Raw genomic sequence first — 57,671 nt, forward strand, 5'->3', positions numbered from 1 at the left:
GCCAGCAAGCTGTCCAGTAGTGCGTCAGGTACGTTGTGATTTTTCGAGCTCATTGTGCCTCCAGACTAGGTAGCAGTTTCCTGCCAAATGTCCGTTTACACAAAATTCAGTACACGCCCTGTCCACACTAAAAACCAACGACGAGAATGGAAATGTCGCGATACCGAATGATCGCCCCGATGATGACATTGTCAGAAGCTTGGCCAAGGAAGCACTCGGGAGCAACAAGGGAGCCGGTTGGGCTGCCCGCCTTTTCGAGGAGTGCGAATTTCACGAGTTGCCCATAACTGTGACGAGTTTCTTAGCTTCTGTTTATGCACTGTTTCCCTCACCTTCGCCTATCCAGGAAGATAGAGACGAAAACGACGCCTTGGGCGATCCAGAGCCATGAATAGGCCTTGCACTCTGCGTGACAGCGTATTAGCTTGCGATGGCCACATCCTAGTCCTCGGTGGGCCGGGCAGTGGGAAAACCACTGTCGCCCTGCGCAAAGCGGTCTGCCGAATCAAGCAAGGAATGAAACCTGGCCAATCTGTGTTGTTCCTCAGCTTCTCTCGCGCGGCTGTCGCTAGGATTCTCGATGCGGCAACGCTTGAAGCAACGAAGGGCGAGCGCGATCAACTTTCGATCCAAACCTTCCATTCATTCTTCTGGGACATCCTCAAAGCCCATGCATATTTGCTGGGTGCACCGCGCAAGTTGTCGATCCTGCTACCGCAGGACGAGAAAGCTATTTCAGGAGGAATCGACAACGAGGACGCGGAATGGGATGCTTGGCAAGACGAGCGCGAGAGGTTGTTTTATGACGAAGGCCGAATTGCATTCGACCTGTTCGCTCCGAATGCGACACGGCTCTTGGCATCCAGCTCGCACCTTCTTTCAGCCATCGCTCGGCGCCATCCCCTTATCATCGTAGACGAGGCTCAGGACACCGGACAATTCGCATGGCAATGCATTCAAATGCTGGCTGCACATACTCAAGTGCTGTGTCTTGCAGACCTTGAGCAGCAAATCTTTGATTTCCTTCCTGGCGTTGGGCCAGAGAGAATTGCCGCAATACGTGAAACTCTTCAGCCCCTTGAAGTAGACCTTGGGACACAGAACCATCGCAGCCCAGACTCGGAAATTTTAGCATTTGGCAATGACATCCTGACGGGCAAAGTCCGCGGAGCTGGATACAAAGGCGTGTCTACTTTGGCATACCGTCCAGAGAAACCACCGCCGAACTGGAACCATTTGCTGCGCCGCGCACTATTTGAGCTTTACACTGCCGTTCGCGCGCAGTCTGGATCATTCCCCAAAACCATCGCGATACTGGTGTCGAACAATCGAAGCGCCTTGAAGATATCCAACGCGTTGAACGCGATAGGCACCAATATTGGCAAGCCGGTCCGCCACAAGTTGCTCTTTGACGAGGCGGAGTCACTTCTGTCAGCCCGATTCGCTGCTTTCCTTCTTGAGCCCAAGAATCTTGTGCACATCGAACACGACATAGCAACAAGCATGGAGATGATCGCGTCCGCACGGAGAGCAACTGGACAGGCTCGAGCCGCAGTGGCCAAACTTCAAGAACAGGCGCTCAAGATTCGCGGAGGCAAGGTATTAAACATCAATATCGCAAATTCCTTGCGCGACCTGATTACAAACCTTGCAATTTCTCAATTTACAGGAGACCCGGCAGAGGACTGGTTGACTGTGAAGCATGCTCTTCGGGCCACTGGACAAGACGAGCTCGTTCGCATCGCCAATCAACTGGACTTCTTGGTGGCATTCCGGCGCGGCAGCCGCATCTCCGCTGGCCTAGCATCAGAGTGGCTTAGAGACGGCGAATACACTAATGCCCGCATCGCGCTGGATCAAGCACTCGCCCAAGAACAAATTCTCGATGGAGTGGAAGCTCCATCAGGCTTGCAGGTTATGAACATTCACAAGGCAAAAGGCAAGCAATTCGACGGAGTCATTATCGTTCGAGAAGCGCGGCGAACCGGCAATGGAGTTGACTCATCCTTCATTTGGCGTGGCGATGATCCTCCATATCCTAAAAGCCGACGCGTCCTTCGTGTCGGTATCACGAGAGCCCGAGTTCATACTCTCATCCTTAATCCCCAGTGGCCACTTTGTCCGCTGCTAAAAGGACATAGGCTCTAGCCCTATCATTAGCCGTAAACCGTGTGTCCGCTTAAGCCTTCTACTCGGTCCTTTTCGATTGGCTGCTCTGGGGCCGGTAGCTGATGTTGGTGACTAGATATGCCACCGTCTGCTTTGGCCGACCTCCAGCCATCCTTCTGGGAACTGTGGCAGCTGCTCGGCCAAAGTGAGTATTCGCATGAATACAGACACACGTTCCTCACACACGTCGAACTAGGCGTGTTAGCCGCCCCCCCTAGCAGGCGAGACCGATCTCCCTCTGATCTGCACTACGCAGCCGACCCCCACATTCCTTCAACAGCCCCAGTGATTGGATCGAGCAATACAACTGACTGCGCCGCAATTTTCATGACAAAATATAGAATAGATCGCACATGGCATGCTGTAGCGCTAGTGATGCCGCCGCAGGTGCCGCACCTGTACACCCTAGAGCCTGTTCGCGATCTCGCGAGCAAGAGCGAGACAAGGCGAAAACGGCTGAGAAAGCGGAATGTACAAGTGGTACATGAGCATTTTCGAAGCGGTTTTCAACTCTGTATCGCCACTGTGCAACAGATCGTGAACAGGCTCTTAGACTCATTCAGAAAGAAAACCGCATGGACATCGTCGTCAGAGGGAATGGTCTTCACAAGAGCGAAACTAATGCGCTCTCCCTAATGCAGGAACATTTCAGTGGGGTATGGTTTGCCTACGCATCTGTGGTCTTAACAGATACCCAAGGGTCGATGGAATTCGACCTTATCATCATCACCCATGACCGGGTGTTGGTGGTTGAACTCAAGGAGTGGAGCGGAAGACTCAACAGCTACGATGGTAACTGGTATATCAATGACAAATACCGTAGCAAAAGCCCTTATGACGTGAAGCGTAATCAAGCATTACGGTTGATGAATATTCTCAAGACAGAGGTAGCCCATAAATTGGGCTACTATCCCAGCGTTGAAGCACATGTTGTGCTGTGTGGATCGGCAACGCCTGAATACCTACCTACCTCAGAGCGACGGTATGTTCATACCCTTCAAGAGTTTCTGACGATCCGCGAACAGGAGGCTTACTCTCGAATTACAGTAAGTCAAAAGTTCGACTTCTTCAAAGACAAGCGTCGAGATCGCCCTACTGCCCCTAGGTGCAAACAAGCTTTTGACGATTTCTTTCGCGGGGTTCGTGTCCAACCCGCAGATTTCAAATTTATGGACTATGTAGCCTCATCGCATCCAGATCGGGTTCATGGGCAGCAGTTATTTTCAGAATACCCTTCCAATCATAAGGACCAAGCCAATCGCCTGGCGATGATGCGCCGCTGGGACTTGGCCATTCTTGGCTTGAAATTCCGTGATGACGAAACTTGGCGTAAGGTGGTCATGCGTGAAGAGCACCTTTACCGGACAGCCGTTTCAACTAATAGTCCACTTGAGCAATTCCTTCTGCGACCTATAGCACCTCTTGTCGAAGAGGACATCAATAATGACAGTATCGAGCTCTATGAGCTGCGGAAAAATACCCGCCGACTAGAGGAGCATATTAACCTCTATAGTGCTAAATGGAATGCAGAACAAAGGCTTGATTTGGTACGAGCGCTCCTCTCTCCATTTGCCGAACTACATACTATGGGGATAGCCCATCGCGACATTGACACACAAAACCTCTGGTATTCAGCCGACCACAATATCATCTTAACGTCGGGTTACCACGCTGCGTTCATTCCAGAAAAAGGCACAGTCAAGGATCTAAGCGAAAAATTGCGCAGTAGTGACACTTTGCTTCCAGAAGATGTGTATGGGTCTTCGGGTGAAGTCCTCAGCCCTTTTGCGCGAGATGTCTATCTGCTGGCCTTAGTCGCACACCAGATCTGCTTTCATGACGTGCGATTGCAACGTGAAGATGGGGTATACATTTGGCAGAAGGTCGAAAACGATCCATTTGACGGCAAGCTTGATGGATTCTTTGAACGAGCCTTGGATATTGAGCAGCAGGGTCGGTTCGAAAATGCCTTAGTCATGCTGGCTGAGTTCAATACGATCACACTGGGACAGGCCCTACACTACGACGACACCCAAGAGGTCTTACAGGAAATTACTAAGGGTGACTTCATCAAAAATGATTGGAGCCCCTTCGCTATGACCCAGCTGTTCCCTGCAGCGTCAGGCACTCAACCGAACATGTTTGGCGAGAAAATTACCTATCGATGTGTGTTTGAAGGGCAGGAGGCTCTATTCAAATTCTGGCAGAAAGCCGAGGTGGACCTAAAGTCGCCCGGGATGAACCGGCGAATTCTGCGGATGCGTAAGCGAATCGAGCAGACCCAGGTGGGTGAATTACCACTTCCATCACTATTAACCTATGGGATGTTCAGTGGTGGGAGGGGTCTGTTTGTAGTGACCCAGTTCGAAGAAGGGCAAGGTTGGTCTGATTTTACACAGAAGCTGACCGATACTAAGTCTCGCCTCAATGCTTGTATTGCGCTGTGTAATGTGGTGCAAAATCTGCACGGCCAGCACTTCGCCCACGGGGACCTTCACCCCGCAAACATCTTGGTGAAATCCTCTGTTGGTGCGGAGAACCCGAGTGAACTTGCACTCATGCTTATCGACGCCTTGGATTTTGGCGACTCCAGCGACCCATACAATGTCGAATATGGCCCTGTCAATCCAACCTCGACAGATAGCTTTGGCCGTGACCGCTTTGCTGTTTATAAGATAGTTAAGGAGCTTCTCGGGAAGGAGGCTCCACCTTCGGTTGTCGAAGAACTTAACCGAGGCGAGCAACAACCGCATGGTGTTCCCGTTGCCATAGAGCCTTTGCGAGATAGCCTAAAGAGTTTGCTTGGAACCTATAGCTCACCCGAAGTAGAAACGCAGGAGGCTCTGGTATTCACCTGGCAGAGCTTCCAATTTCCGCAGCAGGAGCAATTGCTTCAGCCTGAGGAACTGCCTTATTACTTCGAAGTCGAGCCCTCTCGCAAAAAACCAGGCATGCTGTTCTGCCGTATCACCGGTCGTGATCGGCTGCTAAGCTTCGATTTTGATCCAAACGCACGCGCAATTGAGAACCTTGGCCTGCGTGATGCATCCATGACTGATTATGTCTCGGCCAGCAACAAAGCTGAGTTTACCTTCACTCGACCGGTGAAAGTGGTTCGTGGGCTGCCGACGACCAAATGTTCTGACCACTTAATCGAGTTCATCACCAGCATCGACGCGGTGGTCTCTCTACTAACACCGGTTGAAGACGAGAAGACACCCTCCTCATTCATCGATGACATAGACGACAGAATTCGCCCCAGTGCCATCTGGCAAGCTTTTCTAGAAACAGAAGGTGAGCAGCGTCGCAGGGTTGAAATCCTGTCGGGTGAGATTCGGGAAAGCGAGGGCGGTAATCTGCTGATTCCGTGTGAAGTTGAAGAGGGAGAGCTGCTGGAACTACTCGGGGAGGAGGATGAGGTCGGAATCTATTTTGAAGGGGAAAGTCGCTCCTTCGGCTATGTGGTGACAGAAGAAAGCGATGCGGACATGCTAGCTGTCAGAGTGGTTGCTCCGGGTATGCGATCAATCCGTCAGAAGCTGATTCCGGGTGCCGAGCTGATTTTCGAGTCCAAGCGTAGCCATGCCTCCCGCGCTCGCCGAGAACGGGCCATGAACCGGGTGCTAATAGGCGAATCTCGCATTAATAGTCTTCCAGGCTACTTCGACTGCAGTAGTGAACCAATGCTCCGGGCGGTTGCGGCCAAACCTGATGAGGCCAAGATTCGCGAGCGTTATGACAGTGAGTCCGAGCGTCTCAATCCGCGCCAGATAGAAGCGTTCCAACGAGCTATTTCAGAAGGCCCTATCAGTGTCCTACAGGGCCCTCCTGGCACCGGCAAGACTGCCTTTGTAAGCAAATTTATTCATTATTTGTTCGAAAACGGCCTAGCTAACAATATCTTGCTGGTCGGTCAGTCCCACACATCGGTAGACACGGTGGCCATCAAAACTAGGGAGCTATGCATGCACCTCAGTACGCCACTAAGCGTAGTGCGTCTTGGCCATGAGTCAGCCATTGATGAAAAACTACTGCAGTGCCACTCTAGCTCGATCCAGCGCCAGATCCGCTACAAGTTTCAACGCGAGTACGAAAAGCGCATCAATGCCCTTGCCTCGCGTCTTATGCTCAGTCAACCCCTAGTCGAAGAGTTGGCCAAATTGCATCGCAGCATTGGCCCGCTGCTCCAGCGCATCCGTGCTCTGGCCAATCAACAGCATGAGAGCGCGACCAAACACTATCACGACCCTAGCGAGCGGGAGGCAGTCGCAGCCTCCTTTGCAGAGAAAATTCAGGAGTGTTTGGAAATCCTTGAGCGCAACTTGGAAACCCGAGGCTATGACTTCAACCTGCCAAGTGCCTTGGATCCAGACTTCTGGAATACTCTATCCACCCTTGTCGCGCGCAGCCATGGGGTCACTAACCAACTGGCGTTGCAGCGGCTCAACCACCTGATCGACATCAGTCAGGATTGGATTGATGTACTAGCCTCAGGCGGAGCTAATTACGACAAATTCCTAGTTAAAACCTCACAGTTAGTCTGTGGCACCCTTGTTGGTATTGGTGCAGGCGGATTGCATATTGATGAACTTGAATTTGACTGGGTAATCGTAGATGAGGCGGGAAGAGCCCAGGCCTCCGAGCTCATGATTGCACTGCAATGTGCTCGACGAGTCCTGCTGGTGGGTGACCATAAACAGCTCCCGCCACTGTATGACACAAAGCATGTTCGAGCCGTGTGCCGCAGACTCTCTATTGATGAGCGCGAGGCCACTCGTACCGATTTTGAGCGAGCCTTCTTGGTCAATGATGGCATCACCTTCGACACTCAGTACCGGATGATAGAACCAATCGGTGATGTCGTTTCCCACTGCTTCTACCAGGGGGCCCTTAAGAGCTCACGTAAGAAGGCTGCCGACTGGTATGCGGATTTGCCATATCCCCTGTGCACCCCGGTCACCTGGATCGATAGTGGCAGTGGTGAGCGTGCAGTTATGGAAGATGAGCCGCGTAAGGGCGTACTGCTTAACCAGCATGAGCTCCAAGTTTGTTTGCATCTCATTAAACAACTCGCACGTCCGGAGCACCTTGAGAAGCTAAAGGCGGAGAAGAGTGACAAACATCCCTATCCAGTAGGGATCATCACAATGTACAGCGCTCAGAAGCGGCTTCTAGAAGAGGAACTGAGCCGCGCAGAATGGGCTGCACAGATTCGAAACCTGATCAAAATTGATACCGTGGATTCCTATCAGGGGCAGGAGAACAAAATCATCATTTTGAGCTTGGTCAGAAACAACGACCACGGCTTACAAGGTTTTCTGGTCAGCCCCTCACGGATCAATGTTGCCTTGTCACGAGCTCAGGAGAGGTTGGTTATCATTGGTGCCCAACGTATGTGGCGCGCCGCAAATCATTCCTCTGCCCTAGGGGATGTGCTCAGTTACATAGATGACAAACACCAGGCGAAATTTAAGAGCTACGAAATCGTTGATGGAACCACAGTGATCGAGGGCAAATCCCATGCATGAAGAGTTCGACGTAGTAGATCCCTCTGGTCTGCGGTTGTGTAATACGATTTCTCTATTGGTGCCTGCGCAGACGTACCACGTGAACTGTGGCTGGACGAAAGAAGTCTCCCTACCGGTCGTTGAAGAGTACACCTGCCGCCTGCTGCTGGCGCTACAAGAAGTGCTGCCAGGTGATATTCAAGAGTACTTCGGTTTGTCCAAACGCGAAGTCGAAGTCTTGGTCGAGACCCTGGTGCACAACAAGCTCGCGGTCTACAGCAACGATGGCCATCTGGCTCCTTCGCCAATGCTGCTTGATCGTACCAAGGGCAATCCTAATGTGGCAGCCAGCCTGACTAAGTACGAGGAGTGTATTGAAGAGCCGGTGATCGAATTGCTTACTCTTTCAGTCATGCCCAAATCCCGCTACAACAGCAGTCGATTTGGCCTCTATGAAATACCCATCCCGCATGAGCACAAGAGCTTGAGCACCAACCAGGTCGCGGAGACATTTGGCAGCCAGTACCGTGCGTACCTCGATACTGCTCGCCAGCAAGACCGGGACTCTAAGCGCAAGCGCCTCTACAAAGTCGGGGCCTGTGAAATTGGCAGGCCGGTGCAGATACCTGTGGATATCGATATCTGGCTACTGCCGTCATCGACGGGAGATGTTCAGGTCATCAAGCGGGCTTCCGAGAAGGTCGGCGATATTCGACAGCGCCCGTTGAGCATGGAGCTCGAATCGCGCATTTCCGATTATCTTAGTGGGATTAAGCTCTCAACCGGAGGTCTGTCTCTGACAGAATTCTGCAGGGCCTTCTACGACATAGTGTTGAATCGTTATGTTGATGGGGATGATTTAGATATTAACCGTTGGCTGATGGATCACCATCTACGCAAAACTGGATATGACAATCAGAATACAAGAGCGATGATTGGCCCTATCTACGCGGATAATAACCGAATCACCATCACCAGAACTCTTCAAGAGCTAGCAAAAAACTGGGAGGAAGGGGTGAGCCACAATGCCTTGTGGCTGTCTAGTTCTGTCCCGCTGTGGGCTGCAAACAGCGCGCTACTGACCGAATTTTGTGGAAAAGTAGCCAAACAATTGAGTGAAGAGCGAAAGGCTCGTGGAAAGATCACAGCGTTGCTACCTGCCGATGATGTGAATGATATTTATCGACTACGCAAGGCTTACCACTCTCGAATCCCAAATGGTCTGGGTTTTAAGGGGCAGGATCTGCAGGACAAAGTAGAGGTATTCCTCATTCCCGGTCAACTGGCAGTGGTGCAATATCACTTCCAGCCGAGCCAGGAAAGTGCAGTAACCGTACCAATTGGTTACCTCACCCATGACCCCGAGAGGTTGAAAAGGGTCGAGTCATTCCTGAATCACAGGCTTCAACATCGAGGCAATCCAGAGATACTTTGGTCACAGGATAATAATGACGATGTGGCGGGCTTGTTAGGTAAGTCATGGATGCAAGCACTAGGCCTTGAAATCTGAATCGTCCTTGTTTTTTATGCAATTCAATGGCTTCTCCTCCTGCGGGAGAGGCCATTTCCCTTTGTCGTTGGCCTGTCTTTTTGGCTGATGGGGTGACGGATGCAGGCCACCTATGCAAAGTTACTTAGCCAGAAAGAGGGTGTCGCGATTTCTGTGTAAATCGGCCATTACTTTTTGGATTGCTGACAGACCTCTTTGGTGGTGCTCCCACGCGAATGCATTGCGGATTTGAAGTGCGTGATGGTGGTGGCATTTAGGTGCGCAGGCATGCCGGTTTTGAAGTGCGAATTAATGGCGGAGTCCGTGCGAATACTCACAAAGCGGACAGTGCAACTGAATTTCGTGAATGACCGCTGAGTAGCAGTTGCTGCCGGTCGCAACCGTGCCATCAGGTCACGGTTTGCTTCCGAGAGCGGTCAACTTGAGTAATCAATTCAGGTCATCCACTCCAGTCTTCGGCGATGTATATATCGGCACTACGCACTTCTCTCTTCATGCTGAAGGTGACAGCCTATTCTGAAGCTCGGACCAAGTCATCTTGACCCAAAAACTCGCCACAGCTTTCTGGTCAAGGAAGTAGACCTCGAGATTGGGGTCTTGGACGGGAGCCAACAATAATCTGAACCGCTCGTCCACCATACCCACCCCATGTCTGCCGTTCTGGCTGAGCATGACGGCCGGCCAACGACAACCGCTCTCAAAAATCTTCCGAATGCTTTCCTTCATGCCTCCCCAATCGAGCGCCATATCGGGCAACTCGCCAACGGTATGTAGGACAGCCGGCACGACTTCATCTAGCCCACTTGCGCCATGATCACGAAAAGCAGAAAGCAGATCTGATGCCGAAATCGAATAGATCTGCAGAGACTGTGCCGCCAGCGCGTCAGCTGAATCGATCCCGATCCTGCGGAGGAATACCCGAAGCGCATGAGTCCTCTCAGGCTCTATGTCGAAGGGTTGGAGCTCGACTAGGACAGGCACCAACATCTCACGAAGCGAATCCGCAAGTACATCAGCGTGCGCCTCTAAAAACTGACGCCGCTCCGACTCGTCTAACCATTCGCTGAAGAACGCTGCGCCCCAACGCCCTAGTTCGAAACAGCGCTGATGCACAGGGTGATCGCCTCCGATCAAGTGCTTCACGGCCCACTCGCAAAGTTCTGCTGTAGATGATGCGCGCTTATCCGGGGTGGTCGATAGAGGTGGCGGAGGCTCGTCAACCTCCTTCACTGTGCGATAAATCTCTGCCATCTCAATAGCAACCCGTGTCGCCTCTAGCATGCTCCATTGGAGCAAGGGACTCAGCTTTCTGGCTTCATCTTCAGATTCATCAGCAATCCTGGCAAACAGTTCGTGCAAGCCCAGCTTGACCCCCGCGTTGAAGGCCTCGCTGCATCGAACGATGCCATCGGGAAATGGAATGTCACCACAGATATTTCCGATCAATGGGAATGCAACATCCGGGTTAGTCCAGTCAAATCCGTGACGGTCGATATACGCCATGTACCTTCCGCGAACGTCTGGATAGCAGATGAACTCTCGCGCATAGTCGCCAAGGCTTCCCCAGAACTCGAAGTACACCGGGGACGCCCGCCGCCTGAGAAGCGTCATCTTTTCCTCCCAAGTGCAGTCGGTCTCAAACGTCGGATGGTACTTTCCCCGAAGTACTGGGAAAGATTCCTTTGCGATTTTGTAGAGCGATGTCGGGGCTTGAGATATGACGTCTGCAACATGCTTGTCCAGATACTCCGTCAGTTGAGACGACCGAATCGCAAGCCCATGCTTGCTGCACCAAGCGTACATTGCGAGCGGATCCACGCCGCATAGCGTGAGGCTCCAGTGCCCGTTCCCAAATTGGGCGTGATCCCACCACAACATGGCGAACCCATGGGATTCATGTCGATCTCCCGACCTAGCAATGATGTTGATCGCTGTGATTAGCTCAGCGGGAATTGACTGGTCTTCGTCTTCATCGTTGCCTTCCTCCTTGTAGAGATAGAGGTCGATCGATTGCAGTGCCTCGTGAGGAAGCGTACTGCTTCCCCGAAGCTGCCAGGCGTCAGGAAGGTGACAAGCTAGGGTGAACGGCCGCTGATCAGCCACGACTTTGAGCGCAAGGCAATTCTTTCCTGACCACGTGTTGAAATTCGCAACTGCGTGGTTCAAGAGGACGTCCCAATGCGTGGATATCAATACGAAATTCACATCAAAATCACCCAGGAATGGAAGCGTATTCCTTAGTTCCTGTTCATACCCCGCTAGTTCGGTGACGGCTTGCCGCTCAGTCAACTTGTCTCGTTTGACCTCGAATACCACCAGTGTTCGTGACTCGGGGTTGAAGCACAGGATGTCAGGACGTAGCACCTCTCCGGTTGTCAAAGAGATGCTTTTGTCGACAGCAATAACGTCGAGCAGTCCCAGGCTCTTCAACACGACAGAAGCAGCGCGTACGTTCGCTCGTCGCGACAGGTGATCGAAACCAAAAGCCGGAACTCCGGTTCTTTTTTTAATCGATTCGATAACAGCGTCGATGCTTTCTTGTTCGTCTATGGCGTCGAGCAACTTTTCGTCCTCGATCAACTGAACTAGCCACTCTGTGATTTCGCTTTCAAGCGATGTACTACTGGCCATCCTCACCTCCATTGCTGAATTTCAGGCGTCGCTATTTTCTTCCTATTGCGCGTTCACTAGATTTGCGATGTGTTCCCGTCGCAGCTTCGAGAGGCATGTGTCACGACCAGTCCGTGAACCCAGCCTCTTTGAATCGTCGGAGCAGCAATGGTTTCGTGGTGTTGCGCAAAGCGACCACCGGCTTCAACTCTGGCAGGAAGTACCGAGCAATGTCCAGTTTCAGTGCCAGCGGTCTTCAGACTGCCAAATTTGAACGTCAGCAGCCAGCCTAAAGCAGGCTTCCTCTGCCACAACTGTAGGCGACTGCTTTGGCCGACCTGCTGCCTTCCCACCTGGAGCAGCGACAGGTCGTCGACCTAAACGGTCTCTCGACAGGTAAGAGTGGGGCGACAGGTTTACACGGGATACCGGACACGCCTGGTTTTGGCTTTTCTAAGCCCCCTCCACATGGACCTAGCGTTGTGCTGAACTCGTGCATTTCTTGCACAAGTTGGAACCTCCCCTCTGGAAGCAATGTGCAAAAAGTGCACATTACAGCCAGTGCCGACGCTAAAGCCTTCTGCTACAGAACACGGGAGGACGTCGCCGATCAAGTGCCCTGCGATAGTCCAAATAGAAGTACCTCGGCCGAAGGCAAGACCGAACTGCCACCAACCAAGCTGAAGCATTGACAACAGGTCGGCCAAAGTCGTCACTCGAATCTGAATCGAAAATGGCTGTTTTGATTGGAACGAGCCTCTTCTAAGCAATGTACAAAATTGCTTATTACCAAGATATCAAAGCCACAGTGCTTATGAGTGCATGCAAATTTCCACATACGAGGTTTTACATAGACATCGCCCAGTCGGAAATATTACAAATTGATTTTAATACCGTACCAAGCTAGCAACGCCCCCTCTCGCATCAAGAGGATGGCCCTATTTCAATGATTCCTAGTGTACAAGACGCGTAAGGCTTGTTCCTTAATATCGTCATCACTATTTTAGTAGTGACCTGATAGCAATAATGTCATAGGACTCACTTCTCTATTGACCTTGTCAGGCTAGTAAGTAAATACCCAGACAATGGAAAGTCCGAAAAACGTCTGCCAAGCACTGAAAAACCAGGGATATGACGCTGAAAAGCACTCCGACTATTCACGAACTTGAATTGAGGAAACATCCGGCTACGAATCGAATACAACAACATCTGAGCACTAAGAGAAATATCTGCTTCAGAAAAATCAAATCCAGGCTTCTCGAGTTGGGCCCACTCACTTACCCGGTTCCTTAGATGCTCTAACAGCCACACTTTATCATGCCGAATTAGAAACCAGCATAGCTTATATTTAAGCTGCAATGGCAGAGGCTTTGCTTCAAAGCATGAAGAGATATCCAGAGATACTAGATGCTCCCTGGCCTCCTCAATTCGACGCGCCCTACGACCATTTTTCCAGCGTACTAGCATTGCTTGATCACGGTGAATAGCTGCACAAATTTGTGTTCGTGGAAACTTCAGTAGTTTTGACAACTCCATACTAGTTAGGCCTTTGTCTAGCGCGGACCCAAGCTGAGTGGCCCATTCTGAAGACCCTACCAACTCAAATTTCATAAAAATGCCACGCAGTCTAAGTTGCTTCCGAAGTTGGGGCAATGAAATACCCAAGACGTCAGCCATATTAGAAAGGCTCCCTCCTACTGTGGTATAGATCGCTTTCAGCTCAGCCTGTGATGGCAGCTCTTTTGAAACTAGCGGTGGTTCAAATTCTATAGTATCAACCTGCTCTCGTGGCATCTTCAAGTGATGGTAGTAATCACTCCAGAATGTTGACGCATCACCCCATAGCCAATGCATGATTAGCAAATGACGCAATGGATGCAGAACCAACTTTTCATCATTCAATAGTTGGCAAAGAACTCGGCCAGATGATTCGACCGTCTCAGGAAGAAAATGGAGCTCTGGAATCGAGGCGAGACTACGACAATGCTCAATATAGGAGCTGGCAGCATCATCCCATTGTTTCTGGCCAGTATTATTAATCCAACCGTAGCTATATAACTTTTGATAGTACAAGGCCTGCAAGACATCTGCCTGCAGTACACCGCCCTCACGCACAATGCTAGAAATGAAATGCGCTAAACTCCTTGAAGAATCGAGCAACGGATCAGAAATAACGACAGATCGCAAATGTTCAATACATTCAAAAGGTAGCACCAGTTTGAAAGTAGCCGCATCACACAGATCAAGAACCTGAAGCGACACATCATGAATTTGGCATACCCATACGCCAGGCCACTGATGCGCTAGATGCCAGTAGCTCCATCCAGTTTGCCTACGATCTTCCTCAATACACCTAGGGCAAGCTTTCAGGGGATGATTGGTCCGTTTCTGATACGCGAGCCAGCTTAACCGCTTCGATAACGATCTTCCCCAACCCAGTAAAAGATCATTTCTTGCTGACGCAAAAGCAGCCTGGGAAAGGAATGTACGGTAAAAACCAAGTAGAGTTCCCTCCATGAGAAATACATCCGTAGAACTATCATCCCCTATCTGTATTTTAATTTTTTTTAAATGATCTGGAAAAGCATGACAAATATTATGCACATACTGTCCAAATATAATCTGACAAGTCTGATTATTACTTGGCAAACCCCAGAATTTATTCAACCGACTCACCCAACTAAAAAGAGTCTCATCTGGTATGCGCGCAAGAAGCGGATAAGCCGATCGTGTGATCATTTTCCTCACAACCTTCCAAAACATTGCAAATTAATACCATTATCATAATTTTTAAATTAATCAATAACTATAACTTTCCGAATAATCGTCCAGCCCTCATATATAAGTCGTGCATAACACACATAAATAGGCAGAACACAACTCTTGCGGCCGACATCAAAATTTATGCAGTATGGATTTCATATGTCCTGCGACTGTGCGTTTGTTTCCGACTTTAATGCTCTGTTTTCGACTTTAATAAACAGTTTTCGACTTTATTTGGCCGGAACAGACAGCGACGGTGCACCAAGCCAAACACTACTAGACTGACCAGTCTATTTGCCCTATCATGCACCCCATGGCACGAGAACGACTGCACACCGACACCCGCGAACACATCCTGGCCACCGGCGAGGCGCTGATCCATGGCCGCAGCTTTACGGCGATGGGCCTGACCGAGCTCTTGAACGAAGCCGGGGTACCGAAGGGGTCGTTTTACCATTACTTCAAGTCGAAAGAAGACTTCGGCGTGGCCATGCTGACCCGCTATTTTGCGATGTACCGCGAGCGTGTCGGCCTGCTGCTGGCCGATGACAGCATCGGCGATGGCCGGGCCCGGCTGCTGGCCTACTTCCGGCAATGGCTGGACCACCACGCCCGCTGCGAGGCGCACAGCTGCCTGGCGGTAAAGCTGGCGGCCGAGGTATCCGACCTGTCCGAACCGATGCGGCTGGCGCTGCACGAAGGCATGGACGCCATCGTGCACAGGTTGGCCGCGTGCATTCGCGCTGGCCAGGCCGACGGCAGCATCAAGCCGCAGCTGCCACCGGATGAAACCGCCTACGCGCTGTACAGCCTGTGGCTGGGCGCCGCGCTGATGCAGAAAACGCAGCACAGCCTGCTGCCGCTGCAGGCCGCGATGACACATACCGAAGGCCAGCTGGCGCCCTGCCGCCCGGCAGCCTGATACACACACACCGTTTGCCCACGCGCAGGCGGTTTTTTTGCAGCATAATCTAGACGACTGGTCTAATAACTTATTCTTCGGAGCTTGTGATGAACCACGCACTTGAACAGATGCAGCAACACCGCAGTATCCGCAGCTACCAGGACAAACCCGTACCGGCCGAGGTGCTAGACGCGGTACTGCGCGCCGCCTGGCACGGCCCTACTTCCATCAACGGCCAGCAGGTATCGCTGGTGGTGGTACAGGACGCCGCCCGCCGTGCGCGCATTGCCGAGATCGCCGGCGGCCAACCATGGATTGCACAGGCGCCTGTATTCGTTGCCGTGGTAGCCGACTTCTACAAGACCCGCCTGGGCGTGGCCGCCGCCGGTAGCGAGCAGGTTATCCACGACAGCGTGGAAGGCTTTGCCGTAGCCGCCGTGGACGCCGGCATCACCATGGGCAACCTGATGACCGCCGCCCGCGCCGCCGGCCTGGGCGTGGTGCCGATTGGCGGTATCCGCCGCGACCCGGCCGCCATGATCGCGCTGCTGGGCCTGCCCGAGCTCACCTTCCCGCTGGCCGGCGTGGTGCTGGGTTACAGCGCCGACGACAGCGCCGTGAAGCCGCGCCTGCCGCTGGCGACGTTTGCCCACAGCGAGCGCTACGACGCTGCCGCCCTGCCCGGCCACATCGCCGCCTACGACCAGACCCTGCAACAGCACTGGCAAAACCTGGGCCGCGCCGACGGCGAGCCGTGGAGCCAGAGCATTGCCCGCTATTACCAGCAAGTGTATTTCCCGCAAGTGGCCCCGGTAGCACGCGCCCAGGGCTTTGGATTCGACCGCTAAACCGCAAGCAAAGGACACCTCATGCAAGCCGATAAACTGCTGACCCCCGTGCGCCTGGGCGCCGTTACCCTGAACAACCGCGTGCTGATGGCACCACTGACCCGCCTGCGCAATACCGAGCCGGGTGACGTGCCCACCGAGCTGGCCATCGCGTACTACCGCCAGCGTGCCGGTGCCGGCCTGATCATCAACGAAGGCACCCACATCTCTCCTACCGCCAAGGGCTACGCCGGCGCGCCGGGTATCTATAGCGAAGACCAGATCCAGATGTGGCAGCGCGTGAACGACGCCGTACACGCCGAAGGCGGCAAGATCGCCATCCAGCTGTGGCACACCGGCCGCATCTCGCACACCAGCCTGCAGCCGGGCGGCGAAGCCCCGGTGGCGCCGTCCGCCATTGCGGCCAACAGCAACACCAATATCCGTGACGAAAACGGCCAGCTGGTGCGCGCCCCGGTGTCCACGCCGCGTGCGCTGGAAACCGCTGAAATCGCCGACCTGATCGAAGACTACCGCCGCGCCACCGACAACGCGCGCCGCGCCGGCTTCGACCTGGTGGAAATCCACGGTGCCCACGGCTATCTGCTGGACCAGTTCCTGTCGCCCGTGGCCAACCAGCGTACCGACCAGTACGGCGGCAGCGTGGAAAACCGCGCGCGCATCGTGCTGGAAGTGCTGGATGCGGTAATCGCCGAATGGGACGCCGACCACGTGGGCATCCGCCTGTCGCCGCTGGGCGTGTTCAACGGCCTGTCGGAAACCGACCAACAGGAGATGGCGCTGTACCTGATTGGCGAAATCGCCAAGCGCAACATCGCCTTCCTGCACCTGTCGGAGCCGGACTGGGCCGGCGGCCCGGCCTGGAGCGACGACTTCCGCCAGCGCGTGCGTGCCATCTACCCTGGCAGCATCGTGGCGGCCGGTGGCTACACGCTGGAAAAAGCCGAAAAACTGATCGGTGCCGGCCTGATCGACGCCGTGGCCTTCGGCCGCAGCTTCATCGCCAACCCCGACCTGCCGGCCCGCCTGGCCGCCGGTGCCGCGCTGAACCCGCCGCGCCCGGAAACCTTCTACGGCGGTGGCGCCGAAGGCTACACCGACTACCCGGTACTGGGCGAGTAAGCCCCCGCCCGGCGCTGGCTTGCCAGCAGCGGGCGCATAACGATGACATTGCCTGCGGCCAAGGTTGGCCGCAGGCCCGGCTGCAGACCAAGTACCGACCAAAGTCTTGCCGGCCCCGGCAAAGCCGGGCCGCTTCCGGTCAGGACATGCATCCGCAGCCTTGCTGTTTACACGGCAACCCCTGTGTGCACGGCAAACAGGGGTTGTCATCCATCTCTGCCTGCGGCCAAGGTTGGCCGCAGGCCACTACGAGACACACACCATGAAACACGTTCTGTTTGTGCTGACCAGCCACGACCAGCTGGGCGATACCGGCCATAAAACCGGCTTCTGGGTAGAAGAATTTGCTGCCCCCTACTACGCACTGGCCGACGCCGGCGTCGCCATCACCCTGGCCTCGCCGCAAGGCGGCCAGCCGCCGATCGACCCGAAAAGCGCTGACCCGGCGTTTGCCACCCCGGCTACCCAGCGCTTTGACGCCGACAGCGCGCTGCAAGCCCGCCTGGCCGACACCCTGCCGCTGGCCAGCGTCAACGCCGCCGACTACGACGCCGTGTTCTACCCCGGCGGCCACGGCCCGCTGTGGGACCTGGTGGACAACGCCGATTCGCTGCGCCTGATCGCCGACACCGTGGCAGCGGGCAAACCGCTGGCCGCCGTGTGCCACGCCAGCGCCGCGCTGGTGAACGCGCAAGCGGCTGACGGCACACCGCTGGTGGCCGGCAAGCAAGTGACCGGCTTCAGCAATAGCGAAGAAGACGCGGTACAGCTCACCGCCATCGTGCCGCTGCTGGTGGAAGACGCGCTGCAGGCCAAGGGCGGCCTGTACCGCAAGGGCGCCGACTGGGCACCGTTCGTGGTGGAAGACGGCCTGCTGATTACCGGCCAGAACCCGGCCTCGTCCGAAGCCGTGGCACATGCGCTGCTGGCGCGCCTGAGCCACTAAAGCTAGCCAGGTAACACACAGCAACAGGGTTGGCCGCGGCCAACCCTGTTTGCATTGGTACCGGCCGCCAAGCGGTTGCAATGCACAATCTGTTACAAGCCTTATCACCGCTGGCGATGGCAGGAAAACCACCCCGGAACAGCCGCTTTTACCTTGCCATGCAATAACTTGTAGCCAACCGACTACACCACAGCACATACCCAGAAAACCCAGGCACAGACAAATTTTGCGCGGGGGATATTGACAGCGGATGCCAGCAGCCTAGAATCACCCGAAAACAAAAACAACATTTTTCGAACACAAATCAAACAAAAAACACAAGACAACACAGGCCCAGCGCCCAAGGAGAGCTTTATGCAAGACACGTTCATTCTCGCCCTCGACCAGGGCACCACCAGCTCGCGTGCCATCCTGTTCAACCGCAGCGGTGACATGGTGGCCAGCGCGCAAAAAGAATTCCGCCAGATCTACCCGCAAGCCGGCTGGGTAGAGCACGACCCGATGGAAATCTGGGCCGGCCAGGTAGGCGTGGCCGCCGAGGCGCTGGCGCGCGCCGGCGTGCCGGGCAGCCGCATTGCCGCCATCGGCATTACCAACCAGCGCGAAACCACCGTGGTGTGGGACCGCGAAACCGGCCAGCCGGTGTACAACGCCATCGTGTGGCAAGACCGCCGTACTGCCGGCTTCTGCGACGACATCCGCGCCCGCGGCCTGGCCGATACCATCCGCAACAAGACCGGCCTGCTGGTGGATGCCTACTTCTCCGGCACCAAGGTGCGCTGGATTCTGGATAACGTGCCCGGCGCCCGTGAACGCGCGCAGGCCGGCAAGCTGGCCTTCGGCACCATCGACAGCTGGCTGATCTGGCAGCTGACCCACGGCGAGGTGCACGTCACCGACGTGTCCAACGCCTCGCGCACCATGCTGTACAACATCCACACCCTGCAGTGGGACGACGAGCTGCTGGACATCCTGGGCATCCCGGCCAGCATGCTGCCGCAGGTGAAAAGCTCCAGCGAGGTATACGGCCATACCCACGCCGCGCATCTGGGCGTAGCCATCCCCATCGCCGGTGTGGCCGGCGACCAGCAGGCCGCGCTGTTCGGCCAGCAGTGCACCACGCCTGGCATGGTGAAAAATACCTACGGCACCGGCTGCTTCATGATGATGAACACTGGCGACAAACCGGTGCCGTCGCACAACAAGCTGCTGACCACCATCGCCTGGCAAGTGGGCGACAAGGTGCAGTACGCGCTGGAAGGCAGCATCTTCATTGGCGGCTCGGTGGTGAAATGGCTGCGCGACGGCCTGGGCATCATCAAGCAATCCAGCGACGTTGGCCCGCTGGCGGCGCAAGTGGCCGACAGCGACGGCGTGTACCTGGTACCGGCCTTTGCCGGCCTGGGCGCGCCGCACTGGAACGCCGAAGCCCGCGGCACCCTGGTGGGCATGACGCAGGGCACCAGCGCCGCGCACATTGCACGAGCCGCACTGGACAGCATCGCGTTCCAGACCATGGACGTGCTGGGCGCCATGCAGGCCGACTCCGGCATCACCATCGCCGAGCTGCGTGTGGACGGCGGCGCCAGCGTCAACAACGTGCTGATGCAGTTCCAGAGCGACATCCTGGGCACTGCCGTGGCACGCCCGAAAATCACCGAAACCACCGCCCTGGGCGCCGCCTACCTGGCCGGCCTGGCCGTGGGCTACTGGCAGAGCACCGACGACATCCAGGGCCAATGGCAGCTGGATACGCGCTTTACCCCGCAGCAAAGCGCCGACGCCGTGGCCCGCTACGTGGCCGGCTGGCACCGCGCCACCCGCGCCGCCATTGCCTGGGCCGGCGACCAGCAGTAAGCGCCTGTCTGCGGCCAACCTGAGCTTGGCCGCACGCCTCCTTTATACCGACCAGCCCCGCGCCCGCTTGCATGGTGGCGCGGGTGGTCCCCCTTTTTGCAAGGAACACATCATGAACCCCTTATTCGGTGAATTCATCGGTACTGCCCTGCTGGTGCTACTGGGCAACGGCGTGGTCGCCAACGTCATCCTCAAGAACACCAAGGGCCACAACAGCGGCCTGATCGTCATCGCCTTCGGCTGGGCGATGGCGGTGTTTGTCGGCGTGTTCAGCGTGGCCGCCATCAGCGGCGCCCACCTGAACCCGGCGGTAACCGTGGCGCTGGCGGTAGCCGGCAAGTTTGCCTGGGCCGACGCCCCGGGCTATATCCTGGCGCAGATGCTGGGTGGCATGGCCGGCGCGCTGCTGATGTGGCTGGTGTACCGCGACCATTTCGATACGACCGACTGCGCCGACACCAAGCTGGCGGTGTTCTGCACCGGCCCGGCCATCCGCAGCACCGCCGGCAACCTGCTGTCGGAAGTGCTGGCCACCTTCGTACTGGTGTTTGCCATCCTCAGCATGGTGTCGCCCAAGATTTCGCTGGGCGCCATGGACGCGCTGCCGGTGGCGCTGCTGGTACTGGGCATCGGCGTCTCGCTGGGCGGTACCACCGGCTACGCCATGAGCCCGGCCCGTGACCTGGCGCCGCGCATCATGCACGCACTGCTGCCGATCAAGGGCAAGCGCGACAGTGACTGGTCCTACAGCTGGGTACCGGTAGTGGGCTCGCTGCTGGGCGCCACGCTGGCCGCCGTCGCGCACGGCATCGCCTGATCGCCGGCCGCGCACTGCGCAGCACCTCAGTACCAATAACATTCAGTTAACGCTGACTAGCATTTTCTAGCACGGTATTCGTTGTTTTGAAGAATGCTAGTGTGTCCGCGATGCGGACGCTGCTTACATGCCGGTGCCGCCCGTGACCGAGCGAGGCAAGCGCAGCGGCGCGAGGGAATAAGACGGGAAAGGGGGGCGGGTTGCCGCCCCCTTTTCTATCGCTGAGCGAATCAAAGATTCGCACGCAGACCCCGCAACCCGGGGCTGCTTGGCACCCCGGCCAAAACGGCACGCCCGAGGCGCCGCCGAACTCGCACCGCTCAGCAAATCAAAGATGTGCACGCAGATCGCTAACGGCTCGGGGCGCAAACAAATCGGCGTCTTGCGCGTGCGAATCTCCGATTCGCTCAGCACAATCCTGGGGCACACCATTTTGACCGGCTCGCGCCAACGGGATGGGGCGCTTCACTCACACCCTCCTACTTGCTGGCCAAGCACATTCAGCCAGCCAAATGGCACTATTCCACAGCCGCATTTTTTGCTTGCCTTACCCCTGGCTGCCATGGCAGCCACCCCAACAATGGCAACTATCCGTGTTGCCTCCAGCCACATCCCCCTGCAGTACGGTCATGACAGCCGGCATGTTCGTTCAAATCACACATCAAACATTTTTCAAACATTTAATGTTCGCTTTGTGTTGCTTTATTGTCGCAATTTCACTATCTTCTACACTGGAATCAATCAGGCGGCCGCATGCGGCCAACGTGACGCAAAGGACAGAACGGTGGAACAGTACGACTTGCTGGTGGTCGGTGGCGGCATCAACGGCGCGGGCATTGCCCGCGATGCGGCAGGGCGCGGGCTGCGCGTGCTGCTGTGCGAGAAGGACGACCTGGCGGCGCATACCTCGTCGGCCAGCACCAAGCTGATCCATGGCGGCCTGCGCTATCTGGAGTATTACGAATTCGGCCTGGTACGCAAGGCGCTGCAGGAGCGCGAAGTGCTGCTGGACGCCGCGCCGCACATCATGTGGCCGCTGCGCTTCGTGATGCCGCACGATGCTGCCCAGCGCCCGGCGTGGCTGATCCGCTGCGGCCTGTTCCTGTACGACCACCTGGCGCGCCGCCGCCGGCTGCCGGCTAGCGAACGCATCCAGCTGGGCAGCCACGTCGCTGGCAAGCCATTACAGGCCAGCTACCGCCAGGGTTTTGTGTATTCCGATGGCTGGGTCAACGACGCGCGGCTGGTGGTGCTGAACGCCATCGACGCCGCAGAGCGCGGCGCCACCATCCTTACCCGCACCGCCTGTGTGGCGGCCAGCCGCCACGGCGACGGCTGGCAAGCCACGCTGCAAGGCGCCGACGGCAAGCAGGCCACCGTGCACGCACGTGCCGTGGTGAACGCCGCCGGCCCGTGGGTGCAACAGCTGCTGGGCGGCGTCATCCAGGCGCCGGCCAGCAAAGCCATCCGCCTGGTGAAAGGCAGCCACATCATCGTCAAGCGCCTGTTCGATCACCCGTACGCCTACATCTTCCAGAACCCGGACAAGCGCATCATCTTTGCCATCCCGTACGAGCAGGACTTCACGCTGATCGGCACCACCGACGTGGAATACCACGGCGACGCCGCGCAAGTGGCCATCGACGGCAACGAAGTGGCCTACCTGTGCCAGATGAGCAACCGCTACTTCACCCGCCAGATCACCCCGGCCGACGTGGTAGCCACCTACTCCGGCGTGCGCCCGCTGCTGGACGACGACGCGGCCAACGCCAGCGGCGTGACCCGCGACTACGCGCTGGAGCTGGATACCGACGGCGCGCCGCTGCTGTCGGTGTTCGGCGGCAAGATCACCACCTACCGCAAGCTGGCCGAGCAGGTGGTGGACCAGCTGGCGCCGCTACTGGGCAATACGCGGCCAACGTGGACCGCCGGCAAGGCGCTGCCGGGCGGCGACCTGCCCGGTGGCGATTTCGACGCCTTCGTGGCGCGCCTGCAAGCCGACAAGCCGTGGCTGCCGGCCGCGCTGGCGCAGCGCCTGGCCCGCGCCTACGGCAGCCGCGTGCATACCGTGCTGGGCGCTGCCGTATCGCTGGCGGACCTGGGCGAAGCCATCCAGCCCGGCCTGTACGAAGCCGAGCTGCGTTACCTGGTAGAAGAAGAATGGGCCACCTGCGCCGACGACATCCTGTGGCGCCGCAGCAAGCTGCGCCTGCACCTGCCAGCCGGCGCCGACGCGGCGGTGGACGCCTGGCTGGCGCGCTACCGTGGCCATGCTGCGGTACAAGGCAGCAGCCAGACCGCCTCCTAAGCGCCTTCCCCTAGCGCCGGCACCCTGCCGGCAAACATGCGTGCCACCAGCCGCGTGGCCTGGCGCCGGGTCAGCCAGCGCGGCAATTGCGCCAGCAGGTAGTTGGCCGCACCGGGCACCCGGTAATGGTGGCCGCTGTCCAGCGCCTGCAAGGCCGAGGCCACCACCGACGCCGGCGTAGAGGCCGCCATGCCGGACACATCGGCGCCGGCTACATCGGCAAACGCGGTGGCGGTATTGCCAGGGCACAGGCCCAGCACGCGTACGCCGCTGTCGGCGTACTCCGCCGCCAGCGCTTCGCTCAGGTGCAAGACGTAGGTTTTGCTGGCGCCGTACACGGCGATGTACGGCAAGGGCTGGAAGGCGGCGGTGGACGCCACATTGATGACAGCGCCGCAGCCACGCGCACGCATGGCTGGCAGGTAATGCCGGCAAAGCTCGGTCAGCGCTAGCACGTTCAACATCAGCATCTGCTGGTAAACGGCGGCGTCCTGCGCCTGGAAATGGCTCCACTTGCCGAAACCGGCGTTATTCACCAGCAGGTCTACCTGCCAGCCGGCCTGTGCAATACGGCGGCACAAATCGGGCACCGCGCCCGGCTGCGCCAGGTCGGCCGGCAGCACCAGCACCTGGCTGCCGTAACGGCTGTGCAGCTGGGCGGCCAGCTGTTGCAGTTCGGACTGGCGGCGGGCAGTGAGGATGAGGCGGCAACCGCGGGCGGCCAACTGTTCGGCAAAGTGGCGGCCGATGCCGGAAGAGGCGCCGCTGATCAGCGCGGTCATGCGGGAATAAGGCAAAGCAGTCATGGTGCGGGGTCCTGAAAACAATCGGACCCCCAGCCTAAAGCTTGCCCCTAGGGGCAAGGTCAAGCGTTGGCAGCTGTTTCGCGCTGATACAGCGCCACCAGTTCGGTTTCCAGCGCGTCCAGCGTCTGCTGCAGCGCCTGCAGGCGGCGGATCTCGGCGTCGAACTGCTGCCGTTTGTCGGCGATCAGCGTCTGCGCCACCGGCAGCGGAAAACGGCCGCTGGCGGCTTTTTGCGCGGCCAGGTCTTTCAGCTCGGCCAGCGAAAAACCTACACACTGTGCGCGGCGGATCATGCCCACCAGGTGCACGTCCAGCGGGCCGTAAACGCGGTAGCTGCCGCGGCGCTGCGGCTCGGGCAGCAGGCCCTCGGCCTCGTAGTGGCGAATGGCTTTACGGGTGGCACCGGTAAGCTCGGCCAGCTTGCCGATCAGCATCAGCCGGCCACCACCAGCCGGGTCTGGCCCTTGTCCAGCACTGCCTGCAGCTCGGCGCTGACCGGCTGGTCGGTAAACAGCGCGTCCAGCTGCGACACGTGGCCCAGCTCCACCAGCGCCGGGCGCTCGAACTTGGAGTGGTCGGCCACCAGCCACACCTGGCGCGATTGCTGCATGATGGCCTGGCTGGTCAGCACTTCGCGGTAGTCGTAATCGCGCAGCACGCCGTCGGCCTCGATACAGGAAATGCCGATGATGCCGTAGTCCACCTTGAACTGGCGGATGAACTGTACGGTGGCTTCGCCGGTCAGGCCGCGGTCGCGCTTGCGCAGCGCACCGCCGGCCACCAGTACCTCGCAGTCGGGGTAATCGCACATCAGGTTGGCGATGTGGAAATTGTTGGTGATCACGCGCAGGCCACGGTGCTGCGACAGCGCGCGGGCCACCTCTTCGGTGGTGGTGCCCAGGTTGATGAACACCGAGGCGTTGTCGGGGATCTCGGCCGCCACCGCACGGGCGATGCGGCGCTTTTCTTCGGCCATCAGCACCTGGCGCGCGTCGTAGGCCACGTTTTCCACGCTGGACAGCACGCTGGCGCCACCGTGGTAGCGCTGCAGCAGCTGGTTATCGGCCAGCAGCGTGATATCGCGGCGTATGGTCTGATGGGTAACCTGGAAGTGGGCGGCCATCTTTTCCACCGCAACGTAGCCTTCGCGGTTTACCCAGGCAAGCAGGTCTTTCTGGCGTTGATTAAGGATCAGCATACCGGCGTTCAGGGTGACGGGAGGCCTTCATTGTAACCGAGCACGGGCGCTACCGTGGCAACCGCACCCACGCGGCCAACCCTGCCCGATCGCACCGTGGGCACCTGGCCTGCTTTTGCGCATAATGGGCCATTCCTCTTTGCCCTGAACATCGCCATGGCCCACCCGTCCCGCATCGTTTTCATCCTGCACGGCCGCCACTGCCCGCAGGGCCTGCCGGAACACCTGCTGGCACCGCTGCGTGCCGATTTCGATGTGGACGTACTGCTCACCAGTAGTGCCGACAGCGCTACCCGCTACGCGCGCGAAGCCGCGCTGTCCGGCGCGCGCTGGGTGGTGGCCGTCGGTGGCGACGGTACGGTGCACGAGGTAGTCAACGGCCTGATGAGCGTGCCGGAAGCCGCCCGCCAGCAGGTAGCGCTGGCGGTGCTGCCCACCGGCACCGGCAACGACTTTGCCCGTAGCCTGGGCAGCGGCAATAGCGTGCCGGACTTGCTGGCGCTGATGGCGGCCGGCCAGGTACACGCGCTGGACCTGATCCGCGTCACGCTGGCCGACGGCAGCGTGCGCTGGTGCAACAACATCGGCAGCATCGGCATCACCAGCGACATCGTACGCCGCGTCAAAACCATGCCGGCGCGGCTGCCGGCCAGCCTGGCTTTTTACAGCGCCGTCGCCACTGCGCTGTTGCGCTGGCAGCCGCAGCCCATGCAGCTGACGCTGGACGGCCAGCGCATCGATGGCCGCTTTACCTGTGTATCGGCGGCCAACGGGCGCTTCTTCGGCAGCGGGCTGGGCATTGCCCCCGAGGCAAGACTGGACGACGGCCTGATGGAAGTGGTACTGATCGATAACGCCGGCAGCCTGGACTTCATCCGCCTGCTACCGCAGCTGCGCCAGGCGCGCCCGCTGGCCGATGCGCGCGTGCGCTACCTGCGCGGCCGCGTACTTCACGTTGCCGGCGACGCGGCGCGCTGCCCGCTGGAGCTGGACGGCGAGCTGGCCGGCCACGCCCCGGTACGCTTCGAGCTGGTACCTGGCGCGCTACGCTGTCTGCGCCGTAGCTACTAGCGCAGTTTATAAGCGGCCACGATGGCGCGAATGTCCTCTACCCGGGCATTCAGCTGATCAACCGCCACCCCGGTGGCTTCAGCCACCTCCCGTGTTTGCGATGCACTGTTGGCGATGTGGCTGACATCAGCGGCCACCTCGGCACAACTTTGCTGCTGCACGGCCACGTTGTGGCTGACCTGGGCAATCAGCGACATCACCGCATCCGATTGCTGCCGGATGGCGTTGACGGCCTGGCCAGCCTCACCCACATTCTGCACCCCCGCCAGCACCCGTTGCTGCATGGTTTCCATATCAGCCACGGCAACGGCCACCTGGCGGTGGATGGACTGGACGATTTGATCGATCTGGCCGGTAGACTGGCTGGTGCTATCGGCCAGCTTGCGTACCTCGTCGGCCACCACGGCAAAACCACGGCCAGCTTCGCCAGCCCGCGCGGCCTCGATGGCCGCATTCAAAGCCAGCAGATTGGTCTGCGCCGCCAGGGACTCGATCACGCCCACGATCTGGGTGATATCCCGGCTAGAGCGTTGCAGCTCGTGCAGGCAATCGGCAGTCTGCTGCGCCGAACTGGAAACCGACTGGATATCCGCCTGCGTTCGCAAAATCACCTCGCTATTACTGCTCGCCACGTCAACCGATTGCTGGCTCAGATTACGGGCCTCGCCACTGCGCTGCTGGATATCCAGCATGGCATGGCTTAGCTGCACCAGCTCGGTATCGATACTGCGGGTGTCACGATCGCCCTCCGTCGCCAGGCGGCTGAGCTGACCGGCCGCCTGCTGCATACTGGCACTGGCTTGCAAGGCGTTGTCCAGATCGCGCTCGACAGACAGCATATTGCTTTGCCAGGCCGCCAGCAGCGTGTTCAACGCGGTTGCCGCCTCCCGCGTTTGCGGGCTGCACAAACCGTCTATGCGCAAGGTCAGGTCAAACGAGCCGGCCACCTGGGTAATGGTTTTTTCAATACGGCGCAAATCGTATAGCTGTTTAAAAGTCAGGTACTGGCGGTACACCACAAACAAACCAAACAGCAATCCGGCGCCCCACAGTGCCGCAAAGACCAGCAGCTTGTCATGGTAAGCAGCCAGCAGCGGCGCCTGCCTGGCCGCGATATCGGCAGCCGACACGTGGTAGTACAACTGCCAGGGGCTATCGCCATGCACCTTGAGCGGCTGCTGTAGCAGCACGCTGCCGTCGGTGGTACTACCGCTTTGCACGATGGCAGGCAGCTGCGCATTGCGGCGATCCAGGATGCGGATGCCGCGCTGCGCATTCACCAAGGCAAACTGCGCTGCGACGGCGGGCATGGCAAAACCGGCCGTCTTGGCCGCCACTTTGTCACGCGGCGTCAACACCAGGAAAGGCACGTCCAGCAAGACAGCCTCAAAGACATTGGCACGAACAATGACCGAAATCACACCTCTCAGCTGGTTGTCCAGGTTATAAAACGGTACGGAATACAAGATGCCGGAGGCGTCGTACACATTGCACACGCTCTTTGCGTAGTACTGCGTGTTATCGCAAGTGCGCATCAAGGGGGAAGTGGCTGCGGGGATGTCATCCAGCTCGCGAAAGGTAAACTGCGGATGGCTGGCTTTGAGTTGCGCAATCTGCTTGGGAAAATAGGCGTATTCCTCGTCTTCGCTTTCTTCTGGAGAATCCGCCGTTTTCATCTGCACCGGGTCGGCCGCCATCAGCTGGGTACTCAACCGTACGGTATCGAACATGAAAAACGGTACCTGCCCCTTGGTCGCCTCCAATCCATCCAGAACCGCATAGATTTCGGACACACTGACATTACTGGACAGATTGTTGAACACCTGCTGTACCGTATGGAACGCATCTGGCGAAAAGCGCTGCTGCTGCAAGATGTCTTCGTCTTCATTCGCACGATTGGCGCCGTGAATGCCGCGCACGCTGGGCAGCAGGCTGATAGTACGGGCATTCTGGTACATGGCATCGAACACATGCTCGATCTGCGCAGCCTTCTGCGCCAGCCGGGTTTTGCCTTCGCGCTCTACCAGATTGTCGCGCGCCAATGCCAGCGCACGCCCGATATCCGCAGACAGCCAGACATAACCCGCCACCGCCAGCAAGGCAAAGCCCAGCACCAGCCACATCAGACGGAAGTACAGAAAGGCACGCCACGCTGGCACACGTCTTTGCTTCATGACGCCCTCGATTCAACTAAAATTTTTATAATCTGTACTTAAATATGTATAGCGCCACACTGGCCAATCAAGCAAGAAATCATGCAAAAACCATAAACCTGCCCAATACCACCCATCGCCCAAAGCGCCCCGATGGGCAGAACTGCGTTATAATGGCCGGTTTTTCGCGCCGGGTGAGACCGATCCCGTGTGCGTCTATGCTGAATAACCTCGACTGTTTTTCGACGGAACCATGACCAAGACACCCAAAGCGCTCGTCGTCCTGTCCGGCGGCCAGGACTCCACTACCTGCCTGTACTGGGCGCTGCGCGAATTCGGCGCGGCCAACGTAGAAGCCGTGACCTTTGATTACGGCCAGCGCCACCGCGTAGAGCTGGACTGCGCGCGCAAGATCGCCCAGCTGGCCGGCGTGCGCCAGACCGTGCTGCCGATCGACACCTTCGCCGCCATCGGCGGCAACGCGCTCACCGACGACAGCATCGCGCCGGAAGAAGGCGCCCGCGACGACGCCGACACCGCGCTGCCCAACACCTTCGTGCCGGGCCGCAACCTGGTATTCCTCAGCTTTGCCGCCGCGCTGGCCTACACCCGCGGCATCGAGCATGTGGTCACCGGCGTGGCACAAACCGATTATTCCGGCTACCCGGACTGCCGCGAAAACACGCTGAAAGCGCTGGAACTGGCATTGCGTCTGGGCATGGACAGCCGCGTTACTCTGCACACGCCGCTGATGTTCATGAGCAAGGCCGACACCGTACGCCTGGCGCAGGATGTAGGCGCCATGGACGCCATGGCCTGGAGCCACACCTGCTACAACGGCGAAGTGCCGCCCTGCGGCCGCTGCGCCTCGTGCGAGCTGCGCGCCAAGGGCTTTGCCGAGGCCGGCGTGGCCGACCCGCTGGTGCTACGTACCGGAGGTGCCGCATGAACGCCCGCCACCATCTGCTAGGCGCCGGCTTTGAGGCCGCACGCACCCTGCCGGGCGTCGGCGAGCACGGCCACAGCTTCCGCGTGCAGCTGCGCACCGCTGCGCTGCCTGACACCTTGCCCGCGCTGCAAGGCGCACTGCAACAAGCGGTAGCGCCGTTCCACTACGGCAATATCAGCCAGCACCTGGCCGACGCCAGCGACCTGGCGCTGGCGCGGCACCTGCTGGCCGCCTGCGGCCAACCCGCCAGCCTGCACCTGGCCAGCGCGCCGGACCGTGGCGTGCTGCTGGGCGAAGACGGCCGCGAGTACGTGTACTTCGATACCCGTTTCGAAGCCGCGCACCAGCTGCCACACGTACCGCCCGGCCACAAATGCGGCCGCCTGCACGGCCACGGCTTTGGCGTGCGCATCGTCGCCGACGCCCGCCATGCCTCGCTCAACGACATCCTGCTGCAAGCCTGGCCGCCGCTGTTTGCGCAGCTGAACCACCGCTACCTGAACGATATCCCCGGCCTGGAAAACCCCACCAGCGAGGTGATGGCAGCCTGGCTATACCAGCAGCTACAGCCGCGTCTGGCCGGCCTGGCCTGGGTGGAAGTGCGCGAAACGCACACCGCCGGCAGCCAGTTTGACGGCCACACCTACCGCATCTGGAAAGAGCAGCACTTCGAAAGCGCGGTGCCGTTCGACGCCGCCGGCAACTACACCGGCCACAGCTACCTGATCCGCCTGATGCTGCAAGGCAGCGTGGACCGTGTGATGGGCTGGGTGCTGGACTTTGGCGACGTGAAAGACCGCTTCAAGCCCATCTACCGCCAGCTGGACCACAACCCGCTGGACAAGCTCAGCGGCATCCACGCAGCCGACGCGGGCAGCGTGGCAGAGTGGGTGCACGGCGAACTCAAGCCGCTGGTGCCGGAACTGTCGCGCATCGACCTGATGGAAACCCCGCACCAAGGTGTGTCGCTGACCTTCCGTGGCGACATGCAGTGGCCGTTGCTGTAAGCAGAGGCAGACGCTGATATGGCCAACTACACCGTAAAAGAAATCTTCTACACGCTGCAGGGCGAAGGCCGCCAGGCCGGCCGTGCGGCGGTATTCTGCCGCTTTAGCGGCTGTAACCTGTGGAGCGGGCGCGAAGAAGACCGCAGCAAAGCCATCTGCCAATTCTGCGATACCGACTTTGTCGGTACCGGCCCCGACGGCGGCAAGTTTGCTACCGCCGCCGAGCTGGCAGCGCGCATTGCCGCCACCTGGCCCACCGATGCCCGCGGCGGCCAACCTTATGTGGTGTTTACCGGTGGCGAGCCGCTGCTGCAGCTGGACGAGCCGCTGATCGACGCGCTGCACGCGCTGGGCTTTGAAGTAGCCGTGGAAACCAACGGCAGCCTGCCGGCACCGCGCGGCATCGACTGGATCTGCGTCAGCCCCAAAGCCGGCGCCGACTGGGTACAACGCAGCGGCCACGAGCTGAAGCTGGTCTACCCGCAGCCCACGATGCTGCCGGGCGAGCTGCCGGCCGACCTGCAGTTCGACCACCTGTACCTGCAGCCGATGGACAGCCCGCTGCAACGCCAGAACACCCGCGAAGCCATTGCCTGGTGTATGGCGCACCCGGCCTGGCGGCTGTCGGTGCAAACGCACAAGGTCGTCAACATCCGCTGATACCACGCCCCGCCTGCCCTGCAGCCGGGGCGTTGCTTTAGCGACGGCCGTCACACACGCCACACAAAAAGACACTCGAAATTTTTTTTGCCGCAGTGTGTAATGAACAGCAATGTGGGCCGACTAAAGCTGGTAACGCGATACAACACGCGTTTCACACCCACTATTTACACAGGAGAATCACCATGTCCGCTACGTCCAAAACCCTGCTGGTTTCTGCTTTGTCCGCTGCTATTGCCATGGCTGCCGTGAGCGCCCCGGCGGCGGCTGCCGATAAGGAAAAATGCTACGGCATCGCCCAGGCCGGCAAGAACGACTGTGCCGCCAACGGCCACAGCTGTGCTGGCCAGGCCAAGATGGACAAAGACGGTGCCGAATGGAAATTCGTGGCCAAAGGCAGCTGCACCAAGATGAACGGCACGCTGGAACCGATGAAGAAGTAAGCCAGCCCAGCCGCAAAGCCTGCTAGCGCACTGATCGCATCGTGCCGGCAGGCGCTGGAACCAGACGGGGCTGCGGCCCCGTTTCCGTTTCTTACCGGGTACCCCGTCATGACTGCCCCCCTTCCCGTTTGCGCCGGCATCGGCCTGCGCCACCCCCACTACAGCCAGGTACTGGCGCAGCAGCAGCCACTGGGCTGGATAGAGCTGCACAGCGAAAACTTCTTTGACGGCGGCCAGCCGCTGGCCATGCTGCAACAGTTGGCCGCATGCTACCCGCTGTCGCTGCACGGCGTCGGCCTGGGCCTGGGCGCGGCCGCTCGCCCGGACGCCACCCACCTGGCCGCGCTGCGCCGCTTGCTGGACGCGGTACCGGCCGTGGCGGTATCCGAGCACCTGTCGTTCAACCACGACGCCAGCCAGCGCTTTGCCAACGACCTGCTGCCCATTCCCTACACCCGCGCCATGCTGGACCTGGTGGCGGCCAACGTGGCCGAAGCACAGGATGCGCTGCGCCGGCCGCTGCTGATCGAGAACCTGTCCAGCTACCTGGCCTACCCCGGCAACGACATGCACGAGGGCGAGTTTCTGGCCGAGCTGGTGGCGCGCACCGGCTGCGGCCTGCTGCTGGACGTGAACAACCTGTACGTGAACCAGCAAAACCTGGGCACCGACGTGGACGCCTTCCTGGCCGCACTGCCACCGCACGCGATTGGCGAAATCCACCTGGCCGGCTACACCGAGCGCACATTTGACGACGGCAGCACGCTACTGGTGGATACCCACAGCCGCCCGGTATACCCGGCGGTGTGGCAGCTGTACCGGCAGGTAATCGCCCGCTTCGGCGCGCGGCCAACCCTGATCGAATGGGACATCGACATCCCGCCGCTGGACACGCTGCTGGCCGAAGCCGCTACCGCGCAGGCCATACTCGACCAGCACACGGAGGCCGCAACATGAACGAAACCGCCTGGCAACACGCGCTGCTGGACGCCATCACCACGCCGCAGTGGCAGCCCGACCCGCGCTTTCCCGCCGCTGCGCTGGCGGTGTACCGCAATAACTACCGCGTCGGCCTGATGGAGATGCTGGCGCTGGTGTACCCGATCTGCCGCCAGCTGCTGGGCGAGGACTTCTTCGAGGCGCTGAGCCGCGAATACGTGAAAGCCACACCGTCGGACAGCGGCAACCTGCACCGCTACGGCGGCAGCTTTGCCGGCTTTGTCGCCGCCTTCGAACACACCGCCCACATCGGCTACCTGCCGGACGTGGCGCGGCTGGAGTGGGCACTGCACCGCGGCTACTACGCAGCGGACGCCACACCGCTGGCCATAGACACCCTGGCCGCTATCCCGCAGCAGCACTGGGGCGAGCTGCGCTTTAGCGGCCACCCGGCCTGTGCCGTGCTGGACAGCCCGTGGCCGCTGGCCGACATCCACGCCCACCACCAGCCGGCCACCGCCGGCTGCGCGGTAGACATGGCCACGGCGCAGCCGCTGCTGCTGTGGCGCGACAGCGACGGCCTGATGCAGCTGCACCAGCTGGCACCGGGCCAGGCGGCCTTCTGCCAGGCGCTGCTGCACGGCGCCACGCTGGACGATGCCAGTGCGGCAGGGTTGGCCGCCACGCCAGACTTCGACCTGCAAGCCGCGCTGCTGCTGGTGCTGCAGCACGGCGTACTGTCTGCCATCAAGGAGCCATCATGAACGCCATCATCACCCTGCTGCGCCGCAGCCAGCCCGCCACCGCCTGGCTGGACACCTGGCTGCAACCCGTCGCTCTGCTGGCCATGCGTTTGTATCTGGCACGGGTGTTTTTCCTCTCCGGGCTTACCAAAATCCAGGATTGGGACAGCACGGTCTTTTTGTTTACCGAGGAATACCGCGTGCCGCTACTGTCGCCAGCGCTGGCCGCAGCGCTGGGCACGGCTGGCGAGCTGCTACTGCCACCCTTGCTACTGCTGGGCCTGGCCGGGCGCTTTGCCGCGCTGGGGCTGTTTGTGCTCAATATCATGGCAGTGGTCAGCTACTGGCACGCACTGGAAGGCAGCGCGCTGGAGTTCCACCTGCAGTGGGGGCTGATGTTGCTGCTATTGCTGGCTAGCGGCCCCGGCAAGCTGGCGCTGGACGGGCTGATCAAACGCCGGTTTGGCTGATGGCATGGCATAATCGCGGACAGTCATCCATCACCCTGCCACCGATATCATGAGCGTCAGCCCTACCCTGGTTCTGCAAGCCCCGCATCTCGATTCTGCCCGCGTTACCGAGCTGGCCATTCTGGCCGGTAGCGAGCCCGTGGCACCTGTAGACGGCATCGCCCGCCTGGCTGCGGCCAACCCCGCGCGCCGCGAGCTGGTGCTGGAGCGCGCCAGCCGCCTGGGCGTGGACGCCAACTACGTAGACAGCGGCCGCCGCTTTGCCGACTTCGGGCTGATCGTGTCCGATATGGATTCCACGCTGATCACCATCGAGTGCATCGACGAAATCGCCGACATGCAGGGCCTGAAGCCACAAGTCGCCGCCATAACCGCCCGCTCCATGCGCGGCGAGCTGGACTTCTCGCAATCGCTGCGCGAACGCGTGGCGCTGCTGGCCGGGCTGCCGGAAGCCGCGCTGGCCCGCGTGTACGAAGAGCGCCTGCAGCTGATGGCCGGCGCCCGCGAGCTGCTGGCCGCCTGCCGCGAGCACGGCGTGAAATTCATGCTGGTATCCGGTGGTTTTACCTACTTTACCGAACGCCTGAAGGCCGAGCTGGGGCTGGATTACACCTATGCCAACCAGCTGGAAATCGTGGACGGCAAGCTTACCGGCCGCGTGGTGGGCAATATTGTGGACGCCGAAGCCAAACGCCGCCTGCTGATCGAAAAGCGCAGCGAGCTGGGCCTGGCGCCGGAACAAGTCATCGCCATGGGCGACGGTGCCAACGACCTGCTGATGCTGGCCGAAGCCGGCGTGGGCGTGGCCACCCACGCCAAACCGGTGGTGAAAGCCCAGGCGCAATACAGCCTGAACGTCTGCGGGCTGGACGGCATCCGCAAACTGTTCCTGTAAACCATGTCCACCTCCTTGCTGCTACCACTGGATACGGTCAGCTTTGATGCCGAGCTGCCGCTGGCCTACCAGCCGCAGGCCGATGCGCAAGCCATGGCGCAGGCACTGCTGGGCACGCGGCTGGCGCTGTCCATCCTGGCCAGCCCGGCAGACAGCAGCGAACAGGCTGGTACCTTGCAGCGCCTGGAAGCCAAGCTGGATCTGGCGCTGGAGCTTGCGCTGCAGCAGCGCTACCCGCAGGCAGGCCAGCCTACCCCCTGCCGCATCGGGCTGGAAAGCCTGTGCTGGCTGCACCCCGTGCCGCTGGATACAGGCAGTAGCGGCATCGTCTCGTTGCAGCCGCGCATGCCTTCCGCGCTCACCTTGCAGCTGCCGCTGGCTATCTTGCAGTGCCAGCCCGCCAGCCACGGTTACGCCATCCTCGCCAGCTGGGGTACGCAGCTGGCCGATACCCAGGCCGACTGGGAGCGCTGGGTATTCCGCCGCCACCGCCAGGCCATAGGGCGCAAGGCATGACTCCCCCCACCCTGCAACAGGCAGAACAAAGCGCCCTGCGCATGAGCCGGCTGCTGCCGGTATTGTCGGCGCTGTTTTTGCTGCTGCTATGGTCGGTGGTGGTAGAAACCCTCGGCGAACGGGCCACTTTTGCCCGCCAGCGCATTCATACCGAACAGCACAGCTGGCTGAACCAGGCGGTACGCGGCATCGACACGCGGCTGCAAGCCTTGCGTGAAGACCTGCTGCTCTATCGCCAGCCAGGCGACGGGCTGGCACGCCAGGCCAATGGCCTGTACCCGCTGGATAGCGGCCGCCTGTGGCTGGTAAACCAGCAGGAACAGCAACAGCTGCATGGCGAGCTGCTCACGCTGGACAGCGCAGCACAGGACAGCGTGCGCCTGCTGCTGAAGCAGCAGCCGGTAGATGGCAAGCTGTTGTTGCTGGACGCCAGCACCCCACGCGAGCCGGAGCGCCTGCAGATTGTGATACCACACTGCGACCAGGGCGGCTGCCAGGCCGCGCTGACCGGTTATGTCCGCTTCAGCGAGCTACTCGACAGCGACCTGCTGGCCGACGCCCCCTACATCATACTGACCGACAGCAACGACAACGCACTGCTAAGCCGTGGCAACGGCCCGCAGAAACTGGAAAACTATCTGGACAGCAAGCTGTGGCATAGCAGCCTGGCCCAGGCCGAGCTGGCCAGCGTGCCATTACGCCTGAGCGTACGCCTGCCCCCCGAGCGCTACGCCGAGCCTTTTGTGCTGTTTGCCCTTTACCTGATCGGTGCCGCCACACTGATGAGCGGTACCCTGATCGTCATTCTGCTCAGGGTTGGCCGCAGGCTGGCCTTCATCCTGCAGCGCAGCGAAGAAGTCAACCAGGCCACCCACCTGCTGACGCTCACCAATAACAGCCTGCGCGACCGCCTGCGCAAGCTCATCGAAGAACAGCGCGACCAGCAAACGCTGATCGACACCGTGCAGGTAGGCGTGCTGCTGATCGATGCCGAACACAAGATCGTGATTACGGCCAACGAAGCCGCCAGCCGCCTGCTGGGCTATACCCGACAGGCGCTGTACCGTCGCACACTGGAAAGCCTGTTTACTTCGCCGGATCAATACCGCCAGCTACTGGCCCTGCTGCAAGAACAACAGCAGCTGAGCGAGCGCGAAGTGGAGCTCAATACCCGCCACGGCGAGCGGCTGTGGAGCGTGCTGTCCATGCGCGCCCTGCTGTTCCGCGAGCGCAGCGCCTACGTGCTGAGCTTTGTCGACATTACCGACCGCCTGCTGCACGCCCAGCGCCTGGAAGAAGAAAAACAGGCCACCGAACGGGCGCTGTCGCAGCTGCAATCCACCCAGCACGAGCTGTACCAGCGCGCCACCTGTGATGACCTGACCGGCATCGCCAACCGCCGCCACTTTCTGTCCGGCGCCGGCAAGGCGCTCGAACTGGCGCGGCTGGACAACCAGCCCTATGCCGTGGCCGTACTGGATATCGACCACTTCAAATCGATCAATGACAGCTACGGCCACGCCACAGGCGATGTGGCCCTGCAGCGCATGACACAGCACATTGCTGCCGCCCTACCCGAGCCGGCACTGTTTGGCCGCATGGGGGGCGAAGAGTTTGCCATTACCCTGCCCGGCTACGGCCTGAACGAAGCCCACGCGCTGATGGACAACATCCGCCAGGGCTTGGCCGCACAAGCGCTGCCAATCGATAATCACGCACTGCATATCACCTTCTCCGCCGGGGTGGCCGAGCGCAAGCGCCATAGCAACCAGCTGTCGGAACTGCTGAAAATAGCCGACCACGCCATGTACCAGGCCAAACACAACGGCCGCAACCGCGTGGAAAGCGCCCTCCCTGCCCAAGATAGCCCGCATTGACGTGTGGCGGCTTTTTTTGATGCCGTATTCCCTGGCTGCACACGATTGCACCACCGCGACCAAAGCGTCCGCGCGGTTCCTGCCACTTATGGGCTGCTTGCTCAAAAGCCCGCAGGCCATCAACAGGCAAATCATCACAGACCTCACTGGCCATAGGTAAGGTGAATACAGCACCATACCCATTACACGGCGCAAACCGGCAGCTTGCTGGCATTGCTGCCAAACCGCGGCCTTTGCCAGCGCAAATGTCTCGTTATGCAGGCGCTCCAGCTGAACACTGGCAAACCAGACCAGCCAGAAGATCAGCGCCACCCAGGCCAGAAGCCTTGCCCAGTCAGTCATGCTCATCGACACCCTTGCCCACTCGGCTCAATACCCCTCCCGCCCCGTATCCTCTGCCCCTAGCTCGCCCAGAAAGCTGTCCAGCACCATATGGCTGCGCCGCCCCTTGCGCACCACCACGCTTAGCGGCGTGCTGTAGCGGTATTCGTCGGGGCGGATGGCGCGCATCTGGCCGCGCGCTACCCAGCTGGCGGCGTAGTGGTCGGGCAGAAAACCAATGTAATGGCCGGTCAGTATCAGAAAAGCGATGCCCTCGCGGTCGGATGCCTTGGCGGTGCAGTGCAGCTGGCCCAGCCAGCGGTGCGCCTGCTCGGTAATGCGGTAGTTGGGAAAGATGGCGTGCGCCTGGCGGATGGCGGTATCGTCTGGCGCGGTGGCGGCAAAAAACGGGTGTTCGCTGCTGCAATACAGCGACGACTGCTCCTCGTACAGCCGCAAATAGGCCAGGCCGGGCAAGGGGTGGGTTTCCGGTATCACGCCCACGTGCAGGGTGCCGTCCAGCACGCCCTGCTCGATGTCGCTGGGCACCATCATGGCAATATTGATACACACGCCCGGGCCGCGTGCGCTGAGCGCCTTCAGCGCCTGGGTGATGTGCATGTGCGACTGCGTCACCAGATTATTGATGATGCCGATGTTCAGGTCGCCGCGCAGCTGTTGGTGCAGCTGGTTCACCTCGTTGCGAAAGTCCTCGATAGCCGACAGCAGGATGTTGGCCGCACGCAGCACCTCGCGCCCTTCGTCGGTCAGCGCAAAGCCGGCGCGGCCGCGGCGGCACAGGCACACGCCCAGCCGCTTTTCCAGGTCGCCCATGTGCAGGCTGATGGCCGAGCGGCTGACGCCCAGCACGCTTTCGGCCGCCGAGAAACTGCCGCACTCCACCACGGTCTTGAAAATGCGTAGCAGGCGGATGTCGAAATCGCTAACCTGCCCCAGCGCTACTGGCTTGTTCATTGGGTGAGCCATTCGTAAACTGAAGTTTGGAAATATTGTATTTAACTTGCGCGATTGGCAAGTCATGCTGTCGCCACATCTGGCCGCTACGCGCTATAAACAACCCATCTACCACACGCACACCCACCCCTATGGCACAGACCGTCTACGAACGCCTACCGCCCAGTGCGGACACCATCCGTCATGCCCTCGCCGCCAGCAAGGCCACGCCCTTCTGGCTGGACGACGTTGACCGCGGCCCGGCCGCACCTGCCTTGCAGGGGGAGGTGCGCAGCGCGCTGCTGATTGTCGGCGGCGGTTTCCTCGGGCTGTGGTCAGCGCTGATGGCCAAGGAACGCCAGCCCGGGCGCGACGTGGTGCTGCTGGAAGCCGGCCGCGTCGGCCAGGCGGCGTCGGGGCGCAACGGCGGCTTCTGCGAAGCCAGCCTCACCCACGGCGAAGACAACGGCCTGAAACGCTGGCCGGAAGAGTTTGCCCGGCTGGAAGAACTGGGGCTGGACAACCTGAACCAGCTGGAAGCCACGCTGACGCGTTACGGCATAGACTGCGACTTCGAGCGCACCGGCGTGCTGGAAGTGGCGGTGGAGCCGTACCAGACCGCACGCTTTGACGGTGAAGGCTGCCTGGACGAGGCTGCCATCCGCGCCGAAGTGAACTCGCCCACCTTTCTGGCCGGCCACTGGGACCGCGACGGCACCGCCATGATCCACCCCGGCAAGCTGGTAGCCGGCCTGGCACGCGTGGCCCGCCAGCTGGGTGTGCGCTTTTTCGAGCACAGCGCCGCCACCGGCATTAGTCACCAGGACGCGCTGGTACGCGTGGACACCGCGCAGGGCCACGTGCTGGCCCAGCGGGTGATTCTGGCCACCAACGCCTTCCCCTCGCTGCTGAAGCGCTACCGCTGGCACACCATCCCGGTATACGACTACGTGCTGATGACCGAGCCGCTCAGCGCCGGACAGTTGGCCGCCATCGGCTGGCAGCACCGCCAGGGTATTGCCGACGTGGGCAACCAGTTCCACTACTACCGCCTGACACGCGACAACCGCATCCTGTTTGGCGGCTACGACGCCATCTACCACCTGGGCGGCAAAATCAAGCCGGAATACGAAGAGCGGCCGGAAAGCTTCGAACGGCTGGCCAGCCACTTCTTCACCACCTTCCCGCAGCTGGCCGGCTTGCGCTTCAGCCACCGCTGGGCCGGGGTGATCGATACCTCGTCGCGCTTCTGCGCCTTCTTTACCGACGCCATGGGCGGCAAGGTGGCGCTGGCTGCCGGCTTTACCGGCCTGGGCGTGGGCGCCACGCGCTTTGCGGCCAACGTGCTGCTGGACAAGGTAGAAGGCCTGGACACCGAACGCACCCGCCTGCGCATGGTGCGCGAGATGCCGCTGCCGTTCCCGCCCGAGCCGCTGACCTACACCGTGGTACAAGCCATGCGCTGGAGCCTGGACCGTGCCGACCACCACCACGGCCGGCGCAATGCCTTCCTGCGCGGCATGGACGCGCTGGGCCTGGGCTTCGACTCCTGACCACCGGCTGCTGCCAACCTTGGCCGCAGCCGGCACCAACACTGTTACCGCAAGGGAAACCTGCCATGACAACGCAAACGCTACTGGGCAACTACGCCCTGCTGGCCACCAGCGCCGAGCTGGCCTACCAGCCGGTAGACCCGGCCAAAATCGTACAAGGCCCGGCCACCGTGGGCATGGCCGAGCTAGCCACGCTGGGCGATGTCGCCATCGGCGTGTGGGAAATGTCGCCGTCGGTGACCACCGATATCGAAGTGGACGAATGCTTCGTGGTGCTGGACGGCGACGCCACCGTCAGCTTTGACGACGGCAGCGCGCCACTGCAGCTGCAGCCTGGCAGCGTCGGCTTCCTGAAGGCCGGCACCGCCACCACCTGGACCGTACGCCGCACCCTGCGCAAGATCTACATCGCCCGTAGCTAGGCGCCACACACAGAGAGCACCATGCAAAGCAGACAAAACTACATCAACGGCCAGTGGCAAGCCGCGCTGCTGGGCCAGACCCGCGACATCCTCAACCCGGCCAACGGCGACGTCATCGGCGTGGTCGCCGACAGCACGGCAGAAGACACGCTGCAAGCCATTGCCGCCGCCAAACACGCCTTCTACCAGCAAGGCGACTGGCGCCACATGAGCGGCCCGCGCCGCGCCGACATGCTGTACCGCATTGCCGACGCCATCCGCGCCCGCACCGAAGAGCTGGCGCTGCTGGACTGTCTGGACAACGGCAAACCGCTGCGCGAAGCGCGCTGCGACATCGAAGACGCCGCCGCCTGCTTCCGCTACTACGCCGGCCTGATCGGCAAGCCGCAAGGCGGCGTGTACGAGGTGCCGGACGGCTTCGGCCCGATGCATGCCTACAGCCTGCACGAACCGGTGGGCGTGTGCGGCCTGATCACGCCGTGGAACTACCCGCTGCTGATGGCCACCTGGAAGCTGGCCCCCGCGCTGGCCGCCGGCAACTGCGTGGTGTTCAAGCCCAGCGAGCTCACCCCGCTGTCGTCGGTGGTGCTGTTTGAAATCTTCCATGAGGTGGGCCTGCCGGCAGGTACCGCCAACCTGGTACTGGGCAGCGGCCCGGCCGCCGGCCAGCCGCTGGCCGACAGCCACGACGTGGACATGATCACCTTCACCGGCAGCACTCGTACCGGCCAGCTGATCGCCCGCGCCGCGGTAGGCAACCTCAAGCGCGTGGGGCTGGAGCTGGGCGGCAAGTCGCCCAACATCATCTTTGCCGACGCCGACCTGGAAGGCGCGGTGGAATGGGCGATGATCGGCGTGTTCTTCAACCAGGGCCAGGTGTGCTCGGCCGGCTCGCGCATCCTGATCGAGGCCTCGCTGAAAGACCGCTTCGTAGCCCGGCTGGCCGAACGCGCCAACGCCATGACCATCGGCCCCGGCGTGAGCGACCCCGACATGGGCCCGCTGGTGTCTGCCGGCCAGCTGGAAAAAGTGCTGGGCTTCATCGAACGCGCCAAGGCCGAAGGCGCCACGCTGGTGTGCGGCGGCCAACGCCATACCGACGGCGACTGCGCCAGGGGTTACTTCCTCCGCCCTACCATCTTCGACAACTGCCGCAGCGACATGGAAATCTGCCGCGAGGAAGTGTTCGGCCCGGTCGTGGCCATCCAGACCTTCAGCGACGAAGCCGAAGCCATCCGCCTGGCCAACGATACGCCGTACGGCCTGGCGGGCGGCGTGTTCACCACCGACGGTGCACGGGCGCTGCGGGTGATGAAGGCGCTGCGCGCCGGCGTCACCTGGATCAACTGCTACAACCCCACCTTCAACGAAGCCCCGTGGGGCGGCTACAAGATGAGCGGCTACGGCCGCGACCTGGGCGTCAACGGCCTGCTGGAGTACCAGCAGGTGAAACAGGTCAACATCAACCTGCAGCCCGGCCCGGTGGGCTGGTACAGCCGCTAGCGTCAACACCCGGCCAGGCTGGGCACCGCTTCGCGTAAAGGTTGGCCGCAGGCACGACAAGGCCCTGTCCGCATCGGACAGGGCCTTGTGTCATGCCGGTAGCCGCAAACTCAGGCCAGCGCGTTGCTGTGCACCAGGATATAGCGGGCACAGGCCTCGTCGGTCACCAGGCCGCTCAGCCAGCGCCCGCGCAGCACTGCCAGGATGGCCGCCGCCTTGCGCTCGCCAACGGCAAAGGCAATCAGCGGCCGGCGCGGCGGGCGGTCCAGCGCCAGGCTGGTTACCCGCTGCTGCACCGGGCTGTCCACCAGCTCGCCCCGGGCATCGATCGGCCGGCCAATCAGCTCGGCCACCGCCTGCTGTGACTTCAGCGCGCTGATTTCCTCTGCCCCCAAAAAGCCGTCGGCCTGCAGCGGGCAGCCATCATCTATGGTGCCAATACCGATGAAGGCCACGTCAGCACGGCGGCTCATCGATTCCACCACCCGGTATAACCGGTGCTGGCACCACTGGGTACGGTCTTCGGCGCTGTCGGCATACAACGGTGCCGGCAGCAGGTAGTACTGGCTTTGCGTTTTTTCCGACGCCGGCAAGGCCACGTCGTAACGGTTGGAGGCGCCATCGTGGGCGATGGTACCGATCAGCGACACCAGCCGGTGCTGCGGGCAGCTGAGCTCGGCCATCTCGTCGATGATGGCTTTCAATGTACGGCCAGAACCCAGCTCTACCACCCTCGGCTCCGGCACATCCAGATAGCGCTCGAACACCCGCGCCCCGGCCACCGCCAGCTTGCGCTGCAGCTCGGCCGGGCTGTCCTGGTCGTATGGCACCACTTCGCACATGGTGAGGCCGAAGCGTGCCTGCAGCTGCTCCGCCAGCGACAGGCAATCGGCCACCGGGTGGTGCACCGTTACCTTCACCAGCCCGCGTTCCACCGCCGTGGCCACCAGGCGCTGCGCTACCTGGCGTGACACATTGAGCTGGTCTGCCAGCTCGTTCTGGGTTTTGCCGGCCACGAAATACAGCCAGGCTGCCCGCGCTGCCAGATCCAGCTTGTCTTGTTGTCTGGACATGCCTCCCTCCCTGTTAATGCGGTTTTGATACCGCGTGGCGATTTGTACCACCGAACGCCCCTGCTGCGTCAAGCCGGCGGCTTATCCGGGTGCTTGGTGGCAAAAAGGAATCATGGTGCAAAGCAGCATCCCGCTATTTACCGCCAGGCGGCTTGACACTGCTTTTCATTGATATGAATATTTGCCCGCAACAAGGGCAAATGCCCAAAACAAGACAATACAGGAGCCAACAAGTGAAGCTCAATAACAAAGTAGCGGTACTCACCGGTGCGGCCAACGGTATCGGCCTGGCCGTCAGCCGCCGCTATCTGGCAGAAGGCGCGCTGTGCGTACTGGCCGACCTGCAGCTGTCGGACGAGTTGGCCGCACTGCTGGCCAGCCACCCGGAGCGCACGCTGTGGCTACCGACAGACATCACGCTTGAGGCCGACATCGACCGCCTGGTAAATCATGCCGTGGCCCGCTTCGGCCGCATCGACATCCTGTACAACAACGCCGCCATCTTCGACATGGCTCCGCTGCTGGAAGCCAGCCGCGACAGCTACCAGCGCCTGTTCGACGTGAACGTGAAAGGCATGTTTTTCCTGCTGCAGGCCGTAGCGCGCCAGATGGTGCTGCAAGGCCACGGCGGCAAGATCATCAACCTGTCGTCGCAAGCCGGCCGTCGTGGCGAAGCACTGGTATCGCACTACTGCGCTACCAAGGCCGCCGTGATCAGCTATACCCAGTCTGCCGCGCTGGCGCTGGCGCCGCATGGCATCTGCGTGAATGCCATCGCCCCCGGCGTGGTGGATACCCCGATGTGGCAGGCGGTGGACGCGCTGTTTGCGCGCCATGAAGGCCTGGCCCCGGGCGAAAAAAAGCGTCAGGTTGGCGCAGCAGTACCACTGGGCCGCATGGGCCGCCCGGACGACCTGGCCGGCGCTGCCGTGTTTCTGGCCAGCACCGACGCTGACTACATCACCGCCCAGACCCTGAACGTGGATGGCGGCAACTGGATGAGCTAGGGCCTGTTAACGCTATTTTTGATGCGGCAGCGCTGGTCCGGCGGTGGCCATGCGCGAAAAACCGGGCGCAGCAGGGCGATCCCTGCCGGCACGGTTTGACAAAGCAGAACCCCGCATGGCGCGCGCCCCGAAGGGCAGGCCCCGTACCCGTTTTTACCGCTGGCTGGCCGGTAGCCCAGCCACGCTGCCCGCGCAGCACCACAACATAACAAGGAGATAAAGCATGACCCGACTCACCGCACGCCACGCCGGCCGCCTGGCCACCGCCTGCACCCTGGCCCTGGCCGCCCTGTCAGCCCAGGCTGCCACCACGCTGACCATTGCCGCCCTGAACAACCCGGACATGGTCGAGCTGAAAAAGTTGTCGCCGGCCTTCGAAAAGCAGAACCCGGATATCAAGCTGAACTGGGTCGTACTGGAAGAAAACGTGCTGCGCCAGCGCGTGACCACCGACATCGCCACCAATAGCGGCAAGTTCGACGTGATGATGATCGGCACCTACGAAGCCCCGCTGTGGGCCAAGAAAGGCTGGCTGAACCCGATGGACAACCTGGCGCCCGAGTACGACCTGAACGACGTGGTAAAAACCGCGCGTGACGGCCTGTCCTACGGCGGCAAACTGTACGCCTTGCCGTTCTATGTAGAAAGCTCGATGACCTTCTACCGCAAGGACTTGTTCGCCAAGCTGGGCCTGACCATGCCGGAGAAACCGACCTACACCCAGATTGCCGACTACGCCAAAGTGCTGAAGGAAAAAGGCGGTGTCTACGGCATCTGCCTGCGCGGCAAGGCCGGCTGGGGTGAAAACATGGCCTACCTCACCACCCTGGTGAATGCCAACGGCGGCCGCTGGTTCGACGAAAACTGGAAAGCCACCATCGACAGCCCGGAATGGAAAAAGTCGGTGAACTTCTACGTTGACCTGCTGAAAAAATACGGCCCGCCGGGTGCCAGCACCAACGGCTTCAACGAAAACCTGACCCTGTTTGCCAGCGGCAAGTGCGGCATGTGGATCGACGCCACCGTGGCCGCCGGCATGCTGTTCAACCCGAAAGAATCGCAAGTGGCCGACAAGGTAGGCTTTGCCCAGGCGCCGACCGGCGTGACCGCCAAGGGCAGCAGCTGGCTGTGGTCGTGGGCACTGGCGGTACCGAAGTCGTCCAAACAGGACGACGCGGCCAAGAAGTTCGTACAGTGGGCCACCTCCAAGGACTACATCAAGCTGGTAGCCAAGGACCTGGGCTGGACGTCGGTGCCACCGGGTACCCGCATCTCCACCTACAACCAGCCGGACTACATTGTTGCCGCCCCGTTTGCCAAGTTCGTGCTGAACGCCATCCAGTCGGCCAACCCGAACGATGCCACGCTGAAAAAGGCACCGTATAGCGGCATCCAGTTTGTCGGCATTCCGGAGTTCCAGTCCTTCGGTACCGTAGTGGGCCAGGCCATCTCCGGCGCGCTGGCCGGCAATATGACCGTGGACGCCGCGCTGAAAGCCGCTCAGGCCACGGCCAACCGTGCCGTGATCCAGGGCGGGTACCAGAAGTAAGCACTACCGCCGCCGCCGGGTTGCCACCGTTTGCCGGCAACCCGGCTTCAGGACCATAACAAAACGAGATAACCCATGCACTCCTCTGCCCACCCTGCCCTGCGCAAAGGCACCGACAGCAGCGCTGGCTGCAATCGCCGGCCGTTGTCAGCCTGCTGCTGTGGTCCATCGTGCCCCTGTTGATGACGATCTGGTTTTCGCTGATCCGTTACAACCTGCTCAGCCCCGAAGACACCGGCTTCGTCGGGCTGCAAAACTACCAGTTCATGTGGAGCGACCCGGCCTTCCTGCCCGCCGTGTTCAACACACTGCTACTGACGGTAGCCGTACTGGTGATCTCGGTCGTCGGCGGCGTGCTGTTGGCCGTACTGTACGACCAGCCGTTCATGGGCCGTGGCATTGCCCGCCTGCTGGTGATTGCGCCCTTCTTCGTCATGCCCACCGTCAGCGCACTGATCTGGAAAAACATGCTGCTGCACCCGGTATACGGCCTGATTGCCGCCGCCACCACGGCGCTGGGGCTGCCCCCCATCGACTGGCTGGGCGAATACCCGATGCTGTCCATCATCATCATTGTCAGCTGGCAATGGTTGCCGTTTGCCTTCCTGATCCTGCTCACCGCCATCCAGTCGCTGGACCAGGAGCAAAAGGAAGCCGCCCAGATCGACGGCGCCGGCCCTATCGCCATGTTCTTCTACATTGTGCTGCCGCACCTGAAACGCGCCATCGGCGTGGTGGTGATGATCGAGACCATTTTCCTGCTGTCCATCTTTGCCGAAATCTACACCACCACCGCAGGTGGCCCCGGCACCGCGACCACCACGCTGTCCTACCTGATCTACCAGCTGGGCCTGCAGCAGTTCGACGTTGGCATGGCCTCTACCGGCGGCATTCTGGCAGTGATCCTGGCCAATATCGTGTCGGTATTCCTGGTGCGCATGCTGGCCAATAACCTGAAGGGGGAGAACGAACGATGAAACGCACCGCATCGCGCCAGCTGCAATATGTGCTCACCACGGCCCTGGCCTGGTCGCTGGCCCTGCTGATCTTCTTTCCCATCCTGTGGATGATGCTGACAGCGTTCAAGACCGAAAGCCAGGCTTACCAGCTGTCGCTGTTTTTCACGCCCACACTGGAAAGCTTCCACGAGGTGTTTTCGCGCAGCGATTACATGAGCTTTGCGGCCAACTCCATCGCCATTTCCGGTGGCGTCACCGTACTGAGCCTGCTGGTCGCGATACCGGCGGCCTACAGCATGGCGTTCTTTCCCACCAGCAAGACGCAGAAAATCCTGCTGTGGATGATGTCCACCAAGATGATGCCGTCGGTAGGCGTGCTGCTGCCGGTATACCTGCTGTGGAAGAGTATCGGCCTGCTCGATACCGTCAGCGGCCTGATCATCATCTACACGCTGATCAACCTGCCGATTGCGGTGTGGATGACCTACACCTATTTCTGCGAAGTACCGAAGGAAATCCTGGAAGCCTCGCGCATCGACGGTGCCAGTACCTGGCAAGAGGTGTGCTACCTGCTGCTGCCGATGTCGCTGCCGGGCCTGGCGTCTACCGCGCTGCTGCTGCTGATCCTGTCGTGGAACGAGGCGTTCTGGAGCATTAACCTCACCAGTGCCAACGCCGCCCCGCTGACGGTGTTCATCGCCTCGTACTCCAGCCCCGAGGGCCTGTTCTGGGCCAAGCTGTCTGCCGCCTCGCTGCTGGCCGTGGCGCCCATCATGGTGCTGGGCTGGCTCACGCAGAAGCAGCTGGTACGCGGCCTGACCTTCGGAGCGGTGAAGTGATGCCGGCCTACACCCACCTGATCAGCGATTGCGACGGCGTGCTGCTGGACAGCGAAGCCATCGCCTTTGACACGCTGCTACAGCAGCTGGCGCCGCTGCTGCCCGGGCAGGACCTGGACGCGCTGGTACGCCCGCGCCTGGGCCTGACCCTGCCCGACCTGCTGGCCGACATCGGCCGCCAGCACCCGTTGCCGCTGGGCGATGACGCTATCGCCGCCATGCGCCACCACATCGAAAACGAAGTGGCGCGCCTGGCCCGCCCTATCCGTGGTGTGGACGCCGCGCTGCGCGCCATCCCGCTGCCCAAGGCCTGCGCCAGCAATAGTGCGGCCAACCGTGTACGCAGCGCGCTGGCGCAGAGCGGCCTGCTGGCGCACTTCGGCCCGCACGTGTACTGCGCCGACGAAGTGGGCATCGCCAAGCCCGACCCTGGCCTGTTCCTGCACGCGGCGCGCGCGCTGGGTGCCAGCCCGGCACGCTGCCTGGTGGTGGAAGACAGTGTTACCGGTACCCGGGCGGCCAGCGCCGCCGGCATGACGGTGCTGGGCTTTACCGGTGCCGGCCATATTGCCGACGGCCAGGCCCGGCGGCTACGCGACTGCGGCGCCCGCTACACCTTTGATGACATGGCACAGCTGCCGGCCCTGGTAGCCCGCCTGTGCCAGCCTCACCCCTGAAAAATACGGGTGGCCCGGACGGCTACCCCAAGGAGACAGATCATGGCTAGCGTTACCCTGCGTAACATCAGCAAGCGTTACGGCGACAGCCCGGAAGTAATGCGCGATATCCAGCTGGACATCGCCGATGGTGAATTCGTCGTGTTTGTCGGCCCCAGCGGCTGCGGTAAATCCACCCTGCTGCGCATGATTGCCGGCCTGGAAGATATCAGCGGCGGCGATATGTATATCGGCGACGAACGCGTCAACGACATCCCGCCCGCCAAGCGCGGCATCGCCATGGTGTTCCAGAGCTATGCGCTCTACCCGCACATGTCGCTGTACGACAATATGGCTTTTGGCCTGAAGCTGGCCGGCAAGAGCAAGCCGGAAATCGATGCCGCTGTCCAGAAAGCCGCCAAGATCCTGCACATCGACCACCTGCTGGACCGCAAACCCAAAGCCTTGTCCGGCGGCCAGCGCCAGCGCGTAGCCATTGGCCGCGCCATTACCCGCGAACCCAAGGTGTTCCTGTTTGACGAGCCACTGTCCAACCTGGACGCCGCGCTGCGCGTCAAAATGCGGCTGGAGTTCTCCCGCCTGCATCAAGACCTGAAAACCACCATGATCTACGTTACCCACGACCAGGTAGAAGCCATGACGCTGGCCGACAAGATCGTGGTGCTGTCCGCCGGCCGCGTCGAGCAGGTGGGCAGCCCGCAAACGCTATACCACCACCCGGCAAACCGCTTTGTCGCCGGTTTTATTGGCTCACCCAAGATGAACTTCATCGACGGTGTGGTGGTATCGGCCAACGCACAACAGGCCACGATACAGATCCACGGTGGCGGCCTGCAGACCGTCTGCGTGGACGGTAGCAGCCTGACAAACGGCGAGGTGGTAACGCTAGGCGTGCGCCCGGAATACCTGCGCCGCGATGACAGCCAGCCCACCGTGCATGGCCGGGTCAGCACCGTGGAAAGCCTGGGCGACTTCTCCTACCTGTACGCCGAGTCGGACAGTGCCAGCGAGCCGCTGGTCTGCCGCATGCCGGATGGCGAGCACGCGGCCAACGGCAGCCCGGCCGGGTTCAGCATCGCGCCGCACCACTGCCACCTGTTCCGCGAAGATGGCCTGGCACTGCCACGCACGCAGCCCGTCACGCGCGAAGCTGCCCCCGCGCACTAGCACTACCGTATCCGGCCGCCTTGCGGCCAACCCTGCCCCGTATGCCAGGCCTGCCACCGGCCCGGCAGGGGGAGGTCTTGTCTTCATCGTCATTACAGGACACCCCGAACATGTCTACCGCCTCTTCCATACCCTGCTGGCTGCACATCGGCGCCGGCTCTTTTCACCGCGCCCATCAGGCCTGGTACCTGGACCAGCTGGACAAACACGGCCAGGCCCGCTGGGCGCTGACCCTGGCCAATATCCGCGCCGATATGACACCGCTACTGGCACAGTTGGCCGCACAACAGGGGCGCTATACGCTGGAAACCATTTCTCCGGCCGGCGAACACCGCTACGAAACCGTCACCGCCATCAGTGACATCGTGCCGTGGCAGCCCGACCTGCAGCCGTTGATCGCCAAGGGCGCCGACGCCGGCACCCGTGTCATCTCGTTTACCGTGACAGAAGGCGGCTACTACCTGGACCAGTCCCAGCAACTGGACACCGCCAACCCCGACCTGGCCGCCGACCTGGATGGCGGGCTGAACACTATCTACGGTGCGGTCGCCGCCATCCTGCGGGCGCGCCAGGCCGCCGGCAACGCCCCGGTCACCCTGCTGAACTGTGACAACCTGCGCCACAATGGCGAACGCTTCCGCCAAGGTCTGCAGCAGTTCCTGACCCTGCGCGGCGAGCATACGCTGCTGGCCTGGGCAGACCGCCACACCAGCAGCCCCAATACCATGGTGGACCGCATCACCCCGCGCCCGACACCGGAGGTGAGCGCCCGCGTGCTGCAGGCCACCGGCCAGCACGACCCCTGCGCGCTGATGGCCGAGCCGTTCATCCAGTGGGTGGTGGAAGACCACTTCATCGCCGGGCGCCCGGCACTGGAAGCCGTCGGCGTGGAAACCGTCGATTCGGTACTGCCGTACGAAGAAGCCAAGATCCGCATCCTCAACGCCAGCCATAGCTGCATTGCCTGGGCCGGCACCCTGCGCGGCCTGCTGTACATCCACGACAGTACTGCCGTCCCCAGCATCCGCCAGATGGCACACGACTACGTCACCCACGACGTCATCCCCTGCCTGAGCCCCAGCCCGCTGGACCTGGCCGCCTACCGCGACACGGTACTGGACCGCTTCAGCAACCCCTACATCCTGGACAGCAATCAGCGTGTGGCCGCCGACGGTTTCTCCAAGATTCCGGGCTTCATTGCCCCTACGTTGCAACAGGCAGTAGCACGCGGCGCCGACCCTGTTCATACTGCCGTGCTGCCCGCCCTGTTTCTGCGTTTCCTGCAACGCTGGCAGGCCGGTGCGCTGCCGTATGCCTACCAGGATGGCATCATGGACCCGGCAGCCTGCCAGCAGATGCTGGCAGCCGACAACGTCGTGGCCGCGTATGCGGCCAACACCATGCTGTGGGGCGAGCTGGCCGGTACCTCAGTGCTCAACAGCCTGCTCAACCGTGCACTGGCACGGGTGGACAGCTGGCTGGCCACGCAGGATGCGGCCAACTAGCACCCGATTGCGGAGGAAGGGATGTATCTAGGAATCGATCTTGGCACGTCGGAAGTGAAAGTCGTGCTGCTGGACGGGCAAGGCAACCTGGCGGCCGTGGCTGGCGAGGCGCTGAGCGTATCGCGGCCACAGCCGGGCTGGTCGGAGCAAGACCCGCAAGCCTGGTGGGACGCCACCTGCACCGCCATTGCCCGCTTGCGCGACAAAGCCGGCGCGGCCTTTGCCGAAGTCCGCGCCATCGGCCTGTCCGGCCAGATGCACGGCGCCGTGCTGCTGGACGCTGACGACCGCGTATTGCGGCCCGCCATCCTGTGGAATGACTTGCGCAGCGTGGCCGAGTGCGAAGCGCTGACCCGCGCGGCGCCGTCGCTGCATCAAGTGGCCGGCAACCTGGCCATGCCCGGCTTTACCGCCCCCAAATTGCTGTGGGTGGCGCGCCACGAGCCCGCCGTGTTTGCGGCTACCCGCTGCGTGCTGCTGCCCAAGGACTACCTGCGCCTGCGCCTGACCGGCGACAAGGTCGGCGACACGTCGGATGCCTCCGGCACGCTGTGGCTGGACGTGGCAGCGCGTGACTGGTCCGACACCTTGCTGGCCGCCTGCGGCCTGGATCGCAGCCACATGCCACGGCTGGTGGAAGGCCCGCAGGCTGCCGGTTCCCTGCTGCCGGCACTGGCTGCCGAATGGGGGCTGTCGCCGGATGTCATCGTAGCCGGTGGTGCCGGTGATGGCGCCGCCAGTGCTATCGGTATCGGTGCGGTCGCCCCGGGCGACGGCTTTTTGTCGCTGGGCACGTCCGGCGTGATGTTCGTGGTAGATGACCACTTCCGCCCCAACCCCGACTCGGCGCTGCACACTTTCTGCCATGCCCTGCCGGGGCGCTGGAACCAGATGAGCGTCATGTTGGCCGCAGCCAGCTGCCTGCGCTGGTTTTGCCGCCTGACCAGCGTGGACGAAGCCAGCCTGCTGCAGGAAATCGCGGCACTGGATAGCCAGGCGCTGGCGGGGGCGCCGCTGTTTCTGCCCTATCTGTCGGGCGAGCGTACGCCTCACAACGACCCGTTCGCGCCCGGCGTATTCTGGGGCCTCACCCAGGCGCATGACCGCGCCGCGCTAGGCTACGCCGTGCTGGAGGGCGTGAGCTTTGGCATGGTAGACGGGCTGGATGCCTTGCGTGCCGCCGGCAGCCAGGTCAGCAAGCTGTCGCTGGTCGGCGGCGGTGCCCGCAGCCCGTACTGGGCACAGCTACTGGCCGATGCACTGGGCCTGGACATCGTCACCCATGTCGGCAGCGAGTCCGGCGGGGCACTTGGTGCCGCGCGGCTGGGCTGGCTGGCCGATGGTGGCGAGCTGGCCTCCGTGTGTACCCGCCCACCGGTCAAGGCGGTCTATCAGCCGGATACCACACGTCATGCGGCCCTGCTTCCCCGCCTGCAACGCTTTCGTGATATCTATCGCCACCGCCCGCCGGCCTTAACCCTTACCGGGCAGCAGCCATGAGCTGGCTGCCTGATCCTAGCCAGGAGGCTGCCTTATGTTCCTGATCTGTGGCGAAGCACTATTCGATGTATTCCTGCAAAACGGCCAGGCCAGCTGGCCGGCGCTGGACTATCGCGCCATCCCCGGAGACTCGCCGTTCAACGTGGCCATCGGCGTAGCCCGGCTTGGCCAGCCGTCGGCGCTGCTGGGTGCCGTGTCCACCGACTTTCTGGGCCAACAGCTGCAGGCCGTCCTGCAGCAGGAAAACGTGGCCACCCGCTATCTGCTACAACGTGCGCTAGCCACCACGCTGGCACTGGTCAGCCTGGATGCCAGCGGCCATCCGCAGTACGCTTTTTATGGCGATAAAGCGCCGGAAGCCAGCCTGACTGTTGCCGAGCTGCCAACGCTGGACGAGCAGATTACCGGCATCCACTTTGGCTCCTACGCCTTGGTACGCTCGCCAACGGCGGAAGCCCTCGCCACGCTACTGCAGCGTGAAAGCGGCCAGCGCCTGTGCACGCTAGACCCGAATATCCGCCTGAACGTGGAGCCCGAGCTGGCACGCTGGCGCGAGGTCATCGAGCACCACGCCGGCCTGGTCGACCTGATCAAGGTCAGCGACGAAGACCTGCAGCTGCTGTACCCGGATACAGACCCGGCTATCAGCGCACGGCGCTGGCTGAGCGGGCGCTGCCAGCTGGTACTGATGACGCGCGGTGGCGACGGTGTCTGCGTATTCAGCCGCCAGCACGGCGAGTGGCAGCACGCAGCGGGCAAGGTCAACGTGGTCGATACCGTCGGTGCAGGTGACACCTTCCAGGCAGCCTTGCTGTGCTATCTGGCCGAGCATGACCTGGCCTCGCCACAGGGCGTGGCCAGCCTGTCCCGTGCGCAGATCGATACAATGGTGCAGTTTGCTACCCGCGCAGCAGCACTCACCTGCTCGCGGCGCGGGCCGGAGCTGCCACGCCGCCACGAGCTGGGCTGATCTGCCCTGCTGCACGGCAAGCGCTGCGGCCAACCCGGGCAAGCTGCCAGGTTGGCCGCAGACTCGCCGGGGCACCATCGGACAACAAAAAGCCCTTCCGCAAGCGGAAGGGCTTTTCTCTCTCCGGCACCCTCTCAGGTGCGCGTGCCAGGCTTACTGGGCAGCGGAAGCCGCAGCGGCAGCAGGGGCGCCGCCACCGATGGTTTCCATCACTTTCCACTCGCCGCCTTCAACCTTGTACACGGTGATGCCGCCGTCTTTCAGGTCGCCCTTGTCATCGTAGGACCAGTTGGACGAAGTTACGCCGGTGTAGTTGATCTTGGCCAGTACCGGCAGATATTTTGCCGGCTCGGCGGAGTTCGCCTCTTTCATGGCGGCGATCAGTACGCGGGTAGCGTCATAGCCGTACGGGGAGTAGGTTGCTACGTCCATATTGAAACGTGCTTTGTAGCGGGTAGCGTAATCCGGACCTTTCGGCATTTTTTCCAGCGGCAGGCCAGCCAGCGAGGCGATGGTGCCGTCGGCTTCTTTGCCAGCCAGTTTCAGGAAGGTCGGGGTTTTGGTCATTTCGCCGGAGATCAGCGGGGCTTTCAGGCCCAGGCGCTTCATCTGCTTGGCCATCGGGGCGGACTGGGCGTCGGCACCACCGTAGAACACCACGTCAGGCGCAGCGCCTTTGATGGTGGTCAGAATGGCGGCAAAGTCAGTGGCCTTGTCGTTGGTGAACTCGCGTTTTACCACGGTGCCGCCAGCGGCTTTCACGGCTTTTTCGAACTCGTCTGCCAGGCCTTGGCCGTAGGCAGTGCGGTCATCCACGATCACCACTTTCTTGGCGCCCAGTTTCTCCACCACGAATTTGCCCATTACCGAACCTTGCTGGGTGTCGGAAGTCATGGAGCGGAAGGTGGTTTTGTAACCTTGCTGGGTGAAGGTCGGGGCGGTTGCCATGGCTACTTGCGGCAGGCCGGCGTCGGAGTAGATCTTGGAAGCCGGGATGGAGGTGCCGGAGTTGAAGTGGCCAACGATACCGTTCACTTTGTTGTCCACAAACTTCTGGGCCAGCTGGGTAGCGGTTTTCGGATCGGCCTGGTCATCTTCTGCTACCAGTTCAAACGAAACCGGCTTGCCGTCGATGGTCGGTTTTTCAGCGTTGGCATCTTCAATCGCCAGGGTTACGCCGTTTTTGTACTCTTCACCGTAGTGAGCCTGTGGGCCGGTCAGCGGGGCTGCGAAACCGATCTTGATGACTTGCGCGCCTGCCGGAGCGGCAGCGGCAGTACTGGAAGCATCGGCGGCCGGGGCTTCTTCTTTTTTGCTGCAGCCGGCAAAAGCCAGGGCAGCGGCAACAGCTACAGTGATGCTGGTAAGTTTGGTCAGTTGCATTTTGTCTCTCTTCTTTATCTCGGGGTTGCTCTTGCCATCTTTGATACCGTCTGGCCGACGGTGAAACACGGTGGCGGCATTATTCCAATGCCGCCACACCTTTAGCAAGCCTGATCAGTCACCAATGCTCATCAGGCTGGCATTACCGCCTGCCGCTGTGGTATTGACGCTAAGCGCACGCTCTACCACCAGGCGGTGCAGGTTATAACCACCGCGCTCTACCAGCAGCAGCGGAATCAGCGCACCATCGCGGCGTGCCAGTGTCTGGCGCAGCACTTCGGCATCCGGGCCGGCGTACAGCACGGCAGCCACGTCGGCATTGTCGATTTGGGCGACGACCTTCACGGCACCACGCAACAGCCCGGCGACTTTCTGTGCGTGCACACTGTCGGCCAGCAGCACGTCATTACCGGCAGCAAAAGCGGCCACCAGCTGCATCAGCAGGGCTTCCATATTATCGGCCGCGCAGCCTACCACGCCACGCGGAGCAAAGCGCAGGGTATTGTTTTCGCCCGTCGGGCCTGGCAGCACCAGCGCGTGGTTCAGCGGGCTTTCATTCCGTGCCTGGGCCATCAGGTCTTGCAGGTGCTGGCGTGCGCCATCATCCAGCCCCAGCTGCGGCAGCGCGGCTTGCAGTGCGTCCAGTTTGCCCAGGGCTTGCGGCGTGGCGCTCGGGCTGAGCTGCGCATCCCAGTGGCCAGCGGTCAGACGGTACAGGTAGAACGGGCCACCGGCTTTGGGGCCGGTACCGGACTTGCCTTCGCCGCCAAACGGCTGCACACCCACCACGGCACCCACGATATTGCGGTTTACATATACGTTACCCGCCTTGATGTTGCCGGTAATGCGCGCGATGGTTTCGTCGATACGGCTGTGTACGCCGTGGGTCAGGCCGTAACCGGTGCTGTTGATCTCGGCAATCACCTTATCGATATCGCCACCGTGGAAACGGATCACGTGCAGTACCGGGCCGAAGACTTCGCGCTGCAGCAAGCCGATATGGTCGATCTCGAACAGCGTCGGCGCCACATAGGTACCGTTGGCGCATTCGGCAGTGAGCTTGGCCTGGTACACGCTACGGGCTTTGTCTTTCAGGCTGTCGATGTGGCGCAGCAGGCCTTGCTGGGCTTCGGCGTCGATCACCGGGCCGATATCGGTGTTGAAGCGGGCCGGGTTGCCGACGCGCAGCTCGTCCATGGCACCCTTGATCATGTTCACCACCTTGTCGGCGATGTCATGTTGCAGGTACAGCACGCGCAGCGCCGAGCAACGCTGGCCGGCGCTATCGAAGGCCGAACTCAGCACATCGGTTACTACTTGTTCCGGCAGCGCGGAGCTATCCACAATCATGGCGTTCTGGCCGCCGGTTTCGGCTACCAGCGGCACTTCTTCCCCACGGGTAGACAGCGCACGGTTGATGATCTGCGCTACTTCGGTGGAGCCGGTAAAGATCACACCCTTGATGCGCATATCAGTCGTCAGTGCAGCACCCACGACTTCGCCACGGCCTGGCAGGAACTGCAGCACATCACGCGGCACACCGGCCTCATGCAGCAGGCGCACAGCGTAGCCAGCGATCAGCGCAGTCTGTTCGGCCGGTTTGGCCAGCACCACGTTACCTGCGGCCAACGAGGCCACCACTTCGCCAATAAAAATGGCCAGCGGGAAGTTCCATGGGCTGATGCACACCACCGGGCCCAGTGCCGGGTGACGGCTGTTATCGAACTCTTCACGTACCTGGGCAGCGTAGTAACGGCAGAAGTCCACCGCTTCGCGGACTTCGGCAATGGCATTATTCAGGGTCTTGCCGGCTTCGCGCACGGCCAGGCCCATCAGTGCCGGCATATTGGCTTCCATCAGGTCCGCCATGCGGTCCAGCGCTTCGGCGCGTTTGGCCGGCGCCGTGGCAGCCCATACCGGGGCGGCACGCACGGCGGCTTGCAATGCGGCTTCCACGTCCTCGCGGGTGGCTTCCTGCACCTGGCCTACCACGTCCTGATGGTTGGCCGGGTTTAGCACGGCTTGCGGCGCGCTGCCATGCGGCTCGCTATCGGCCAGCAGCGGTGCGGCCAACCAGGCTTGCTGTTCGCTGGCCTGCAGCGCGTGTTGCAGCTTTTGCAATACGTGCTCGTTGGCCAGGTCCATACCGGCAGAGTTCTGGCGAGCAGCACCATACAGCGCTACCGGCAGGGCAATCTTGTTGTGTGGCAGGCCACCAAAGCGCGCGGCTTCTGCTACCGGGTCTTCCACCAGCTCTTCGATGGAAACGTTCTCGTCCACGATACGGTTCACGAAGGAGCTGTTGGCACCGTTTTCCAGCAGGCGGCGTACCAGGTAAGCCAGCAGGGTTTCGTGCGAACCTACCGGGGCGTAGATGCGGCACGGTTTGTCCAGCTTGCCCTTGCCCACCACCTGGTCGTACAGGGTCTCGCCCATGCCGTGCAGGCACTGGAATTCGTAATCCTTGCCTTCGGCCAAGTGGTAAACCGCCGACAGGGTGTAGGCGTTATGGCTGGCAAATTGCGGGTAGATGGCGTCTTGTGCGGCCAACAGTTTCTTGGCGCACGCCAGGTAGGACACATCGGTGTACACCTTGCGGGTATAAACCGGGTAGCCATCCAGGCCATCGACCTGGGCACGTTTGATCTCGGCGTCCCAGTAGGCGCCCTTCACCAGGCGCACCATGAAGCGGTGGCCAGTGCGGCGGGCCAGATCAATCAGGAAGTCGATCACGTACGGGCAGCGCTTCTGGTAAGCCTGCACCACGATGCCGATACCTTCAAAGCCGTTCAGGTCCGGGTCGTTGGCCAGTGCCTCGACCAGATCCATCGAGATTTCCAGGCGGTCAGCTTCTTCGGCATCGATGTTCAGGCCAATATTGTATTGCTTGGCCAGCAGGAACAGGCCTTTCAGGCGTGGCAGCAGCTCGGCCATCATGCGCTCGTGCTTCATACGGGCATAGCGCGGGTGAATGGCAGACAGCTTTACCGAAATACCTGGGCCATTGTAGATACCACGGCCATTGGACTCTTTGCCAATCGCGTGGATCGCCACTTCGTAGTCACGCAGATAGCGCTGCGCGTCGTCTTCGGTCATCGCCGCTTCGCCCAGCATGTCGTAACTGAAACGGTAGCCACGTGCTTCGCGCTCGCGGCCATTAGCCAGCGCTTCTTCGATGGTCTCGCCGGTTACAAACTGTTT

At 61.0% G+C, this 57,671-nt stretch carries 43 protein-coding genes (1 of these 43 running past the window's edge); 33 read left to right on the forward strand and 10 right to left on the reverse strand.

The window, feature by feature from the left end; translation table 11 throughout:
• Window positions 1-387: 387 nt before the first annotated feature.
• From PQU95_RS17080 to PQU95_RS17090, 3 genes are all read left to right on the forward strand, one after another.
• Complete coding sequence (locus tag PQU95_RS17080; RefSeq protein ID WP_272753125.1) at window positions 388-2,148, forward strand: UvrD-helicase domain-containing protein; 1,761 nt, start codon at window positions 388-390, stop codon at window positions 2,146-2,148.
• A gap of 596 nt (window positions 2,149-2,744) precedes the next feature.
• The gene (locus PQU95_RS17085) at window positions 2,745-7,697 is read left to right on the forward strand and encodes an AAA domain-containing protein (RefSeq protein ID WP_272753126.1); all 4,953 of its coding nucleotides are present in this window, start codon (window positions 2,745-2,747) and stop codon (window positions 7,695-7,697) included.
• Entirely contained in the window at window positions 7,690-9,186 is a 1,497-nt protein-coding gene (locus PQU95_RS17090) for a hypothetical protein (protein WP_272753127.1), read from the forward strand. The genes PQU95_RS17085 and PQU95_RS17090 overlap by 8 nt, the downstream gene beginning before the upstream one ends.
• A 492-nt stretch (window positions 9,187-9,678) precedes the next feature.
• Here the strand turns inward: PQU95_RS17090 and PQU95_RS17095 are convergent, their stop codons facing one another.
• Together PQU95_RS17095 and PQU95_RS17100 are read right to left on the reverse strand one after the other, a co-directional pair.
• On the reverse strand, window positions 9,679-11,817 hold the full coding sequence (locus PQU95_RS17095) for a hypothetical protein (protein ID WP_272753128.1): 2,139 nt from the start codon (window positions 11,815-11,817) through the stop codon (window positions 9,679-9,681).
• Between the two features lie 1,017 nt (window positions 11,818-12,834).
• Window positions 12,835-14,535 carry a TnsD family Tn7-like transposition protein gene (locus tag PQU95_RS17100; RefSeq protein WP_272753129.1) on the reverse strand — a complete coding sequence of 567 codons (1,701 nt, stop codon included), beginning with the start codon at window positions 14,533-14,535 and terminating at the stop codon, window positions 12,835-12,837.
• 337 nt (window positions 14,536-14,872) lie between these two features.
• Here PQU95_RS17100 and PQU95_RS17105 point away from each other — a divergent pair, with 337 nt between their 5' ends.
• The 7 genes from PQU95_RS17105 (at window position 14,873) to glpD (ending at window position 23,361) form a co-directional block, all read left to right on the forward strand.
• On the forward strand, window positions 14,873-15,481 hold the full coding sequence (locus PQU95_RS17105) for a TetR/AcrR family transcriptional regulator (protein WP_272753130.1): 609 nt from the start codon (window positions 14,873-14,875) through the stop codon (window positions 15,479-15,481).
• Between the two features lie 89 nt (window positions 15,482-15,570).
• Window positions 15,571-16,311, forward strand: coding sequence for an NADPH-dependent oxidoreductase (locus tag PQU95_RS17110; RefSeq protein WP_272753131.1), 741 nt, complete (start codon window positions 15,571-15,573; stop codon window positions 16,309-16,311).
• A gap of 21 nt (window positions 16,312-16,332) precedes the next feature.
• Window positions 16,333-17,433, forward strand: a complete 1,101-nt coding sequence (locus tag PQU95_RS17115) for an alkene reductase (RefSeq protein ID WP_272753132.1) — start codon at window positions 16,333-16,335, stop codon at window positions 17,431-17,433.
• A gap of 262 nt (window positions 17,434-17,695) precedes the next feature.
• On the forward strand, window positions 17,696-18,379 hold the full coding sequence (locus tag PQU95_RS17120) for a type 1 glutamine amidotransferase domain-containing protein (protein WP_227302763.1): 684 nt from the start codon (window positions 17,696-17,698) through the stop codon (window positions 18,377-18,379).
• A 354-nt stretch (window positions 18,380-18,733) separates the two neighbouring features.
• Window positions 18,734-20,236 carry a glycerol kinase GlpK gene (glpK, locus tag PQU95_RS17125; protein WP_272753133.1) on the forward strand — a complete coding sequence of 501 codons (1,503 nt, stop codon included), beginning with the start codon at window positions 18,734-18,736 and terminating at the stop codon, window positions 20,234-20,236.
• A gap of 112 nt (window positions 20,237-20,348) precedes the next feature.
• Complete coding sequence (locus PQU95_RS17130; RefSeq protein WP_272753134.1) at window positions 20,349-21,053, forward strand: MIP/aquaporin family protein; 705 nt, start codon at window positions 20,349-20,351, stop codon at window positions 21,051-21,053.
• Between the two features lie 784 nt (window positions 21,054-21,837).
• The gene (gene glpD / locus PQU95_RS17135) at window positions 21,838-23,361 is read left to right on the forward strand and encodes a glycerol-3-phosphate dehydrogenase (protein WP_272753135.1); all 1,524 of its coding nucleotides are present in this window, start codon (window positions 21,838-21,840) and stop codon (window positions 23,359-23,361) included.
• On the opposite strand, the gene PQU95_RS17140 is transcribed toward glpD, so the two are convergent.
• The 3 genes from PQU95_RS17140 to PQU95_RS17150 are packed head-to-tail and all read right to left on the reverse strand — an operon-like array spanning window position 23,358 to window position 25,365.
• On the reverse strand, window positions 23,358-24,167 hold the full coding sequence (locus PQU95_RS17140; RefSeq protein WP_272753136.1) for an SDR family NAD(P)-dependent oxidoreductase: 810 nt from the start codon (window positions 24,165-24,167) through the stop codon (window positions 23,358-23,360). The genes glpD and PQU95_RS17140 overlap by 4 nt on opposite strands.
• A gap of 59 nt (window positions 24,168-24,226) precedes the next feature.
• The gene (locus PQU95_RS17145; protein ID WP_272753137.1) at window positions 24,227-24,601 is read right to left on the reverse strand and encodes a MerR family transcriptional regulator; all 375 of its coding nucleotides are present in this window, start codon (window positions 24,599-24,601) and stop codon (window positions 24,227-24,229) included.
• Complete coding sequence (locus PQU95_RS17150; protein ID WP_272753138.1) at window positions 24,601-25,365, reverse strand: DeoR/GlpR family DNA-binding transcription regulator; 765 nt, start codon at window positions 25,363-25,365, stop codon at window positions 24,601-24,603. Before PQU95_RS17150 ends, PQU95_RS17145 begins: the two co-directional genes overlap by 1 nt.
• 156 nt (window positions 25,366-25,521) lie before the next feature.
• Between PQU95_RS17150 and PQU95_RS17155 the strand changes: the two genes are divergently transcribed.
• Window positions 25,522-26,436: a diacylglycerol/lipid kinase family protein gene (locus tag PQU95_RS17155; RefSeq protein WP_272753139.1), complete on the forward strand. Its 915-nt coding sequence runs from the start codon at window positions 25,522-25,524 to the stop codon at window positions 26,434-26,436.
• On the opposite strand, the gene PQU95_RS17160 is transcribed toward PQU95_RS17155, so the two are convergent.
• Window positions 26,433-28,610, reverse strand: coding sequence for a methyl-accepting chemotaxis protein (locus PQU95_RS17160; RefSeq protein WP_272753140.1), 2,178 nt, complete (start codon window positions 28,608-28,610; stop codon window positions 26,433-26,435). The genes PQU95_RS17155 and PQU95_RS17160 overlap by 4 nt on opposite strands.
• 232 nt (window positions 28,611-28,842) lie before the next feature.
• Here PQU95_RS17160 and queC point away from each other — a divergent pair, with 232 nt between their 5' ends.
• From queC to PQU95_RS17215, 10 genes are all read left to right on the forward strand, one after another.
• Window positions 28,843-29,538 carry a 7-cyano-7-deazaguanine synthase QueC gene (gene queC / locus PQU95_RS17165; protein ID WP_272753141.1) on the forward strand — a complete coding sequence of 232 codons (696 nt, stop codon included), beginning with the start codon at window positions 28,843-28,845 and terminating at the stop codon, window positions 29,536-29,538.
• Window positions 29,535-30,545, forward strand: a complete 1,011-nt coding sequence (locus PQU95_RS18585; protein ID WP_441375324.1) for a 6-pyruvoyl trahydropterin synthase family protein — start codon at window positions 29,535-29,537, stop codon at window positions 30,543-30,545. Before queC ends, PQU95_RS18585 begins: the two co-directional genes overlap by 4 nt.
• 18 nt (window positions 30,546-30,563) lie before the next feature.
• A complete protein-coding gene (gene queE, locus PQU95_RS17180) occupies window positions 30,564-31,205 on the forward strand; it encodes a 7-carboxy-7-deazaguanine synthase (protein ID WP_272753142.1) in 642 nt (213 codons plus the stop codon).
• Window positions 31,206-31,390: 185 nt separating this feature from the next.
• Window positions 31,391-31,648: a BufA1 family periplasmic bufferin-type metallophore gene (locus tag PQU95_RS17185; RefSeq protein ID WP_373321416.1), complete on the forward strand. Its 258-nt coding sequence runs from the start codon at window positions 31,391-31,393 to the stop codon at window positions 31,646-31,648.
• A gap of 108 nt (window positions 31,649-31,756) precedes the next feature.
• On the forward strand, window positions 31,757-32,605 hold the full coding sequence (bufB, locus tag PQU95_RS17190; protein ID WP_272753143.1) for an MNIO family bufferin maturase: 849 nt from the start codon (window positions 31,757-31,759) through the stop codon (window positions 32,603-32,605).
• Complete coding sequence (locus tag PQU95_RS17195) at window positions 32,602-33,351, forward strand: HvfC/BufC N-terminal domain-containing protein (RefSeq protein ID WP_272753144.1); 750 nt, start codon at window positions 32,602-32,604, stop codon at window positions 33,349-33,351. Before bufB ends, PQU95_RS17195 begins: the two co-directional genes overlap by 4 nt.
• Window positions 33,348-33,800 carry a DoxX family protein gene (locus tag PQU95_RS17200; RefSeq protein ID WP_272753145.1) on the forward strand — a complete coding sequence of 151 codons (453 nt, stop codon included), beginning with the start codon at window positions 33,348-33,350 and terminating at the stop codon, window positions 33,798-33,800. Before PQU95_RS17195 ends, PQU95_RS17200 begins: the two co-directional genes overlap by 4 nt.
• A 49-nt stretch (window positions 33,801-33,849) precedes the next feature.
• Complete coding sequence (gene serB, locus PQU95_RS17205) at window positions 33,850-34,695, forward strand: phosphoserine phosphatase SerB (RefSeq protein WP_272753146.1); 846 nt, start codon at window positions 33,850-33,852, stop codon at window positions 34,693-34,695.
• A gap of 3 nt (window positions 34,696-34,698) precedes the next feature.
• Window positions 34,699-35,211, forward strand: coding sequence for a hypothetical protein (locus PQU95_RS17210; RefSeq protein ID WP_272753147.1), 513 nt, complete (start codon window positions 34,699-34,701; stop codon window positions 35,209-35,211).
• Window positions 35,208-37,088, forward strand: a complete 1,881-nt coding sequence (locus tag PQU95_RS17215; RefSeq protein ID WP_272753148.1) for a sensor domain-containing diguanylate cyclase — start codon at window positions 35,208-35,210, stop codon at window positions 37,086-37,088. The genes PQU95_RS17210 and PQU95_RS17215 overlap by 4 nt, the downstream gene beginning before the upstream one ends.
• 369 nt (window positions 37,089-37,457) lie before the next feature.
• On the opposite strand, the gene PQU95_RS17220 is transcribed toward PQU95_RS17215, so the two are convergent.
• Window positions 37,458-38,384 carry a LysR family transcriptional regulator gene (locus PQU95_RS17220; protein WP_272753149.1) on the reverse strand — a complete coding sequence of 309 codons (927 nt, stop codon included), beginning with the start codon at window positions 38,382-38,384 and terminating at the stop codon, window positions 37,458-37,460.
• Window positions 38,385-38,515: 131 nt separating this feature from the next.
• On the opposite strand from PQU95_RS17220, the gene PQU95_RS17225 reads away from it, so the two are divergent.
• The 3 genes from PQU95_RS17225 (at window position 38,516) to PQU95_RS17235 (ending at window position 41,841) form a co-directional block, all read left to right on the forward strand.
• Entirely contained in the window at window positions 38,516-39,916 is a 1,401-nt protein-coding gene (locus PQU95_RS17225) for an NAD(P)/FAD-dependent oxidoreductase (protein WP_272753150.1), read from the forward strand.
• 65 nt (window positions 39,917-39,981) lie between these two features.
• Window positions 39,982-40,338 (forward strand): cupin domain-containing protein, encoded by a 357-nt coding sequence (locus tag PQU95_RS17230; protein WP_272753151.1) that lies wholly within the window; start codon window positions 39,982-39,984, stop codon window positions 40,336-40,338.
• A 21-nt stretch (window positions 40,339-40,359) separates the two neighbouring features.
• Window positions 40,360-41,841, forward strand: a complete 1,482-nt coding sequence (locus PQU95_RS17235; RefSeq protein ID WP_272753152.1) for an aldehyde dehydrogenase family protein — start codon at window positions 40,360-40,362, stop codon at window positions 41,839-41,841.
• A 110-nt stretch (window positions 41,842-41,951) separates the two neighbouring features.
• Here PQU95_RS17235 and PQU95_RS17240 read toward each other — a convergent pair whose 3' ends face one another.
• On the reverse strand, window positions 41,952-42,914 hold the full coding sequence (locus tag PQU95_RS17240; protein WP_272753153.1) for a sugar-binding transcriptional regulator: 963 nt from the start codon (window positions 42,912-42,914) through the stop codon (window positions 41,952-41,954).
• A 233-nt stretch (window positions 42,915-43,147) separates the two neighbouring features.
• Between PQU95_RS17240 and PQU95_RS17245 the strand changes: the two genes are divergently transcribed.
• From PQU95_RS17245 to PQU95_RS17285, 9 genes are all read left to right on the forward strand, one after another.
• Complete coding sequence (locus PQU95_RS17245; RefSeq protein ID WP_272753154.1) at window positions 43,148-43,921, forward strand: L-iditol 2-dehydrogenase; 774 nt, start codon at window positions 43,148-43,150, stop codon at window positions 43,919-43,921.
• 223 nt (window positions 43,922-44,144) lie between these two features.
• Window positions 44,145-45,470 (forward strand): ABC transporter substrate-binding protein, encoded by a 1,326-nt coding sequence (locus PQU95_RS17250; protein ID WP_272753155.1) that lies wholly within the window; start codon window positions 44,145-44,147, stop codon window positions 45,468-45,470.
• A gap of 182 nt (window positions 45,471-45,652) precedes the next feature.
• A complete protein-coding gene (locus PQU95_RS17255; RefSeq protein ID WP_272753156.1) occupies window positions 45,653-46,447 on the forward strand; it encodes a carbohydrate ABC transporter permease in 795 nt (264 codons plus the stop codon).
• Window positions 46,444-47,268 carry a carbohydrate ABC transporter permease gene (locus PQU95_RS17260; protein ID WP_272753157.1) on the forward strand — a complete coding sequence of 275 codons (825 nt, stop codon included), beginning with the start codon at window positions 46,444-46,446 and terminating at the stop codon, window positions 47,266-47,268. Before PQU95_RS17255 ends, PQU95_RS17260 begins: the two co-directional genes overlap by 4 nt.
• Window positions 47,268-47,945, forward strand: coding sequence for an HAD-IA family hydrolase (locus tag PQU95_RS17265; RefSeq protein WP_272753158.1), 678 nt, complete (start codon window positions 47,268-47,270; stop codon window positions 47,943-47,945). Before PQU95_RS17260 ends, PQU95_RS17265 begins: the two co-directional genes overlap by 1 nt.
• A gap of 42 nt (window positions 47,946-47,987) precedes the next feature.
• On the forward strand, window positions 47,988-49,112 hold the full coding sequence (locus PQU95_RS17270) for an ABC transporter ATP-binding protein (RefSeq protein ID WP_272753159.1): 1,125 nt from the start codon (window positions 47,988-47,990) through the stop codon (window positions 49,110-49,112).
• Window positions 49,113-49,222: 110 nt separating this feature from the next.
• On the forward strand, window positions 49,223-50,617 hold the full coding sequence (gene dalD / locus PQU95_RS17275; RefSeq protein WP_272753160.1) for a D-arabinitol 4-dehydrogenase: 1,395 nt from the start codon (window positions 49,223-49,225) through the stop codon (window positions 50,615-50,617).
• A 21-nt stretch (window positions 50,618-50,638) separates the two neighbouring features.
• Entirely contained in the window at window positions 50,639-52,117 is a 1,479-nt protein-coding gene (xylB, locus tag PQU95_RS17280; RefSeq protein WP_272753161.1) for a xylulokinase, read from the forward strand.
• Window positions 52,118-52,151: 34 nt separating this feature from the next.
• Entirely contained in the window at window positions 52,152-53,087 is a 936-nt protein-coding gene (locus PQU95_RS17285; protein WP_272753162.1) for a carbohydrate kinase family protein, read from the forward strand.
• A gap of 153 nt (window positions 53,088-53,240) precedes the next feature.
• Here PQU95_RS17285 and PQU95_RS17290 read toward each other — a convergent pair whose 3' ends face one another.
• Window positions 53,241-54,470, reverse strand: a complete 1,230-nt coding sequence (locus PQU95_RS17290) for a branched-chain amino acid ABC transporter substrate-binding protein (RefSeq protein ID WP_272753163.1) — start codon at window positions 54,468-54,470, stop codon at window positions 53,241-53,243.
• A 114-nt stretch (window positions 54,471-54,584) separates the two neighbouring features.
• Window positions 54,585-57,671 carry the 3' portion of a trifunctional transcriptional regulator/proline dehydrogenase/L-glutamate gamma-semialdehyde dehydrogenase gene (gene putA, locus PQU95_RS17295; protein WP_272753164.1) on the reverse strand. Its footprint extends 525 nt past the window's final position, so the window shows 3,087 of its 3,612 coding nt (coding positions 526-3,612); its start codon lies off the right edge, out of view; the stop codon is at window positions 54,585-54,587.

The sequence above is a fragment of the Vogesella aquatica genome, from assembly GCF_028548455.1.
Classification (GTDB): domain Bacteria; phylum Pseudomonadota; class Gammaproteobacteria; order Burkholderiales; family Chromobacteriaceae; genus Vogesella; species Vogesella aquatica.

Excerpts from the sequence above, each read along its gene's own strand:
- PQU95_RS17090 (WP_272753127.1), top strand. The coding sequence starts at position 7,690 with ATGCATGAAGAGTTCGACGTAGTAGATCCCTCTGGTCTGCGGTTGTGT.
- serB (WP_272753146.1), top strand. The coding sequence starts at position 33,850 with ATGAGCGTCAGCCCTACCCTGGTTCTGCAAGCCCCGCATCTCGATTCT.
- PQU95_RS17250 (WP_272753155.1), top strand. The coding sequence starts at position 44,145 with ATGACCCGACTCACCGCACGCCACGCCGGCCGCCTGGCCACCGCCTGC.
- PQU95_RS17185 (WP_373321416.1), top strand. The coding sequence starts at position 31,391 with ATGTCCGCTACGTCCAAAACCCTGCTGGTTTCTGCTTTGTCCGCTGCT.
- PQU95_RS17155 (WP_272753139.1), top strand. The coding sequence starts at position 25,522 with ATGGCCCACCCGTCCCGCATCGTTTTCATCCTGCACGGCCGCCACTGC.
- PQU95_RS17105 (WP_272753130.1), top strand. The coding sequence starts at position 14,873 with ATGGCACGAGAACGACTGCACACCGACACCCGCGAACACATCCTGGCC.
- PQU95_RS17110 (WP_272753131.1), top strand. The coding sequence starts at position 15,571 with ATGAACCACGCACTTGAACAGATGCAGCAACACCGCAGTATCCGCAGC.
- dalD (WP_272753160.1), top strand. The coding sequence starts at position 49,223 with ATGTCTACCGCCTCTTCCATACCCTGCTGGCTGCACATCGGCGCCGGC.
- PQU95_RS17120 (WP_227302763.1), top strand. The coding sequence starts at position 17,696 with ATGAAACACGTTCTGTTTGTGCTGACCAGCCACGACCAGCTGGGCGAT.
- PQU95_RS17200 (WP_272753145.1), top strand. The coding sequence starts at position 33,348 with ATGAACGCCATCATCACCCTGCTGCGCCGCAGCCAGCCCGCCACCGCC.
- glpK (WP_272753133.1), top strand. The coding sequence starts at position 18,734 with ATGCAAGACACGTTCATTCTCGCCCTCGACCAGGGCACCACCAGCTCG.
- PQU95_RS17160 (WP_272753140.1), bottom strand. The coding sequence starts at position 28,610 with ATGAAGCAAAGACGTGTGCCAGCGTGGCGTGCCTTTCTGTACTTCCGT.
- PQU95_RS17270 (WP_272753159.1), top strand. The coding sequence starts at position 47,988 with ATGGCTAGCGTTACCCTGCGTAACATCAGCAAGCGTTACGGCGACAGC.
- PQU95_RS17220 (WP_272753149.1), bottom strand. The coding sequence starts at position 38,384 with ATGAACAAGCCAGTAGCGCTGGGGCAGGTTAGCGATTTCGACATCCGC.
- PQU95_RS17260 (WP_272753157.1), top strand. The coding sequence starts at position 46,444 with ATGAAACGCACCGCATCGCGCCAGCTGCAATATGTGCTCACCACGGCC.
- PQU95_RS17255 (WP_272753156.1), top strand. The coding sequence starts at position 45,653 with ATGACGATCTGGTTTTCGCTGATCCGTTACAACCTGCTCAGCCCCGAA.
- PQU95_RS17230 (WP_272753151.1), top strand. The coding sequence starts at position 39,982 with ATGACAACGCAAACGCTACTGGGCAACTACGCCCTGCTGGCCACCAGC.
- PQU95_RS17085 (WP_272753126.1), top strand. The coding sequence starts at position 2,745 with ATGGACATCGTCGTCAGAGGGAATGGTCTTCACAAGAGCGAAACTAAT.
- PQU95_RS17225 (WP_272753150.1), top strand. The coding sequence starts at position 38,516 with ATGGCACAGACCGTCTACGAACGCCTACCGCCCAGTGCGGACACCATC.
- PQU95_RS17195 (WP_272753144.1), top strand. The coding sequence starts at position 32,602 with ATGAACGAAACCGCCTGGCAACACGCGCTGCTGGACGCCATCACCACG.
- queC (WP_272753141.1), top strand. The coding sequence starts at position 28,843 with ATGACCAAGACACCCAAAGCGCTCGTCGTCCTGTCCGGCGGCCAGGAC.
- PQU95_RS18585 (WP_441375324.1), top strand. The coding sequence starts at position 29,535 with ATGAACGCCCGCCACCATCTGCTAGGCGCCGGCTTTGAGGCCGCACGC.
- PQU95_RS17130 (WP_272753134.1), top strand. The coding sequence starts at position 20,349 with ATGAACCCCTTATTCGGTGAATTCATCGGTACTGCCCTGCTGGTGCTA.
- PQU95_RS17215 (WP_272753148.1), top strand. The coding sequence starts at position 35,208 with ATGACTCCCCCCACCCTGCAACAGGCAGAACAAAGCGCCCTGCGCATG.
- PQU95_RS17115 (WP_272753132.1), top strand. The coding sequence starts at position 16,333 with ATGCAAGCCGATAAACTGCTGACCCCCGTGCGCCTGGGCGCCGTTACC.
- PQU95_RS17265 (WP_272753158.1), top strand. The coding sequence starts at position 47,268 with ATGCCGGCCTACACCCACCTGATCAGCGATTGCGACGGCGTGCTGCTG.
- PQU95_RS17290 (WP_272753163.1), bottom strand. The coding sequence starts at position 54,470 with ATGCAACTGACCAAACTTACCAGCATCACTGTAGCTGTTGCCGCTGCC.
- PQU95_RS17285 (WP_272753162.1), top strand. The coding sequence starts at position 52,152 with ATGTTCCTGATCTGTGGCGAAGCACTATTCGATGTATTCCTGCAAAAC.
- PQU95_RS17140 (WP_272753136.1), bottom strand. The coding sequence starts at position 24,167 with ATGACTGCTTTGCCTTATTCCCGCATGACCGCGCTGATCAGCGGCGCC.
- PQU95_RS17235 (WP_272753152.1), top strand. The coding sequence starts at position 40,360 with ATGCAAAGCAGACAAAACTACATCAACGGCCAGTGGCAAGCCGCGCTG.
- PQU95_RS17150 (WP_272753138.1), bottom strand. The coding sequence starts at position 25,365 with ATGCTGATCCTTAATCAACGCCAGAAAGACCTGCTTGCCTGGGTAAAC.
- PQU95_RS17095 (WP_272753128.1), bottom strand. The coding sequence starts at position 11,817 with ATGGCCAGTAGTACATCGCTTGAAAGCGAAATCACAGAGTGGCTAGTT.
- PQU95_RS17100 (WP_272753129.1), bottom strand. The coding sequence starts at position 14,535 with ATGATCACACGATCGGCTTATCCGCTTCTTGCGCGCATACCAGATGAG.
- PQU95_RS17145 (WP_272753137.1), bottom strand. The coding sequence starts at position 24,601 with ATGCTGATCGGCAAGCTGGCCGAGCTTACCGGTGCCACCCGTAAAGCC.
- bufB (WP_272753143.1), top strand. The coding sequence starts at position 31,757 with ATGACTGCCCCCCTTCCCGTTTGCGCCGGCATCGGCCTGCGCCACCCC.
- xylB (WP_272753161.1), top strand. The coding sequence starts at position 50,639 with ATGTATCTAGGAATCGATCTTGGCACGTCGGAAGTGAAAGTCGTGCTG.
- PQU95_RS17210 (WP_272753147.1), top strand. The coding sequence starts at position 34,699 with ATGTCCACCTCCTTGCTGCTACCACTGGATACGGTCAGCTTTGATGCC.
- PQU95_RS17240 (WP_272753153.1), bottom strand. The coding sequence starts at position 42,914 with ATGTCCAGACAACAAGACAAGCTGGATCTGGCAGCGCGGGCAGCCTGG.
- queE (WP_272753142.1), top strand. The coding sequence starts at position 30,564 with ATGGCCAACTACACCGTAAAAGAAATCTTCTACACGCTGCAGGGCGAA.
- PQU95_RS17080 (WP_272753125.1), top strand. The coding sequence starts at position 388 with ATGAATAGGCCTTGCACTCTGCGTGACAGCGTATTAGCTTGCGATGGC.